General features: G+C 65.5%; 59 protein-coding genes and 4 tRNA genes (1 of these 63 running past the window's edge). 44 read left to right on the forward strand and 19 right to left on the reverse strand.

Annotated features, from left to right (window positions below; genetic code table 11):
• Positions 1–1,083: Hsp70 family protein (locus CH276_RS20840; RefSeq protein WP_141214762.1), on the reverse strand; the 1,083-nt coding region annotated here is incomplete at its 3' end.
• 159 nt (positions 1,084–1,242) lie between these two features.
• Between CH276_RS20840 and CH276_RS20845 the strand changes: the two genes are divergently transcribed.
• Positions 1,243–4,488 (forward strand): BTAD domain-containing putative transcriptional regulator, encoded by a 3,246-nt coding sequence (locus tag CH276_RS20845; protein ID WP_094629470.1) that lies wholly within the window; start codon positions 1,243–1,245, stop codon positions 4,486–4,488.
• Here the strand turns inward: CH276_RS20845 and CH276_RS20850 are convergent.
• The 3 genes from CH276_RS20850 to CH276_RS20860 form a co-directional block, all read right to left on the reverse strand.
• On the reverse strand, positions 4,485–5,318 hold the full coding sequence (locus CH276_RS20850) for an ABC transporter permease (RefSeq protein ID WP_032393914.1): 834 nt from the start codon (positions 5,316–5,318) through the stop codon (positions 4,485–4,487). The genes CH276_RS20845 and CH276_RS20850 overlap by 4 nt on opposite strands.
• On the reverse strand, positions 5,315–6,268 hold the full coding sequence (locus CH276_RS20855) for an ATP-binding cassette domain-containing protein (RefSeq protein WP_254923970.1): 954 nt from the start codon (positions 6,266–6,268) through the stop codon (positions 5,315–5,317). The genes CH276_RS20850 and CH276_RS20855 overlap by 4 nt, the downstream gene beginning before the upstream one ends.
• Before the next feature lie 68 nt (positions 6,269–6,336).
• Complete coding sequence (locus CH276_RS20860) at positions 6,337–7,116, reverse strand: PIG-L family deacetylase (protein WP_094629472.1); 780 nt, start codon at positions 7,114–7,116, stop codon at positions 6,337–6,339.
• Positions 7,117–7,202: 86 nt separating this feature from the next.
• On the opposite strand from CH276_RS20860, the gene CH276_RS20865 reads away from it, so the two are divergent.
• Positions 7,203–8,855, forward strand: coding sequence for an alpha/beta hydrolase (locus CH276_RS20865; RefSeq protein WP_441344210.1), 1,653 nt, complete (start codon positions 7,203–7,205; stop codon positions 8,853–8,855).
• A gap of 145 nt (positions 8,856–9,000) precedes the next feature.
• Positions 9,001–9,375, forward strand: a complete 375-nt coding sequence (locus CH276_RS20870) for a nuclear transport factor 2 family protein (protein WP_094629473.1) — start codon at positions 9,001–9,003, stop codon at positions 9,373–9,375.
• 218 nt (positions 9,376–9,593) lie between these two features.
• Here CH276_RS20870 and menE read toward each other — a convergent pair whose 3' ends face one another.
• Entirely contained in the window at positions 9,594–10,682 is a 1,089-nt protein-coding gene (gene menE / locus CH276_RS20875; protein ID WP_094629672.1) for an o-succinylbenzoate--CoA ligase, read from the reverse strand.
• A gap of 146 nt (positions 10,683–10,828) precedes the next feature.
• Between menE and CH276_RS20880 the strand changes: the two genes are divergently transcribed.
• Both CH276_RS20880 and CH276_RS20885 read left to right on the forward strand, forming a co-directional pair.
• Entirely contained in the window at positions 10,829–12,178 is a 1,350-nt protein-coding gene (locus tag CH276_RS20880) for a hypothetical protein (RefSeq protein WP_094629673.1), read from the forward strand.
• 105 nt (positions 12,179–12,283) lie between these two features.
• On the forward strand, positions 12,284–13,567 hold the full coding sequence (locus CH276_RS20885; protein ID WP_254923974.1) for a sensor domain-containing phosphodiesterase: 1,284 nt from the start codon (positions 12,284–12,286) through the stop codon (positions 13,565–13,567).
• On the opposite strand, the gene CH276_RS20890 is transcribed toward CH276_RS20885, so the two are convergent.
• From CH276_RS20890 to CH276_RS20900, 3 genes are read right to left on the reverse strand one after another with little or no spacing between them, the layout of a single operon-like run.
• Positions 13,564–13,944, reverse strand: coding sequence for a VOC family protein (locus tag CH276_RS20890; RefSeq protein WP_094629475.1), 381 nt, complete (start codon positions 13,942–13,944; stop codon positions 13,564–13,566). The genes CH276_RS20885 and CH276_RS20890 overlap by 4 nt on opposite strands.
• Before the next feature lie 48 nt (positions 13,945–13,992).
• Entirely contained in the window at positions 13,993–15,114 is a 1,122-nt protein-coding gene (locus CH276_RS20895; RefSeq protein ID WP_254923975.1) for a GGDEF domain-containing protein, read from the reverse strand.
• A gap of 7 nt (positions 15,115–15,121) precedes the next feature.
• Positions 15,122–16,015 (reverse strand): 1,4-dihydroxy-2-naphthoyl-CoA synthase, encoded by an 894-nt coding sequence (locus tag CH276_RS20900; protein WP_032393921.1) that lies wholly within the window; start codon positions 16,013–16,015, stop codon positions 15,122–15,124.
• A gap of 67 nt (positions 16,016–16,082) precedes the next feature.
• On the opposite strand from CH276_RS20900, the gene CH276_RS20905 reads away from it, so the two are divergent.
• The 3 genes from CH276_RS20905 to CH276_RS20915 are packed head-to-tail and all read left to right on the forward strand — an operon-like array spanning position 16,083 to position 18,192.
• The gene (locus CH276_RS20905) at positions 16,083–16,727 is read left to right on the forward strand and encodes a PaaI family thioesterase (RefSeq protein WP_045198970.1); all 645 of its coding nucleotides are present in this window, start codon (positions 16,083–16,085) and stop codon (positions 16,725–16,727) included.
• Positions 16,724–17,695 carry an o-succinylbenzoate synthase gene (locus CH276_RS20910; RefSeq protein WP_094629476.1) on the forward strand — a complete coding sequence of 324 codons (972 nt, stop codon included), beginning with the start codon at positions 16,724–16,726 and terminating at the stop codon, positions 17,693–17,695. The genes CH276_RS20905 and CH276_RS20910 overlap by 4 nt, the downstream gene beginning before the upstream one ends.
• A 53-nt stretch (positions 17,696–17,748) precedes the next feature.
• A complete protein-coding gene (locus CH276_RS20915) occupies positions 17,749–18,192 on the forward strand; it encodes a DUF6918 family protein (protein ID WP_032393924.1) in 444 nt (147 codons plus the stop codon).
• 42 nt (positions 18,193–18,234) lie between these two features.
• On the opposite strand, the gene CH276_RS20920 is transcribed toward CH276_RS20915, so the two are convergent.
• The 4 genes from CH276_RS20920 to CH276_RS20935 are packed head-to-tail and all read right to left on the reverse strand — an operon-like array spanning position 18,235 to position 22,180.
• Positions 18,235–19,632 (reverse strand): DUF2252 domain-containing protein, encoded by a 1,398-nt coding sequence (locus CH276_RS20920; protein ID WP_094629477.1) that lies wholly within the window; start codon positions 19,630–19,632, stop codon positions 18,235–18,237.
• Positions 19,633–19,654: 22 nt separating this feature from the next.
• The gene (locus CH276_RS20925) at positions 19,655–20,485 is read right to left on the reverse strand and encodes a siderophore-interacting protein (protein WP_094629478.1); all 831 of its coding nucleotides are present in this window, start codon (positions 20,483–20,485) and stop codon (positions 19,655–19,657) included.
• Positions 20,486–20,531: 46 nt separating this feature from the next.
• Positions 20,532–21,596 carry an AbrB family transcriptional regulator gene (locus CH276_RS20930; RefSeq protein ID WP_094629479.1) on the reverse strand — a complete coding sequence of 355 codons (1,065 nt, stop codon included), beginning with the start codon at positions 21,594–21,596 and terminating at the stop codon, positions 20,532–20,534.
• Positions 21,593–22,180 carry a flavin reductase family protein gene (locus CH276_RS20935; protein WP_032393928.1) on the reverse strand — a complete coding sequence of 196 codons (588 nt, stop codon included), beginning with the start codon at positions 22,178–22,180 and terminating at the stop codon, positions 21,593–21,595. Before CH276_RS20935 ends, CH276_RS20930 begins: the two co-directional genes overlap by 4 nt.
• 62 nt (positions 22,181–22,242) lie before the next feature.
• On the opposite strand from CH276_RS20935, the gene menD reads away from it, so the two are divergent.
• Genes menD through CH276_RS20950 form a run of 3 tightly spaced genes read left to right on the forward strand, consistent with a single transcriptional unit; the run spans position 22,243 to position 24,923 of the window.
• A complete protein-coding gene (gene menD / locus CH276_RS20940; protein WP_094629480.1) occupies positions 22,243–23,853 on the forward strand; it encodes a 2-succinyl-5-enolpyruvyl-6-hydroxy-3-cyclohexene-1-carboxylic-acid synthase in 1,611 nt (536 codons plus the stop codon).
• 46 nt (positions 23,854–23,899) lie between these two features.
• A complete protein-coding gene (locus tag CH276_RS20945) occupies positions 23,900–24,382 on the forward strand; it encodes a DinB family protein (protein ID WP_094629481.1) in 483 nt (160 codons plus the stop codon).
• Between the two features lie 37 nt (positions 24,383–24,419).
• Positions 24,420–24,923 (forward strand): class I SAM-dependent methyltransferase, encoded by a 504-nt coding sequence (locus tag CH276_RS20950; RefSeq protein ID WP_094629482.1) that lies wholly within the window; start codon positions 24,420–24,422, stop codon positions 24,921–24,923.
• Between the two features lie 248 nt (positions 24,924–25,171).
• Here CH276_RS20950 and CH276_RS20955 read toward each other — a convergent pair whose 3' ends face one another.
• Positions 25,172–25,675: a DUF2505 domain-containing protein gene (locus CH276_RS20955; RefSeq protein ID WP_094629483.1), complete on the reverse strand. Its 504-nt coding sequence runs from the start codon at positions 25,673–25,675 to the stop codon at positions 25,172–25,174.
• A 55-nt stretch (positions 25,676–25,730) separates the two neighbouring features.
• Here CH276_RS20955 and CH276_RS20960 point away from each other — a divergent pair, with 55 nt between their 5' ends.
• The 4 genes from CH276_RS20960 (at position 25,731) to CH276_RS20975 (ending at position 28,535) form a co-directional block, all read left to right on the forward strand.
• A complete protein-coding gene (locus CH276_RS20960; protein WP_045201015.1) occupies positions 25,731–26,171 on the forward strand; it encodes a hypothetical protein in 441 nt (146 codons plus the stop codon).
• Positions 26,164–26,622 (forward strand): glutaredoxin domain-containing protein, encoded by a 459-nt coding sequence (locus CH276_RS20965; RefSeq protein ID WP_094629484.1) that lies wholly within the window; start codon positions 26,164–26,166, stop codon positions 26,620–26,622. Before CH276_RS20960 ends, CH276_RS20965 begins: the two co-directional genes overlap by 8 nt.
• A gap of 63 nt (positions 26,623–26,685) precedes the next feature.
• The gene (locus tag CH276_RS20970) at positions 26,686–27,825 is read left to right on the forward strand and encodes a glycosyltransferase family 4 protein (RefSeq protein ID WP_176459365.1); all 1,140 of its coding nucleotides are present in this window, start codon (positions 26,686–26,688) and stop codon (positions 27,823–27,825) included.
• 14 nt (positions 27,826–27,839) lie between these two features.
• Complete coding sequence (locus tag CH276_RS20975; protein ID WP_094629485.1) at positions 27,840–28,535, forward strand: demethylmenaquinone methyltransferase; 696 nt, start codon at positions 27,840–27,842, stop codon at positions 28,533–28,535.
• A gap of 6 nt (positions 28,536–28,541) precedes the next feature.
• On the opposite strand, the gene CH276_RS20980 is transcribed toward CH276_RS20975, so the two are convergent.
• Positions 28,542–29,789 (reverse strand): geranylgeranyl reductase family protein, encoded by a 1,248-nt coding sequence (locus CH276_RS20980; protein WP_094629486.1) that lies wholly within the window; start codon positions 29,787–29,789, stop codon positions 28,542–28,544.
• A 128-nt stretch (positions 29,790–29,917) separates the two neighbouring features.
• On the opposite strand from CH276_RS20980, the gene CH276_RS20985 reads away from it, so the two are divergent.
• The 8 genes from CH276_RS20985 (at position 29,918) to htpX (ending at position 36,985) form a co-directional block, all read left to right on the forward strand.
• Positions 29,918–30,604 (forward strand): HAD family hydrolase, encoded by a 687-nt coding sequence (locus CH276_RS20985; RefSeq protein ID WP_094629487.1) that lies wholly within the window; start codon positions 29,918–29,920, stop codon positions 30,602–30,604.
• A complete protein-coding gene (phnD, locus tag CH276_RS20990) occupies positions 30,601–31,614 on the forward strand; it encodes a phosphate/phosphite/phosphonate ABC transporter substrate-binding protein (protein ID WP_094629488.1) in 1,014 nt (337 codons plus the stop codon). Before CH276_RS20985 ends, phnD begins: the two co-directional genes overlap by 4 nt.
• 4 nt (positions 31,615–31,618) lie before the next feature.
• A complete protein-coding gene (gene phnC / locus CH276_RS20995) occupies positions 31,619–32,407 on the forward strand; it encodes a phosphonate ABC transporter ATP-binding protein (RefSeq protein WP_032393937.1) in 789 nt (262 codons plus the stop codon).
• Positions 32,404–33,198: a phosphonate ABC transporter, permease protein PhnE gene (phnE, locus tag CH276_RS21000; RefSeq protein WP_094629489.1), complete on the forward strand. Its 795-nt coding sequence runs from the start codon at positions 32,404–32,406 to the stop codon at positions 33,196–33,198. Before phnC ends, phnE (CH276_RS21000) begins: the two co-directional genes overlap by 4 nt.
• On the forward strand, positions 33,195–34,031 hold the full coding sequence (gene phnE, locus CH276_RS21005) for a phosphonate ABC transporter, permease protein PhnE (protein WP_094629490.1): 837 nt from the start codon (positions 33,195–33,197) through the stop codon (positions 34,029–34,031). Before phnE (CH276_RS21000) ends, phnE (CH276_RS21005) begins: the two co-directional genes overlap by 4 nt.
• A gap of 7 nt (positions 34,032–34,038) precedes the next feature.
• Positions 34,039–34,896 carry a MurR/RpiR family transcriptional regulator gene (locus tag CH276_RS21010; RefSeq protein ID WP_045198998.1) on the forward strand — a complete coding sequence of 286 codons (858 nt, stop codon included), beginning with the start codon at positions 34,039–34,041 and terminating at the stop codon, positions 34,894–34,896.
• Between the two features lie 126 nt (positions 34,897–35,022).
• The gene (locus CH276_RS21015; protein WP_032393941.1) at positions 35,023–36,042 is read left to right on the forward strand and encodes a polyprenyl synthetase family protein; all 1,020 of its coding nucleotides are present in this window, start codon (positions 35,023–35,025) and stop codon (positions 36,040–36,042) included.
• A 73-nt stretch (positions 36,043–36,115) separates the two neighbouring features.
• Complete coding sequence (htpX, locus tag CH276_RS21020) at positions 36,116–36,985, forward strand: zinc metalloprotease HtpX (protein ID WP_045199000.1); 870 nt, start codon at positions 36,116–36,118, stop codon at positions 36,983–36,985.
• Between the two features lie 79 nt (positions 36,986–37,064).
• Here the strand turns inward: htpX and CH276_RS21025 are convergent, their stop codons facing one another.
• On the reverse strand, positions 37,065–37,565 hold the full coding sequence (locus tag CH276_RS21025) for a YajQ family cyclic di-GMP-binding protein (protein ID WP_094629491.1): 501 nt from the start codon (positions 37,563–37,565) through the stop codon (positions 37,065–37,067).
• Positions 37,566–37,739: 174 nt separating this feature from the next.
• Here CH276_RS21025 and CH276_RS21030 point away from each other — a divergent pair.
• The 11 genes from CH276_RS21030 (at position 37,740) to rplA (ending at position 42,451) form a co-directional block, all read left to right on the forward strand.
• Positions 37,740–37,822: transfer RNA gene (locus CH276_RS21030), tRNA-Tyr, on the forward strand.
• A 149-nt stretch (positions 37,823–37,971) separates the two neighbouring features.
• Positions 37,972–38,044: transfer RNA gene (locus tag CH276_RS21035), tRNA-Thr, on the forward strand.
• A gap of 62 nt (positions 38,045–38,106) precedes the next feature.
• Positions 38,107–38,179, forward strand: a tRNA-Met gene (locus CH276_RS21040).
• An 81-nt stretch (positions 38,180–38,260) separates the two neighbouring features.
• Entirely contained in the window at positions 38,261–38,428 is a 168-nt protein-coding gene (gene rpmG, locus CH276_RS21045; RefSeq protein ID WP_027498281.1) for a 50S ribosomal protein L33, read from the forward strand.
• A 141-nt stretch (positions 38,429–38,569) separates the two neighbouring features.
• Positions 38,570–39,082: a (3R)-hydroxyacyl-ACP dehydratase subunit HadA gene (hadA, locus tag CH276_RS21050; RefSeq protein WP_094629492.1), complete on the forward strand. Its 513-nt coding sequence runs from the start codon at positions 38,570–38,572 to the stop codon at positions 39,080–39,082.
• Complete coding sequence (gene hadB / locus CH276_RS21055; protein ID WP_032393945.1) at positions 39,069–39,494, forward strand: (3R)-hydroxyacyl-ACP dehydratase subunit HadB; 426 nt, start codon at positions 39,069–39,071, stop codon at positions 39,492–39,494. The genes hadA and hadB overlap by 14 nt, the downstream gene beginning before the upstream one ends.
• Positions 39,495–39,681: 187 nt before the next feature.
• A tRNA-Trp gene (locus CH276_RS21060) sits at positions 39,682–39,754 on the forward strand.
• A 30-nt stretch (positions 39,755–39,784) separates the two neighbouring features.
• The gene (gene secE / locus CH276_RS21065; RefSeq protein WP_094629493.1) at positions 39,785–40,261 is read left to right on the forward strand and encodes a preprotein translocase subunit SecE; all 477 of its coding nucleotides are present in this window, start codon (positions 39,785–39,787) and stop codon (positions 40,259–40,261) included.
• A 65-nt stretch (positions 40,262–40,326) separates the two neighbouring features.
• Entirely contained in the window at positions 40,327–41,151 is an 825-nt protein-coding gene (gene nusG / locus CH276_RS21070; RefSeq protein WP_045199006.1) for a transcription termination/antitermination protein NusG, read from the forward strand.
• 64 nt (positions 41,152–41,215) lie between these two features.
• On the forward strand, positions 41,216–41,650 hold the full coding sequence (gene rplK, locus CH276_RS21075; RefSeq protein WP_008713829.1) for a 50S ribosomal protein L11: 435 nt from the start codon (positions 41,216–41,218) through the stop codon (positions 41,648–41,650).
• Positions 41,651–41,731: 81 nt separating this feature from the next.
• Positions 41,732–42,451, forward strand: a complete 720-nt coding sequence (gene rplA, locus CH276_RS21080) for a 50S ribosomal protein L1 (RefSeq protein ID WP_027498276.1) — start codon at positions 41,732–41,734, stop codon at positions 42,449–42,451.
• A 77-nt stretch (positions 42,452–42,528) separates the two neighbouring features.
• On the opposite strand, the gene CH276_RS21085 is transcribed toward rplA, so the two are convergent.
• Both CH276_RS21085 and CH276_RS21090 read right to left on the reverse strand, forming a co-directional pair.
• A complete protein-coding gene (locus CH276_RS21085; protein WP_032393947.1) occupies positions 42,529–43,434 on the reverse strand; it encodes an alpha/beta fold hydrolase in 906 nt (301 codons plus the stop codon).
• A gap of 10 nt (positions 43,435–43,444) precedes the next feature.
• Complete coding sequence (locus CH276_RS21090) at positions 43,445–45,391, reverse strand: CocE/NonD family hydrolase (RefSeq protein ID WP_094689129.1); 1,947 nt, start codon at positions 45,389–45,391, stop codon at positions 43,445–43,447.
• A gap of 236 nt (positions 45,392–45,627) precedes the next feature.
• Between CH276_RS21090 and CH276_RS21095 the strand changes: the two genes are divergently transcribed.
• The 5 genes from CH276_RS21095 to CH276_RS21115 are packed head-to-tail and all read left to right on the forward strand — an operon-like array spanning position 45,628 to position 51,197.
• Entirely contained in the window at positions 45,628–46,866 is a 1,239-nt protein-coding gene (locus CH276_RS21095) for an SDR family oxidoreductase (protein ID WP_094629495.1), read from the forward strand.
• A gap of 1 nt (position 46,867) precedes the next feature.
• On the forward strand, positions 46,868–47,065 hold the full coding sequence (locus CH276_RS21100; RefSeq protein WP_032393950.1) for a hypothetical protein: 198 nt from the start codon (positions 46,868–46,870) through the stop codon (positions 47,063–47,065).
• Complete coding sequence (locus tag CH276_RS21105) at positions 47,065–47,805, forward strand: phosphatidylserine decarboxylase (RefSeq protein WP_094629496.1); 741 nt, start codon at positions 47,065–47,067, stop codon at positions 47,803–47,805. The genes CH276_RS21100 and CH276_RS21105 overlap by 1 nt, the downstream gene beginning before the upstream one ends.
• A complete protein-coding gene (locus CH276_RS21110) occupies positions 47,802–48,956 on the forward strand; it encodes a hypothetical protein (RefSeq protein WP_094629497.1) in 1,155 nt (384 codons plus the stop codon). Before CH276_RS21105 ends, CH276_RS21110 begins: the two co-directional genes overlap by 4 nt.
• The gene (locus CH276_RS21115) at positions 48,957–51,197 is read left to right on the forward strand and encodes an MMPL family transporter (RefSeq protein ID WP_094629498.1); all 2,241 of its coding nucleotides are present in this window, start codon (positions 48,957–48,959) and stop codon (positions 51,195–51,197) included.
• Here CH276_RS21115 and CH276_RS21120 read toward each other — a convergent pair.
• Positions 51,176–51,916, reverse strand: a complete 741-nt coding sequence (locus tag CH276_RS21120) for a hypothetical protein (RefSeq protein ID WP_094629499.1) — start codon at positions 51,914–51,916, stop codon at positions 51,176–51,178. The two genes, CH276_RS21115 and CH276_RS21120, sit on opposite strands and share 22 nt — an antisense overlap.
• Positions 51,913–52,446: an RNA polymerase sigma factor gene (locus CH276_RS21125; protein ID WP_045199019.1), complete on the reverse strand. Its 534-nt coding sequence runs from the start codon at positions 52,444–52,446 to the stop codon at positions 51,913–51,915. Before CH276_RS21125 ends, CH276_RS21120 begins: the two co-directional genes overlap by 4 nt.
• Before the next feature lie 144 nt (positions 52,447–52,590).
• On the opposite strand from CH276_RS21125, the gene CH276_RS21130 reads away from it, so the two are divergent.
• The 5 genes from CH276_RS21130 to CH276_RS21150 form a co-directional block, all read left to right on the forward strand.
• Entirely contained in the window at positions 52,591–53,340 is a 750-nt protein-coding gene (locus CH276_RS21130; RefSeq protein WP_094629500.1) for a CHRD domain-containing protein, read from the forward strand.
• 32 nt (positions 53,341–53,372) lie between these two features.
• Complete coding sequence (locus tag CH276_RS21135) at positions 53,373–53,939, forward strand: class F sortase (RefSeq protein ID WP_254924028.1); 567 nt, start codon at positions 53,373–53,375, stop codon at positions 53,937–53,939.
• Positions 53,940–54,278: 339 nt separating this feature from the next.
• Positions 54,279–54,860, forward strand: coding sequence for a 50S ribosomal protein L10 (rplJ, locus tag CH276_RS21140; protein WP_032380459.1), 582 nt, complete (start codon positions 54,279–54,281; stop codon positions 54,858–54,860).
• A 93-nt stretch (positions 54,861–54,953) separates the two neighbouring features.
• Positions 54,954–55,343 carry a 50S ribosomal protein L7/L12 gene (rplL, locus tag CH276_RS21145; RefSeq protein WP_032393957.1) on the forward strand — a complete coding sequence of 130 codons (390 nt, stop codon included), beginning with the start codon at positions 54,954–54,956 and terminating at the stop codon, positions 55,341–55,343.
• 446 nt (positions 55,344–55,789) lie between these two features.
• Positions 55,790–56,426 carry the 5' portion of an ABC transporter ATP-binding protein gene (locus CH276_RS21150; protein WP_176459366.1) on the forward strand. It continues 548 nt past the right edge of the window, so the window shows 637 of its 1,185 coding nt (coding positions 1–637); the start codon lies at positions 55,790–55,792; its stop codon lies off the right edge, out of view.

The following is a 56,426-nucleotide window of genomic DNA, read 5'->3' on the forward strand; positions in this document are numbered from 1 at the left end:
CGGCGGGGGAGGTGGGATGTCGGGCGGCGGTGACGATGTGGGCGTCGTGGTCCTGGTGGCAGCGGGTGTCGTGGTCTGTGGAACCGATTCGCCGACGCTGGCGGGGGTGCTCAGTCGTTGATTCTCGTCGCTGGATCCGAGTGCGGTGAACAGTCCGATTGCGGCGATGACGCCCGCGATCGGCAGCGCGATCATGCCCAGTCGAGTCAGGGCGGGACGGTGCGAGACGACGGGCGGCACGTGGGTCGCGTCGACGTGGGTGGCGTGTACCGCGGCACCACCGGCGATGACCAGTTCGGGCCGGTCCGGGACGACGACCGGCAGTTGCAGGAATCGTTCGAGGGTGGCCCGGACCAACGGGACGTTGGACGTGCCGCCGATGGCGATGACGGCGTCGGGATAGAACTCGGCCTCCAGGCCGAGCCTGCGCACCGTCTCGGCGGCCTGTTCGGTGGAGCGTGCGATGGACAACTCGAAGATGTGCCGTTCGAGGAGAATGTGCTCGCCATCGGGTGTGCTGGTGGTCAGGTGCGAGGACAGAGCTTCCTTGATTCCGCGGCAGAAGGCCGTCAGCGCGCTGTCCTCGTCGGGAGAGTGGGGCGGACGCACTATGCCGAGTCCGAGTATGTGTTCACGGACCACTGCGTCGAAGGAGGCACCACTCATGGCGGTGGTCCGCGCCGAACCGTAGGAGCGGCCGGTTTCGACGTCCACGATGTCGACGTCGACTCCGGTCTCGCCCGCGTCGAACAGCGCGATCGTTCGATGGTGGGAGGGAAGCCCTGGGCGCAGGTATTCCATTGCCGCGCCGGTTCTGTCGATGAGATGGACGTCGGAGACGTACTCCTCGGCCAGCGCGTCGGCGATCCCGGTACGTTCCGCGGGGGTGCGATAGGCGACGCCGAGTGATTGGGGCGCGTCCGGGCTGTCGACGATGCCGCGCACGACGCGGGCGACGTCCGCGGCCGTGGGGGAGAGCTGCCAGTCGTCGAACGGGGTGCCGTCGGTCCATGCGCCGTCTTCGGTGGTCCGAGCCGTGCGAATGCCGCACGTGCCGAGGGACACACCCACTGACGAACGCATCGCTTCTCCGGCCTCTCCATTTCGGTGACGGTGTCCAGGTCTGACGTACTCGCCCTCGTGACAGGCGACGTGGACACTGTACCGTCTCACGGTTTGGTTAGAGGCTCGAAACAATCCGAACGTCAGGTCGAAGGGGTCGCGTCATCGGCCTACGATCTGGTGGCAGTGCCCATCGATATCGCGCATCCTCGGACGAAGGACCTCACGACCGACCTCCCGGTGGTGGGGATCCTCGGCGTCGTCGCGACCCGAATCGACAGAGAGCTGGTTCCGGTACCGGGTGTGCGGGCGCAGGCCCTGTTGGTGGCCTTGGCGCTGGCACCGGGGCGGATGCGGTCGGCACAGGCCCTCATCGACGAGGTGTGGCCGGGCGAGACGCCCCGTTCGCCGAAGAACGCTCTGCAGACGCAGATCTCTCGTCTGCGGTCGGTGTTGCCCGCAGGTGTTCTCGAGAGCGACCGCGGTGGCTATCGGTTGGCTCTGGGCAGTGACGACACCGACCTCGGACGCGCCCGCGTCCTCACGCGGGCCGCGGAGGGTCGACTCGCAGCTTCGCAGTGGCAGGACGCCCTCGACGGTGTGCTCGACGCCTCTGGCCTGTGGCGAGGGGAGCCGGCGGAACCGGTCCGGGCGCAGGCCGAACTGCTCGAGGTCGCGCTGAGATCCGTACAGATCTCGGCGTTGCTCGGGTTGCGCCGTTTCGACGACGCCATTCCGCTCGCGCGGGCGCGAGTCGCCGCGGACCCGACCGACGAACTCGCCACCGCCGACCTTATGCGTGCACTGCACGGCGCGGGCAGATCCAACGATGCCCTCTCGGTGTTCGCGGCACTGCGATCCGAACTCGCCGACCGTCTGGGAACGGACCCCTCGCCGGCCGTGACCGCGTTGAACACCGAGATTCTGGGGCACACCGCGCCGAAGATGCTGCAGACCATCGGTCTGCGCGCCGCACCGAACGCACTGATCGGACGAGGCGAGGACCTCGACGCGATCGAGGTACTGCTCGGCAGTTCTCGAGTCACCACTGTCCTCGGGCCCGGCGGCGCGGGTAAGACGCGGATTGCACACGAACTCGGTCGCCGCGCCGGTGCCCACATGTCGGTGGCTTTCGTCGAACTGGCATCGCTGCGCAGCGAAGAGGACGTCGCGTCGGCGATCGGAGCGACCCTGGGGCTCACCGAGGCCGACATCAAGGTCGGTGGCCTTCCGGTCACCCGGGTCCATTCGATTCGGGAACGACTGGTCGACGTCTTCTCATCGCGGCGGGGATTGCTGATTCTCGACAATTGCGAGCACGTGATCGATGAGGTCGCGGTGGTGGTCGACGCCCTGGTGGCGTCGTCCGACGCGGTGACGGTGCTGGCGACGTCACGTTCCCCGATGGGGATCACGGCCGAGTCGGTCTTCCCGTTACCGTCGTTGGGCGTCGTCGGCTCGAATTCGCCTGCGACGGAACTGTTCTGCGTCAGGGCCCGGGCGGTCCGGCCGTCGGCGCGCCTCGAACCCGACGCGGTGAACCGATTGTGCCGCACCTTGGACGGACTGCCGTTGGCGATCGAACTGGCTGCGGCGCGGGTCAAGTCGATGAGCGTCGAGGAGATCGAGGCGAGGCTCGATCGTCGCTTCACGCTTCTGAAATCGGCGGATCGAACCAGGCCGGAACGGCATCGGACGTTGCACGCCGTCATCGACTGGAGTTGGAATCTGCTCGACGCCTCCGAACAGGCGGCCTTGCGTCGATTGTGCCGGTTCCCGGCGGGATTCGATCTCGACGCGGCGAGGCAGGTGGCGCAATGGGCTGCGGTGGAGGATGTTTCGGCTGCGCTCGACGGTCTGGTCGATCAGTCCATGCTCAGCGTGGTCGAATCGCCGACCGGAATTCGCTATCACATGCTCGAGACCGTCCGCGAGTACGGCGAGGAGCAGCTCGACGCCAGTGGCGAGGCCGAAACCGTCGCAGCTCGACTGCGGGAGTGGTCTGCGTCCGTCGCCGTTCGGGTGTCCGCGGGCTACTCGGGTGGGCGTCCGGCCGAGATGGTCGCCCTGATGGAGGCCGAACACGACAACTTGCTGTCGGTGATGAGACATTCTTTTGCGCAACAGTTTTCGGACCACGTGTGTACCTTGTTCTCGGTACTGGGCTACTTCTGGGCCATGCGTGGGGCGCATTCGGAGGTGCTCAACTGGGCAGACAGAGTGATGAGCAGCATGCGTGGCGGGATGGGCGGCACGCCCGACGACAATGCCGTGATGGCTCTGCTGGTGCTGGCAGCCCACTTCGCCTACGGCGGGAATCTACGTCGGGTAGCGCGCATTCGCACAGATCTCCGGCACTTGCTGAACAGTCGGTCCGCGGTGTCGCCGGGGTTGCGCTTCGACTCGGAGGTTGTGGTCCACCACGCCGGGGGTCGAGGCCTGGCCCGAAAACTGGCCCGTGCCGTCCGATCCGAGCACGACGACGTTCGCTGCAACGCGTACGTCGTTCGCTCGATGATGGCGCAGAACTCGGGTCGCCTGTACGAGTCGATCCGAGACGCGGAGCAGGCGCTCGCCATCGCGCGCCGTCGAGGCGATCTGTGGGCCGTCGGCTCGACGTCGCAGACGCTGGCGAGCTCGTACGGGCTCTCGGGTGACTACTCCCGGGCTGTGGAGTACTACCGAACCTCGGCCGACGTCATGTGGGAGCTGCACGCGTTCGAGGAGAGTATGCAGACGCGCGCTTTTCTGGCGATGGCGTTGATCGGAGCCGGTCGCGTGGACGAGGGACGCGAACTGATCGACGAGTTGGAGGCCGCGGCGCAGGGACAGGAGTTCACCCTCGATCCACCCTCGGGCGACGACGTCGGTGCCCGCTGGGATCACGCTCAGCAGCGGTCGAATTCAGCGTCGCTGACGGCGGTGCGGGCGGCGGCGGATCTCGAGGACGGTGCCGTCGAGCAGGGTCTCGGGGGTCTTCGTGCGGCGTTGGCGTTGGGCGGGTGGCCGTCCGAGGATCCGAGCGATCCGTTCATGACGATTCTGGTGTGTGCGGCTGTCGGTGCGCACGTTCTGCACGGGCGCGCCGAGGACATGGACGACGCGGTCGCTGCGTTGACACGCAAGCCGTGGAATATGTTGGTACCGGGCGGTTTCTACGACGTTCCGATGCTCGGCGCAGTGGCGTGTGCGGTGGGTTCGTTCGAGATTCACCGCGGAAACCGGGCCGTGGGGGTGGAGTTGCTGGCGGTGTCGAGCAGGGCGGTGGGTCGGCAGGACTTTCCGTCGATGCGGATCGATCGACATGTGCGTGCGGCCCGAGCGGTTGCCGGTGACCGTGCGGTCGATGCCGGGCTCGCTCGGGCCGCTGTATTCACCAGAAACGGTGCGCTGCGCGAGATTCTGCGGTTGCTTCCACTCGTCTAGGCCTTGCGCATGTACATGCGGACGGTCAGTGGGGCGAAGATCGCGACGATGACGGCACCGCCGACGAGGGAGTACACGACGTGAATTCCGAAGTGCCCGTTGTTCGCCAGCTCACGAACGGCCGTCACCAGGTGCGAGACGGGGTTGACGTCGGCGAAGGCGCGCAACCAGCTCGGCATGGTGCTGGTGTCGACGAAGGCGTTGGACAGGAACGTCAGTGGGAACAACACCAGCATCGAGATGCCCTGAACCGATGAGGCTTTGCTCATCAGGGTGCCCAGCAGTGCGAAGATCCAACTGATCGCCCATGCACAGAACATCACCAGCAGCACGGCTCCGAGGAGACCGAGTGCTCCGCCCGCCGGGTGGTAGCCCATCGCGAAGCCGGTGGCGAAGCAGACCACGGCGGCGATCAGGTAGCGGATGACATCGGCCATCAATGCTCCTGCGAGCGGGGAGATTCGAGCGATCGGGAGTGATCGGAAGCGGTCGAAGACGCCCTTGTCCATGTCTTCTCGCAGCTGGGTGCCGGTGACGACGGACCCGGTGATGACCGTCTGGACCAGGATTCCCGGCACGATCATCGGCAGGTACGAGGTGACGTCGCCCGCAACCGCACCGCCGAAGATGTAGCTGAACATCAGGGTGAAGATGACCGGCAGCAGCACCACGTCGGTGAGCTGTTCCGGATTGTGGCGGAGTTTGAGCAGCCCGCGGTATCCCATGGTGATCGACTGGGTGACGGTGCGGGCCAGACCGATGTGGCGCACGACCGGTCGGTCGGCGGGGTCGATGTATGTCGAAGACCGTCGGGTGAGTGTGGTGGTCATGCTGCGTCCTCGTCTGCGCTCTTGCCGGTGAGAGTCAGGAAGACCTCGTCCAGGCTGGGTTTGGTGACGGTGATCTCGCCGACCTCGATGCCGAAGTCGCGCAAGCGAATCAAGATGTCCGGGGTCATCGACGTGTCCGTCATCGGTGCGGTCAGTCGAGCGGACTCGGGGCTGACCGACACATCTGTGCCCAGTTGCGTCGCGACGAGAGCTCGGGCGTCGTCGATCCGGTGTCGGTCCGTGAGGGTCAGAGACAGTGCGGAGGTGCCTACCGACGACTTGAGCCCGTCGGCGGTGTTCTCGGCGATGACACGACCGTGGTCGATCACCGCGATTCGATCGCACAGTTGGTCGGCCTCGTCGAGGTACTGGGTGGTGAGCAGGACGGTCGAGCCCTCGGCGACGAGTCGACGGATCGTGTCCCACATCTGCGCTCGGGTGCGGGGATCGAGGCCGGTGGTCGGTTCGTCGAGGAACAGCAACGGCGGAGCCGAGATCAGGCTCGCGGCCAGATCGAGGCGTCGACGCATCCCACCGGAGAACATCTTCAACGGTCGGTGTGCCGCCTCGGCCAGCCCGAATTCCTCGAGGAGTTCGACGGCTTTGGCCTTGCTCTCGCGGCGACCGAGCCCGAGCAGCCGGGAGAAGACGACGAGATTCTCGGTTGCGGTGAGGTCCTCGTCGACCGAGGCGTACTGGCCGGTGACACCGACGAGAGACCGGACGGCGGTGGCGTCGGCGACGACATCGTGGCCGAAGATGCGGGCCGAGCCGCCGTCGGGTCGCAGGAGGGTGGCGAGCATGCGGACCGTCGTGGTCTTGCCCGCGCCGTTGGGGCCGAGGACGCCGTAGACCGACCCGGTGGGAACGGTCAGGCCGACGCCGTCGACGGCGCGTTGCTTACCGAATGTCTTGACGAGGTTCTGGGCCTCGATTGCTGGTGTGGTCATGGGGCCAACCATCGCCCCGGGCGCTTGCACGACGCGTACGTCGCGCTTGCGTCCGCTGTCCGGCCAGGTCAGAGCGGGAGCGAGGTCTCCGTGAGCCCGACGCCGCCGGTGCCGCGGAGCTTTCTGAACCATTCGGTGCCGAACGTGGTGGTGAGGTCTTCCGGAGACATCTGCAGAAACGGTCCGAAGTCGCCGATCTGTGTTTCGTGGGCTTCCATCGCTGCCCGTTTGGCGTCCATCGCGCCGGACACGTCGACCACCGTCGTGATCTCGGTTTCCGGCAGACCGAAGGTTTCCATGTCCGGCGGTGACGCTTCCTCGCCCCAGTGCGGATTGGCCTCCATCAGTCTGCGCATGTGATCGCGGTTGGTGGTGGTCTCGTACACGAAGCGAGTCTCGGCGATCTCGGTGGCGCGCTTGCCGACGACGTGAACCTGGATGTGGTCCGGGTGACCGTAGCCACCGTTCGGGTCGTAGATGGTGACGACGTCGGCCTTCTCTTCGAGCAGCACCTCGGCCAATCGCTGGGCCGCCGTGTCGACATCGACGTTGCAGAACGCGTCCGGGTTCGCGTTCTCTGCAGTGCCGGCCATACCGGAATCGGCATAGTGCAGCCGCACGATGCGGGCGACACCGAGAGCGGCCGCCGAACGATCCAGCTCGATGCGCCTGCGCTCGGCCAACGTCTCGCCCTCGGCGAGGATGCCGTCGGGGTATTCGCCGAGGGCACCGTCGGTGGCGGTGACCAGGACGACGCGATGGCCGGCATCGGCGGCGAGGCGCATCACCCCGCCGGTCCCGAACACCTCGTCGTCGGGATGTGCATGGAAGCAAACCAGGACACTCATGTCCTGAATGCTTGCACGTCGAAGCAGGTGCAGCCCAGTCGGCCGAGAAATACGATCAGGACGTGACCACACGGCGGTTGGCCCGGATCGGCTCCTTCTGGCAGGACTCGCGAGCGGATCGGTACTGCCGCGCGCTCCATCCCGTCGGCCTGTTGTTCGCCGTGGTGTTCTTCGCGCTGTCGATGACGCCGTCCCTGTTGCCCCGCGTCTGGTACCTGCAGGCGGTGGCCACCGGTATCAGTGTCGCGATCGGTTACGGCGTCGGCTGCCTGATCGCGTGGGTGGTTCGAACCTGCGGGGTGTCGCCGGACTGGTCCGAGCAGTGGCGTCGACGCGGGTGGTGGGCGTTGGCTGTTGCTGCGGCGGTGGCCGTTCCGTTGTTTCTGATCCTGGGATCGTGGTGGCAGCAGATCGTTCGCAAGCTCGTCGGTGTGGAGGACCCCGGCAGGCCGCTGTACGTCGCGGTACTGGTCGTCTCCCTGGTGGTGGCCGTTGCTGTCTTGGCGTTGGGTCGTCTGCTGCGGCGGGCTTCTCAGGCCTTGACGCGGTGGGGCAAGCAATACGTGCCGAAGCCGGTCGCACGGATCGCCAGCGTGATCGTCGTGGCCCTGTTGGTGGTGTTCGCGGTCAACGGCGCACTCGTTCGCGGCATCGTTGCGGTCGCGGAGCAGTCGGCCTCGACTGCGGACCGCGGCAACCACGACGGCGTCGAGAAGCCCACCGCGGCCGAACTGTCGGGTTCGGACGACTCGAACGAGGAGTGGGAATCCCTGGGGCAGGAGGGGCGACGCTTCGTCGTGTCCGGGGTATCACCGGACGAGATCAGTGAGTTCACCGGAAGGCCTGCGGTGCAACCGATCCGTGCCTACGCGGGCGTGGAGTCCGCGGACACCGTCGAAGGCGTCGCCGATCGGGTGGTGGCCGAGCTCGAACGCACCGGCGCATTCTCCCGCGCTGTACTGGGCGTCGCGACGACGACCGGACGCGGGTGGGTGAACGAAAACGTCGCTCGCCCTCTGGAATACCTGTACGACGGCAACTCGGCTATCGCGTCGATGCAGTACTCGTTTCTGCCGAGCCCGATGGCATTTCTGGCCGATCGGCAGTCTCCGCAGGACGCCGGACGAGCCCTCTTCGAGGCGGTGTACGAGGTGTGGAGCGAACTCCCCGAGGATGCGCGACCCAAGCTGGTGTTGTTCGGTGAAAGCCTCGGTGCCTACGGCGGACAGGACGCGTTCAGCGGCGCACAGGACATGATCGCGCGCATCGACGGTGCCCTGTGGGTCGGCAACCCGAACTTCACCCCGCAATGGGCACGCATCACGGCCGGACGCGACGCCGGTTCTCGCGAGATACTGCCCGTCGTCGACGGCGGCGAACACGTGCGCTTCGCCAATTCGTCCGGTGACCTCGACATCGACGGACCGTGGGAAGACCCGCGAATCGTGTACTGGCAGCATGCATCCGACCCGATCGTGTGGTGGTCACCGGATCTGATCCTGAACCGGCCCGACTGGTTACGCGAACCCCGCGGCACCGACGTCGACCCGGGAGTGCAGTGGTTTCCGTTCGTGACCTTCTGGCAGTTGACGTTCGATCAGGTCTTCTCCACCGACGTCGACGACGGACACGGCCACAGTTACGGAGCCGACGCCGTGAACATGTGGGCCGACATCCTCGAGCCGCCCGGCTGGTCCGACGCCGATGTGACGCGGTTGTACGAGAAAATGGCGGGCTGAGGCGTCGGGTGATCGGTTTACCGCCCACCTCTGCCGCAAACGCGCGCGCGTTTGCCGAACGCGCGCAGGTTCGCCACCTGTTCGGTCACTGTTTCGCGCGCACCTGGCAATTGCGCGCGCATTCGTGCGTGAGACAGTGCATCCCATGCCGCCTGCCCCCGCCGGTCGACCCAGCGCTGACAACGACGTGTCGACGGTTCTCGACCTCGAACGAGAGCTGCAGCCTGCCGAATGTCGACGCGACCGCAAGAGGCTTGCCCGTCTGCTCGCCGACGACTTCACCGAGGTCGGAGCGTCGGGCACGGTGTGGGACAAGTCGTCGATACTCGACATGCTCGGTACCGAAGGCTCCGTCGAGATCGAGATGATCGAACCAGTCGGACGGGTGATCGGTCCAGATTATGTTCTGCTGCAGTGGATTTCGCGAACGTCGAAGATGTGCGCCCGTAGAACCTCGCTGTGGCGGCGCACGGACACCGGATGGGAACTGGTGCACCATCAGGGCACGCCGCTCGAATGACCACTCCGGCGCAAACGCGCGCGCGTTTGCCGAACGCGCGCAAGTTCGCCACCTGTTCGCCCACTATTGCGCGCGCACCTGACAACAGCGCGCGCGTGTGCGGTCGACCGGGGTCGCACCTGACAACTGCGCGCGCGTGTGCGGGCGACCCGACGCCCCAGCGGCCGATCGAAGACCACCGCGCACAACCACAGTGCTCGACGAGAGTGCGCCGCAACCTAGAGTTTCTGCAGCACGGTGCGCAGTTCGGCCCTGTTCAGTTTTCCCGGACCTCGTGTGGGTAGTGAGTCGAGCAGATACAACTCGCGTGGTGCGGCGGTGATGTCGAGCGAGGCAGCAACGTGGGTGCGTAGGTCCGCCAATGTCACCGGAGCAGAGGCGACGACTGCGACCACCACTTTCTGGCCGAGTCGCTCGTCGGGCAATCCCACGACGGCGCATTCTCGTATTGCGGGGTGTGTTGCCAGTGCAGCCTCGACGACCTGCGGCACGACGGTCAGTCCGCCGGTCGAGATCGCTTCGTCGAGTCGTCCGGAGATGCTCAGGACCCCGTCGACGATGGTTCCGGCGTCGTCGGTGCGGAACCATCCGGGTTCGGCGAACGCCGGATGATCGGGTAGCCCGCGGTAGCCCGAGGCCACGGTCTTTCCACCCAGCACGACCCTGCCGTCGTCGATGCGTACGACGGTGCTGTGCAGTGGAACTCCGTCGTACACACAGCCGCCTGCCGTTTCGCTCATTCCGTAGGTCCGCACCAATCGGATGCCCGCGTCCTGTGCCTTCTCTCGCAGCGGTGCCGGTGTCGCGGCCCCGCCGAGGAGGACTGCGTCCAGTGAGGCGAGGGCCGCGATCGCTTCGGGGATCTCGAATGCTTTCACCAATTGTCCGGGGACCAGTGAGGTGTAGCGCAGGGGTCCCGACATCAGGCCAACCGCGTCGATCAGAGCGGAGGGATCGAAACCTCTCGACACGTCCATCACGACGGGCGAGGTTCCGGCGAGCACACTGCGGAGCAGTACCTGCATTCCGGCGATGTGGTGTGCGGGCAATGCCAGCAGCCACGACCCCGGTCCGCCGAGTCGTTCCTCGGTGGCCGTCGCCGAGGCCACCAGTGCAGAAGCGGACAACATGGCTCCCTTGGGGACACCCGTCGTTCCCGAGGTCGCGACGACCAGGGCGACGCCGTCGTCGATGGGGGTTCCCGGTGCCAGCGCGTCGTGCAGGCGTTCGGTCTCACGCGGATCGTCGGTGGGCACGGGTAGCAGGGCCGGGCCGTCGCCTGCGAGCATGCGGCTCAGCCGCGGCATGATCTCCGCCGCCGCAGGCCCCGACGGAATGGATACGCTCTCGAGCACGGACTCGAGGCTAGTCGCACGGCTCGATCGCGGACGGGAGCACCTACGGGTCCGCGGTTGTCACCCGAGATCGAGTCGCTGTGGAACAGTGGAACATCGTGAAGGGATCGGGCATGGACGACGCGGTGTGGGCAGCTCTGTCGTACTTCGATTCCGTCGATCCCGCGCTCGCCGCCGACGCGCGTCTGGGCTGGGACGGTCTGGTGGATGTGTCTCCGCCCGCGGGCCCGACGCAACATTCCGTACAGACCTACCTGTGGGTGTATCTGCGTCACGCGGCCGAGGGGCCCGATCGCGCGGTCGACATCGCACATGCCCTCGGTGACCTGCTCGACCGGCTCGGACGCGTCGGATACGCGGAGATCGCCCGAAGCGCCGTCACCGAGGAGCTGGTGCGAGCACCCGACGACGCCGCGTGGTTGCAGCACTATCGCGCCGCCACCGAACAGTCGGGCATAGGTGCCGTCGATACCGAGCTCGTCACCTGGCAGGACGCCCCGACCGGTGTCGAGCGGGCCATCGTGGAAAAGATCGGTGAGACGCTGGAAGTGGCGACCATCGCCGGCGAGTTCGAGCCGTCGAAGCCCGGTGGGCGACCGCTCGGCACCAACGCTCTGGCCATGCGTCGACGCGGCGTCACCGATGCCGTGCTGACCTCCGATCGAGGCAAGGACGACTCCGAGGCAGTTCTGCTCGAACAGCTCCTCGACCACCGCATCGAGTTGTGGAGCAACTACAGCGCTCCGCGGGCCGAGCTGTATCTGGGGCTGCGCGAGGCGCTGCACGAGGCCGCCGAGCCGGTGTACGGGTGTGTGCGCAGGCTCGAGAGTTTCATCGGATGCATCGGGGACGGCGTCGCGTTGACCGACGCCGGGTACCTGCCGGACGAGGTGGTGGCCGGCATCGCGAACACCGTGTTTCCTCCGGCCGAACGGCCGTTGTATGTCGGCCGCGAACTCGACACGGAGAAGGTACTGATCGTCCGACGCCTCCTGATGAGGGTGCGTCTGCTGCGTCGGTCCGCCGGGCGGTTGGTACCGACGGCCCGAACTCGGCAGCTCAGCTCCGACGGGCTGTGGCGCGTGCTCACCGCAGGCATCGTCGGCACCGAATATCACCCGGACACGATTGCCGCGGAGGTCGTTCTGGCTCGCATGATCGTCGGTCACGATGTCGCCGACGTGGAAGCGACGGCGGACGACCTGGCGCGTCTGCTGCGGGCCGAGGGGTGGACGCATTCCGGCGAGGAGCCTGCTGCCGAGCATGCCGAGCCGCTCGCTCGGACCCTGGTCGCCGAGTTGAGCGCCCTCGGGGCGTTCGAGTTGCCGGAACCGGCTCACGCGTCGGGGCCGCAGCCGTCCGGCTCGGTCGCGACGGACGAAGGCAAGCGACTCGCCGCGGCGGTGCTGCGGCATCGGCTGCTCCATACGCGCTATCCGTCGTTGTGACCGCTCTCGGATTGCCTATCGGTCGAAACTGCAGATGTGGCCCGGTTAAGCTCACCTGGATCCGGTTCCAGAACGGGCCCGGCGGTTCGTTGCGAGGTGATGCCGGTGGACGGTGAGGTCGCGGACACCGCGCGCTCTCGGTCTCGCCGGCAGAGCGACTCGGCTCGTCGATACCTCGATGTCGAGGCGACGACGCCCGCTCTGCGGTCGACGGTCGAATTCGCGGCACGCAGCGTCGGATTCGCCATCGCGCAGCTCAACGTGCTCGACGAAGACACTCAGTACACGCTGGTCAACGTCGGCGGACCGCCGGTGTCGACGGTCGTACGTGCCGACACCCTCTGCGACGATGTGGTGCGCTCCGGCGAACCCGCCGTCGTGGCGCACGGACGCGTCCATGCCACCACCCGGCAGCGCGCCATCCTCGACGACAACGGCATCGCGTCCTACGCGTCGGTTCCGCTGCGCGGGCGCGAGGGCCTGGTGATCGGAACCCTCTGCCTGCTCGATCGCACGCCGCGCTCGCTCTCGGGTGAGCAGATGCGCGAACTCGAACAGTTCGCGTCGGTGCTGGAGGAACAACTCGACCTGCATCGCCGCGTCGGATCGGGCGTCATCCGGCTCGGGAGCGACAACGACATCGCCGACTCCATCGCCGACGGCCACATCGTCCCCTGGTTCCAATCGATCGTGGATCTGCGGACAGAGAAGATCGTCGGCTTCGAGGCCTTGGCGCGTTGGCATCACCCCACTCGCGGGATGGTGGTGCCTGCGGACTTCGTGCCGTTCGCCGAAGCCAGTGAACTGATCATCGACGTCGACCTCAGTGTGCTCGCGCAGGCCGCGGTCGAAATGAAGAAGTGGCACGACCATCGTCCGGACCTGCGGCTGACCGTCAACATCTCGGGACGCCACCTGGCCCATCCCGACGGTGTCAGTCAGTTGCAGCGCGCCATCGCGTCCTCCGGGGCGTCGCCGTCGTCGATCTCGCTCGAGCTCACCGAGACCACCGCCGTGACGCCGGGGCCGTTGCTGCGCAGGCACATCGACGACGTGCATCGGCTCGGCTTCAGGGTGCTGCTCGACGATTTCGGTTCGGGCTGGTCCTCACTCGAACGGCTGGTGACCCTTCAGCCCGACGGCATCAAGATCGACGGGCACCTGACGCGATTCGTCGACACCGTGGCCGGACGGGCGATGATCAGGTCGTTGGCCGGAGTGGCGAAGGATCTCGATCTGACGATGATCGTCGAGGGCATCGAGAGTCGCGAACAGGCCGACGCTGTGCTCGAACTCGGGTGCACGCTGGCTCAGGGGTATCTGTGGTCGAGGCCGCAGTCGGCATCGGCGGTGCTGCGCGCGCTCGCCGACGACGCGTCGACGGGCTAGCGGTTGTCCTTTCGCAGCGGATGATCCCGCGGGATCTGCACCAGCACGATGGGAATCGCGTCCGGATCCTCGATCCACATCTCGATCAGTCCCCACGGCTCGGTGCGTGCCTCACGCACGATTTCGATCCCGGCGGCCGTCAATTCCTCTGTAGCAGAGGCGATATCGCGTACCTGCAACCACAGCGCGCCGGAGAACGAACCCGATTCGTCGCCGCGATGATGCGCAGCGATCTCGAGCAGACCCTGACCCGCGAAGAACACCGTCCCGCCGGGGTATTCGCGACACACCGCCAACGACAGACCGTCACGGTAGAACGCGAGAGTCCTCTCGTAGTCGACGGGTCGGAGAATTGTCCGAGAAGCGAGGATGTCCACCCCGCATGGATACCACGGTCAGCCGAGGTGGTTCCGCAGGCTCCACTCTCACAGTTCGGTCGTCGCGATTCGGTTACCACCGGCAGCCTTCGCCTCGTACATCATCGAATCCGCCATCCGCGTTGCCCGCGTCACGACGTCGATGTTCTGATCCCACACCGGTGAACCCGCGTGCACGATCGCAGCCCCCACGCTGACCGTCACCGCAATCGGATCCTCGGGATCGCGCAGTGCCCGGCGCACCCCGTGGACCAGCGCGTCGATGTGGAGGCGGGACGTCGAGACGACGGCGAGGTACTCCTCCCCGCCGGTGCGCGCGACCACACCGTATTCGCCCAGGTGTGCGCGTAGACGCTGGGCGACGCGCAGGATGACCGCGTCGCCTTCCTCGTGCCCGTAGAGATCGTTCACCGATTTGAACCGGTCGATGTCGATCATCACTGCCGCCGAGCACTGATCCTTCTCTCGGCCGCGTGGCCACACATCGTCGATGGCAGCGTCGAGACCGCGACGATTGGCCAGGCCGGTCAACGGATCGAGCAACGAACGACGCGCATCGTCGGTCAGGATGGTGATCAACAGATGCGAGACGAGCGGAACTGCGGCGATCGTGAGCAGCACGACGTTCGTCCGGAAGATCAGTGATGCGATGTCCACCTCCCCGCGAAAGTACGTCGCTGCGGCGGCAACGAGGGTGCATGTCACCGCGAACACCAGGTGCGCCAGCAGCCAGCGGGGGCTGAGGCAGAACGTGCAGAACGTTCCGATCACGGCGAACAGCGTGCACGTCAGCAGGGCGTCCGTGAGCGGGTTGATCCACAGCGTCGACGCCGTCCCCAGATCGGCGAAGACCGCAAAGGCCACCACCCCGAGCCGGCCGGGAAACGGTCTGATGATCCAGGCCGTGCTGACGGCCACGACCATGACGATCAGAGCCGATTTCCAGGCGATGGCGAGCGGGCTGCGTGTGGTGTCCTCGGAGAACAACGACACCACAGCCAGCACACCGAAATTGAGCGTCAGGCATGCCAACACCCACCGGATGATTCTTCCGGCGGGCCGGGAGTTCTGGAAGTCCGCCATCCAGCGATAGTCGTAGGGCTGGGTGAACCAGGCTCGCAGAGCGCCCGCAGCACTGTGGTGGTTTCGGCGGTTCGACGTCGAAATCACCGGTAGGTCAGAAGTATCGGGGGAACGGCGACCAGTCGGGCTCGCGCTTGTCGAGGAACGCGTCGCGACCCTCCACGGCCTCGTCGGTCATGTAGGCCAGGCGGGTGGCTTCACCGGCGAACAGTTGCTGACCCACCAGGCCGTCGTCCTGCAGGTTGAAGGCGTACTTCAGCATTCGTTGTGCCTGAGGTGATTTCGCGTTGATCTTGGCAGCCCACTCGATCGCGGTGTTCTCGAGCTCGTCGTGATCGACCACCTTGTTCACTGCGCCCATCCGGTGCATCTCCTCGGCCGAGTACGTCTCGCCGAGAAAGAATATCTCGCGGGCGAACTTCTGACCGACCATCTTCGCCAGATACGCACTGCCGTAACCACCGTCGAAGCTGCCGACGTCCGCATCGGTCTGCTTGAACCGGGCATGCTCGCGGCTCGCGAGAGTCAGATCGCACACCACGTGCAGGCTGTGCCCGCCTCCTGCCGCCCAGCCGTTGACCAGGCAGATGACCACCTTGGGCATGAAGCGAATGAGGCGCTGCACCTCGAGGATGTGCAGGCGTCCGGCGCGGGCCTTGTCGACGGTGTCGGCCGTCTCCCCGTCGGCGTACTGGTAACCACTGCGACCGCGAATGCGCTGATCGCCACCGGAGCAGAACGCCCAGCCGCCGTCCTTGCTGCTCGGACCGTTGCCGGTGAGCAGCACCGTTCCCACGTCGGAGCTCACCCGTGCATGCTCGAGGGCGCGGTAGAGCTCGTCGACGGTGTGCGGCCGGAATGCGTTGCGAATGTCGGGCCGATCGAACGCAACTCGCACGGTCGCGTCGGACACGTGGCGGTGATACGTGATGTCGGTCAGGTCTTCGAAGCCGGGAACGGGACGCCACAGTGCGGGAGTGAAGGTCACGGGCGCCAGCTTAACGGTGGCCGGGGTTGACTCCGTGCCGAACGGTCGGTGCAGCTAGCGTGCAGTCATGACCGACCCGATCGAGCTCGACCGAGATTCCGACCCCGAATACGACCACCACGGGGGCTTCCCGCGTTTCGTGCCGGCGAAGGTGGGCCCGGAGTACGGGCAGCTGCTCGAGGCGCTGCGCACGGTGCAGGACCTCGCGGTGTCCACCTCGTTGCCTGCCGACGTGACCGAGGCGGCAGCGGACAAGGCCAGGGAACTGATCGAGCTGTTGAGCCCGCACGTGGTGGCCGAGGGGCGTCAGACCGCCGGACGAGTTCCTCGGCTGCCCGGTCGCGGTTCGCTGCTGTTGCTGCCGTGGATCATCGAGAAGATCGACGCCGAGGGCGTGCGCAGCAGAGGCATGTTCCGTCGTTTCCACCTCGGTGGTAACTCCGCCGCGCACGGCGGCACTCTGCCGCTGCTGTTCGACGACCTCTTCGGCCTGATCCAGCACGCCTACGGCAGGCCAATCAGCCGGACGGCGTACCTGCACATCAACTACCGCAAGGTGACGCCGCTGAACACCGAGCTGGTCGTCGAGGGCGCGGTGGATCGGGTCGAGGGGCGCAAGACGTTCATCAACGCTCGGCTCACCGATCTCGACGGCACCCTGTTGGCCGACTGCGAGGCGTTGATGGTGCAGTTGCTCCCGGGGCAGCAATGATCCCCCCGATCGACGACATTCTGGACGGCGCGCACGTGCTCTCGATGCCCATGCGGACCAAGTTCCGCGGCATCACCACCCGCGAGGTGATGCTCGTTCGTGGGCCGGCCGGGTGGGGTGAATTCTCACCGTTCCCCGAATACGACGACGTCGAGTCGGCACCCTGGTTGGCGTCGGCGATCGAGGCAGCGTGGGACGGCCCGCCGAGCCCACTGCGTCGACGCATCCCGGTGAATGCGACCGTCCCCGCCGTGGCGGCCTCGGAGGTGGCATCGGTGCTGAGCCGATCTCCCGGGGCCGAGACCGCCAAGGTGAAGGTGGCCGAGAAAGGGCAGACGCTCGCCGACGACGTCGCCCGGGTGCGCGCGGTGCGCGAGCTGGTCCCGCGGGTTCGCGTCGACGCCAACGGAGGCTGGACCGTCGACGAGGCGGTAGCGGCGCTGACGGCCCTGACCGCCGACGGTCCGCTCGAGTACGCCGAGCAGCCGTGCGCCACCGTTGCCGAACTCGTCGAACTTCGTCGCCGGGCTCCGGGAGTTCGCGTGGCAGCGGACGAGAGCATTCGCCGAGCCGAGGATCCGATGAAGGTCGTCCGGGCAGGCGGAGCCGACATCGCGGTGCTCAAGGTCGCCCCGCTCGGTGGGATGCGCGCGGTGCTCGAGCTGGCCGGCGAGCTGGGGGAGTACGGCGTTCCGGTGGTGGTGTCGAGTGCTCTGGATTCGGCGGTGGGAATCTCGGCCGGTCTGGCCGCTGCCGCGGCGTTGCCGCACCTCGAATTCGCCTGCGGTCTGGGAACGGGCGCACTGTTCGTTCGAGACGTCGCACCTGCGCCGGAGGTGGTCGACGGAACGTACCCCGTCGGCAGCCTCGAACCCGACGCCCAGGCGCTGATCGACCTCGATGCCGATGCCGATCGCACGCAGTGGTGGATCGAGCGAGTTCGGCGTTGCCACGCCCTTCTGCGGTAGTGTTGCGGCCGGTCCGCGACGGGGCCGCTGACACATCTGGGAGGAAGTTCGAAGTGGTTGCTGCACTCAAGGATTCGCTGCTCGACGAGTCGAAGGCCGACGCTCTGCGCGTCGACGTTCTGGCTCTGATCGATGCCGAGGTCGCGGACAAGAAGGGCGCGAGTGGCCTCGCGGTCAAGGGGGGATACGGCGCAGTGAAGAAGGTCGGGCCGTCGTACATCGACAGCGCGGTCTCGGCTCTGTGGCCCGATTTCGTCGACAAGCTCGACCCGTTCTGGCAGTCGTACAACGCTGCCCCGCAGGGCACGTTCGGTGACTATCTCGTCGCCAACGGCGACGCCGCATCGGACGCGCTGCTCTCGGTCACCGATGCACGCATCGAGGAGACCGACAAGTCCGTCGTCAAGAAGTTCTACGGCAGCCTGCGTGGCTCGGCGAAGAAGAACGTCATCGAGGCACTGCCTCGCGTGGGTGACCTGGTCGCCAAGCACGCGTAGTGCGCTCCGCGCAGTGGCGTGGTTATGTGCCCCCCACGGCACTCAACCACGCCACTGCCGTAGGCACTCCCAGTCGGCTTCCGTCTGATCCGCGTACAGCTGCGCGAAGCGGCACAGCGCCACCTCGAGGGCATCGGAATCACCCGCGTATCCCGAGATCATCGACGCGCCGCTGGTGCGCGCGTGACCCTTCGCCAGCAGACGGCCCACCACCCGTGCGTAGTCGACCAGCGCGGGTGCATCGATCGACGACAGGTCGATCGTCCCCTTCATGTTGCGGAACTGCCGCACGTAGTACTGCCGTCCGGCGATGGTCGTCCAGCCCAGTAGCGGATCGCTGACGGTCTGCAGATCCTGCTGATACTCGACGACGCGTTGCCCCTGATGGTCGTGCCAGGCCGATTCGCCGTGCACGTACGGCGCAAGCACCGAGCGTCTGGCCTGCTTGAGCTGGAGAAACACCACGTCGTCCTCGCTGGTGCCCTCGAGCAGAGCCACATACGCCCGCAGGCCGACGCTGCCGACGCCCACCACGCGGTGCGCCACGTCGATCAACGTGTATCCACCGAGCACTCGACGCCAGTGCGGGGTGAGGGTGAGCAGATACTCGTCCAGTCCGACGGCGAGAAGCTCCTCGTCCTTCGCCGAGATGCGCGTGGTGATCGGCGGCTCCTCGACGATTCTGCGTTTGCCCTCGTGCTTCTCGGTGAAACGCGGCAGAACGCGGTCACTGGTGCGTCGACGCGCCTTCTTGGTGGCGCGTTTGATCTCCTTGCGCAGCGAGCCCTCGGTGGCGTCACGCTGCAGCTTCTCGGCGGTCAGACGCTGGAACGAACGCGACATCAGCGGCTCGTCGGCAAGTCTGGCCACCTCGATGCGGTACGCGGACACACAGGCGGTGACGGCGTCACGGCACTGATCCTCGGTGCGGCCGTTCTGCCGCCCGGCCACCCAGATGCTCGCGGCGAGGCGTCGTAGATCCCACTCCCAGGCTCCCGGGTGGGCCTCGTCGAAGTCGTTGAGGTCGATGACGAGGTCGCGTTCCGGTGAGGCGTAGAAACCGAAGTTGCCGAGGTGGGCGTCGCCGCTGATGACCGGGTTGATGCCGGTCGACGGCAGCATCGCCACGTCTCGGGCCATGACGATGGCCGTGCCGCGGAGAAAGCCGTAGGGGGACTCGACCATCCGCTCGAGGCGCGTCGGTATCAGCCACTCGATGCGGCCCTGGTGCGAGTAGTCGATCTGCTTGACCGGGTCGGGTCGATCCGGCGGTGCCGCCCAGTCACCCAGGGAGGCGATCGGAACCTTCTCGCGTAGGCGTCGACCCAGTTCGTAGCGCTCGGCGCGGGGGAGAGGACGGGCTCGCAGCGAGGCGAACGACGCGCCGTCCACCTCGACCGAGTCGGTGACGACCGTGTGACCTTTTCCCAAGCCGGACATGTGAGATGACACTAATCCAGTGCTATCCGGCGGCTTTACCGAACTTCCAGTATCCGGTGAAGCAGATGCTGGATTTCGGTACTGCGCGGTCGTTCACCAGGTATCTGCGCAGGCCCGTCGCCAGGCCCTGCTCGCCTGCCACGTAGACGTACGGGGTGCCGCCGGGAAGTTCGGCCTGCTGCACAGCGGTCAGTGCGGCCTCGCCGGGTTTGGCATGCCGGTCGGGTCGGACGATCCAGTTCAGCTCGACGTCCGGCGGCACGTCCTGATGCTGGATGTCTGCCTCGGTGGGGACTTCGACGAACACCACGGCCCGCAGGTCCGCGGGCGAGGATCGCAGTATGCCGAGAATTGCCGGAGCAGCACTTTCGTCGCCGACGAGCAACTGCCACGAGGGTTCGGTGTCCGGGTTGTAGATGCGCCCCTCGTCGAGAATCGCGACGCGGTCTCCGGGTACGGCCTGCGCAGCCCACGACGACGCCGGACCTGCCTCGCCGTGTTCGCCGCCGTGTGCGACGAAGTCGACGTCGAGCTCCGTACCCTCGCTGAATCGGCCCTGGCCTGCGGGCCGGAAGTCGCGGACGGTGTAGTTGCGAACCACCGGTCTGGTGTCCTTCGAGAAGGTCAGATACTGGGCGTACCAGAGCTTGGAGGTCGTGCTGGGTATGCGGGGTTCGCTCTGTCCCGGTTGCGGCAGGAACAGTCGAAACCACTGGTCGTAGCCCATGTACCGGTAGTCCGCGAGCGACTCGCCCCCGAGGGTGATTCTGACGAAACCGGGACTGATCTTCTCGGCGGCGAGGACGTGCAGACGGTAGAACGCCGGGTGATCGGGTTTGACGTACTTGGCCATGCCGGTGAGATTAGTGGACCCTAACTCTGAATGGGGTCGCGTCGATTCACCCGGGTCGATCTCGTCGGTAGTGCTGGACGACCTTTGCTCCCATCGGCACCGCGAACAGCATTATGAACACTCGGATCACCTGCGCTGCCACGACGAACGTGACGTTCGCTCCGGTCGATGCCGCGATCGCCAGTACCGCGTACACCCCACCCGGGGTGGTCGCGAGGTAGCCCTCGTATCCGCTGGTGCCCGTCGACGAGGCCAACCACAGCCCCAGCAACGCGCACCCGACGGTGACGGCGATGATGAGCAGCAACGCGGACGGCAGCACCCGCGAGATGGACTTCAGGCTCGCGACGGTGAATCGCAGACCCGCTTGCCACCCGATCACGATGTACGCCGCCCACAGCAGCAACGTGGGCACCGATGCGTCGAACGAGAACCCAAGGACATCGGCGCACGTGGCGATGATCAGTGGGCCCAGCAATGCGGGGGCAGGAAAGCGCAGCGCACGCGCGAGCAGTACGCCGATCGCGCCGCAGACCAGCACGAAAACCAGGTCCACGTACAGCGGAGCTCCGGAATCGGCGATCGCGGTCGAGTGCCCTGGCTGCGCCCGGAACACCAGCGTGGCCACCAGCGGCAGGGTAGTGGTGACGAGAACGACCCGCAGGTACTGCACCACCGCAACGACGCGTTCGTCGCCGCCGAGTTCCTGAGCGATGGCCACCAGGCCCGACGCACCGCCCGCGACCAGTGCAAGCGCACCGGTCAGTGAATCGATGTCCTTACGCAGTCCCAGCAGTGCGCCCGCGGCGATGGACAACAGGAGCGTTCCGACGCATGCCAGCAGCACCGGCAACCACGCATCGCCCAGTGAGCCCAGTGTGTCTCGTTGCACCAGCGTCCCGATCTCGACGCCCAGCACCGCCTGAGCCGCCATGCCGAGCCGTCGCGGCAGCGGAGCGCGCTCGGTGCCCGTGGTCGGTGCCCAACCTGCGAGAGCGAAGATCACCGCCACCAGCAACGCGACGAACAGGGCTGCCGATGGAACCCCGAGGGCGTCCGCACCGACCGTCAGTCCGACGGTGACGAGAACCAGCAGCGACCAGCGAATCAAGAAGGGCGCTCGATTTCGCGAACCTCGGGCGGCAAGCCCCACTCGGTACGGCCGAGGCGGCTCAGCGGGGCGATGGCGTCGAACTCGGGGAGGCCGTCCTCGGCCAGATATTCGGGACGGACCGACAGAGCGACGACGGTGCCCATGACGACGAAGCAGTTACCCACTTCGACGACGCGATGCAGCGTCGCCTCGATGGCGATCGGAGCGGCGGCCACGCGCGGTGGTGTCACGACGGTGCTGGGCTCGCTCTCGATCCCGACGGCTTCGAATTCGCTGACGCCGTGGTCGAAGCTCGCCGAACTGCTGTTGACCTGATCCACCAACGGTGCCGTCGCCAGGTTCACGACGAACTCGCCCGTGGCCTCGATGTTGCGAAGACTGTCCTTGCGGGTCACCGAGGTGAACTGCACGACGGGCGGTACCACCGAGGACACCGTGAAGAAGCTGTAGGGGGCGAGGTTCGCCACACCGTCGGCGGAGACGGTGGAGATCCACGCGATGGGCCTGGGTACCACCGAAGCGGTCAGGAGCTGGTAGAAGCGACCGGGAGCGACCTCGTCGGGCCGAAAGACTGTACGCACACCTCAATACTGTCAAAGCCCGGTTGCGGCGGCTGACCGACGCATCTGACACTCTGGAAACTGTGAATCCGTCCACCGCACAGGCCACCGCAGTCGTCGACGAATTGGCGCGCAGCGGGATCCGAGACGTCGTGCTCTGTCCCGGCTCGCGGAACGCTCCGTTGGCGTTCGCGTTGCAGGAGGCGGACGTCGCCGGTCGTCTGCGGTTGCACATGCGGATCGACGAGCGAACCGCCGGCTTTCTGGCCATCGGGCTGAGCCTGGGCAGCGGTCAGCCCGTCCCTGTGGTGATGACGTCGGGAACCGCGGTCGCCAATCTGGGGCCTGCTGTTCTCGAAGCGAACTACGCACGCATTCCGCTGATCGTCATCAGCGCCAACCGCCCGTACGAGATGCTCGGGACCGGCGCGAACCAGACCATCGAGCAGCTCGGCCTGTTCGGATCTCAGGTCCGCGCGACGATCAGCCTCGGGCTCGCCGAGGAAGGGCCCAAGCAGAACAGTCAGTGGCGCAGTGCGGTCTCACGGGTCATCGCCGCAGCGCGCGGCGCACGCTCCGGCAACGCGGGCCCGGTGCACTTCGACATCCCGCTGCGTGAGCCGTTGGTGCCTGCGATCGGAGACCCGGGTGCCCGTCCGGAGGGTCGGCCCGACGGAATGCCGTGGACCTCGACCACCCAGGCGACACTGGACGTTCCCGTCGAACTGGATCTGACGATCGACACCGTGGTCGTCTCCGGTCACGGCGGTGCCGTGCGTCCGGAGCTCGCCGGGCTGCCGACCGTCGCCGAGCCGACGGCGCCCCTGCACGGAATCCCGTTGCATCCCTTGGCTCTCGCGCAGTTGAGGCCGCGCCAGGCAGTCATCACCGGGCGGCCTACGCTGCATCGCCAGGTCTCGGCTCTGTTGGCCGACCCTGCGGTCGACGTCATCGCGCTGACCACCGGACCGCGCTGGCCCGACGTCTCCGGCAACGTCCTGGCCACCGGCACTCGCGCAGTCACCACCGGCGCGCCCGACCCTGCCTGGATCGCGCGCTGCGCCGCTCTGTCCGAGAAGGCCGAACTGGCTGTGCACGAACAACTTCGAGAGCATCCCAAGCCGACTGGGCTGCACGTGGCCGACGTGGTGATGTCCGCGCTGCAGCCCGGAGACCAGCTGGTGCTCGGAGCCTCCAACCCCGTGCGCGACGCGGCCCTGGTGGCGACCCCGACCCCGGACGTGAAGGTTCTCTCCAACCGCGGCGTGGCCGGCATCGACGGCACCGTCTCCACGGCCATCGGTGCCGCGATGGCCGGAAAGCGCCGCACCATAGCGCTTCTCGGCGATCTGACATTTCTGCACGACGCAGCGGGCCTGCTCATCGGCAGCGGTGAACCACGTCCCGACGACCTGACGATCGTGGTCGCCAACGACGACGGCGGCGGCATCTTCGAGCTCCTCGAACAGGGCGACCCGCAGTACGCGGGGGTGTTCGAGAGAGTGTTCGGCACACCCCACGGCATGGATCTCGGCGCGCTGTGCGGTGCCTACCGTGTGGAGCATCGACTGGTCGATTTGGCCGATCTGGCAACCGAACTCACCGGCCGTGCCACGGGAATCAGAGTGCTGGAAGTGACCACCGAGCGATCGGGACTGCGGGATCTGCACGCAGCGATCAGGGCGCGACTGTAGGGCGTGTGTACGTGCCCGACCGAATCTTCGCTGGGAAGGGAAGCCTGTGACGGGTGCATTCGAGGTACTGGTGGACGATGACCGTACTCAGCTCGAGGCGTTCATCGAGGACTACCGGATCGCGATCGAGGCAACCCTCGATGGTGTCACCGAGGAGCAGGCACGCCGACAATTGGTTCCCTCTGCCACAACGCTTCTCGGATTGCTGAAGCATGTGACATGGATGCAGCGAGTGTGGTTCGAGGAGTGCATCGGGGGTGGGACCAGGGTTGCGCTTGGTCTGGTTCGCAATCCCGCGGAGTCCTTCGTCGTCGTCGATGACGACACCATCGACGGTGTCATCGCGGCGCACAGACAGGCGTGCGCAACTGCTCGAGCGGTAGTAGCTCCACTGTCACTCGATGCCGTCGTGACGGGCCATCGCACCGGGCCTCGTACGGTTCAATGGGTATATCTGCAGGTGCTCAGAGAATTGGCCCACCACTGCGGCCATGCCGACATACTTCGTGAACAGATTCTCGCGGCCTGATCACAGAACTCGGTCGACCGTACTAAGGAGCTGACGAGTGAACAGAACCCTTACGAGTTACGAATCGGCTGCTGATTTGTACGTTCAGCGAACGAGACGTGATTCGACGCGGGCGTGGCAGCCGTTCATCGATGAGTTCGTTGCACAGGTCGATGAGGGCCTGGTGCTCGAACTCGGCAGTGGACCCGGTTGGCACGCAGCCGAGCTCGAGCGCAGTGGTCTTCGGGTCGAGCGGAGCGACGGGGCGGCGGCTTTCGTCGACATGATGGAGAGGGACGGTTACTCGGCTCGCAAGCTCGACATCGTTACGGACGTTTTCGGTGGGATGTACGACGGAATCTTCGCCAACGCTGTCCTCCTGCATTTGAATTCGCTTCAGTTCGATGCCGTTATCGCCAAGGCAGCCGCAGCATTGCGTCCCGGCGGGATGCTTGCTTTCACCCTCAAGGAAGGCGACGGCGAGGAATGGAGCAACGAAAAGCTCGATCTTCCGCGCTACTTCAAGTACTGGCGGGAACCGGAGGTTCGCGCCAGTACTTGATCCGACTGTGTGGGAGTCGGTGTCGATTACATCCGAGATGTCCGGCGGTGGGCAGCAGTGGCTGATGGTTCTCGCTGAGCGTTGTCCTTCTTACGCCGAGTAACTGGCCGGCGTCACTTAGTACATGGCGGTCCGAATGTGCCGACGTCCTGTCGCAGCGGATGCTCCACTCCAGAATGCGGCCCGGGGTTCCTCGGTTTCGGATCCTGAAGTGGAGCGTAAATTGTAGGCCGAGGCCGCCGCAATTGCTAACCCTGTTGCGCCGCAACCCATTCGAGGGTTTCGCCGGTTTCCTGATCGATCATGTCCTTGATCATCTTGTTGATCAGGTCCTCGATCTTGCCGCCGACGAGGGGAATCTTCACCGTCGATTCGCCCTTGACGATCAACTTCGCACCGGTTCCGTCGGGTCGAAGGGACAGCGTGCCGTTCACCTTGGCCGGTAGACCGGTGGTGCCGCCGATGAGGGTTCCCTCGGCATGGTCGCCCTCGAGCGGACCCCAGTGATCGGTGCGGGAGACGATCAGCTTGCCCTTGATGACCTTCGTGACGAAGCCGGGGAGTTCGGAGGTGCCGACCTCTTCGGTGATGTCGACCGTCAGACCGCCGTCCTCGTGCTTGGTCATTTCGTACCCGTCCGTCTTCTTCGCCTTGGCGAAACGGGCTGCCCACTGGGCCTCGCTGGTGAGTGCTGCGTGCACGTCGGCGGGGGGATTGGACGATTCGACGGTGAACTCGAAGCTGCGCGACATGAGTGCAGACGCTACCCGAGCGGCGTCGTGTCGGCTGCGAAGTAACCTGATCGCTGTGACCGCTACCGACAGAGCCAGCCGAACGCTGTACCGGACCCGGCTGGTCGTGCTCGTGGTCGCCGGCGCGATTTCGGTCCTCGCCGTGCTTCTGGTGGTCGGAGCCTGGCGCAACGACGTCACCATCGATTCCGACAAGGGCACCGCCACCGCCGAGGTGCTGTCCGCGGGCAAGTTGCGCTCGGCCGTCAGCTTCATCACCCCCGACGGCGTGACACACAACCCGGCGCTCGGCGTGCTGTACCCCACCAACCTCATCGCCGGTCAACGCATCGAGGTCGAGTACTACAAGGCAGACCCGGACGTCGAACTGGTGCGCGTCGCCGGCCGCGACGCTACCGTCGCTATCGTTCCGGCCGGGTCGGTCATCGTCGTCACCTGGCTGATCGCCGGGCCGGTGCTGTTCTGGTTACGACGCAAGGAGGCCCGGAATGCGTAATGCCAAGCAGTGGATCATCGCAGCCCTCGCCGCGGTGGCCGGGTTCGCGCTGGTGAACTTCGGCAACATCGCGTCCTCGATCGTGGTCTTGGTGCTCGCCGTTGGGTTCGTTCTCGCCCTGACGACGCCGGTGCTGTACCCCCGGTCCCTGTCCGGCGACGCCTCGCGCACTCTGGCGACTCGCAATTCGGTGCCGCTGGTCTACTGGCGTCCCGGATGCATCTTCTGCCTGCGGTTGCGGGTAGCGCTGCTGCTGCGCGGAAAGAAAGCCGTGTGGGTGAACATCCGCAAGGATCCGGCAGGAGTGGAGCCTGCGGAACGACCATTCAACGCTGCGGCCGCGCGGGTTCGGTCGGTCAACGACGGCAACGAGACGGTCCCGACCGTGTTCGTGGGATCCGAACACCGCACCAACCCCGATCCGTCGTGGGTGCTCGCGCAATTCGTGTGACGTTGGCCCACACGTAACGTTGTCCATACCTGGCCGACTGCGGGGCCGCCCACACTGAGGACCGTGCGAGTAGCCATCGTTGCGGAATCGTTCTTGCCCAACATGAACGGCGTCACCCACTCGGTGATCCGTGTCCTCGAACACCTCGACAAGACGGGGCACGACGCCATCGTCATCGCCCCGGACAATCCGTCCGGCCCCAGAGCCGCGACGTGGCACGACGACGTTCCGGTGCACCGGGTGCCGTCGATCATGGTCCCCAAGGTCAGTTCGCTGCCCGTCGGAGTGCCGGGCCTCGGCATGGTCTCGGCGATGCGTGCCTTCGCCCCCGACGTCGTCCATCTCGCGTCACCGTTCCTGCTCGGAGCAGGCGGTCTCGCCGCCGCCAACCGACTGGATGTGCCTGCTGTTGCCGTCTACCAGACCGATGTCGCCGGTTTCGCCGCCAGTTACGGCCTCGGCCTGACGTCCAAGGCCGCGTGGCGCTGGACGAGGAGACTGCACCGCGCCGCGGCCCGCACCCTGGCACCGTCCACCTCCGCCGTCGACGCACTGGAGCTGCACGGAATTCCGCGCGTGCACCGATGGGCCAGGGGAGTGGACGCCGTCCGCTTCGCACCCTCGGCCACGTCGCAGACGCTCAGAACCCAGTGGGGAGCGAACGAGAAGCTGATCGTCGGATTCGTCGGCAGGCTCGCCCCGGAGAAGCACGTCGAGCGGCTCGCCGTACTGGCCACCGACCCGTCGATCCAGTTGGTGATCGTCGGCGGCGGACCCGACACAGCGGCGTTGCAGACCCTGATGCCCGGCGCGATCTTCACCGGTCAACTCGGCGGCGACGAACTCGCTCGGGCGTACGCCAGCTTCGACATCTTCGTCCACCCCGGCGAACACGAAACCTTCTGCCAAGCAGTCCAAGAGGCCCTCGCCAGTGGCGTCCCCGTCATCGGACCCGACGCCGGGGGCCCGCGCGACCTGGTCTCGCACTGCCGCAACGGATACCTGCTGCCGGTCGACAAGTTCACCGAGCTGCTGCCCAGTGCCGTAGGTGCCCTCGCCGAACCCACCACCCGGGCACGATTCGGCGACGCAGCCCGCAAATCCGTTCTGCACCGAACCTGGCCCGCCATCTGCGACGAACTGATCTCGCACTACTACGACGTGCAAGGCATCACAGCGCCGCAGGCAGTGAACGTTGCTTGAGTAGTCTGGACCCTGTGGCCCAGACATCACGCGCAACCCTGGCAAAAGAGCCCCACGAGGTGGCGTCGATGTTCGACGGCGTCGCCCGTCGATACGACATCACCAACACCGTTCTCTCGTTCGGGCAGGACCGCAGTTGGCGCAAGCTCACTCGACGAGCGTTGGATCTGAAACCCGGCGAGCGTGTTCTCGATCTTGCTGCAGGCACCGGTGTCTCCACCGTCGAACTCGGTCGCAGCGGAGCCTGGTGCGTGGCCACCGATTTCTCCAAGGGCATGTTGCAGGCCGGACTGCAGCGAGGTGTTCCGATGGTCGCAGGCGACGCGATGGCACTGCCCTATACCGACGCCAGCTTCGATGCCGCCACCATCTCGTTCGGCCTACGCAACGTCTCGGACTTCGATGCCGGACTGCGCGAGATCGCCCGCGTCACCAAGCCCGGCGGCAGGCTCGTCGTCTCGGAATTCTCCACGCCGGTGTTCGGTCCGTTCCGCACCGTGTACATGGAGTACCTGATGAAGGCGTTGCCGAAAGTCGCACGCGCGGTGAGCAGCAACCCCGACGCGTACGTCTACCTCGCCGAGTCCATCCGCGCCTGGCCGACGCAGGAACAGTTGGCGCAGCGCATCGCCGACGCCGGCTGGACCGACGTGCAGTGGCGCAACCTCACCGGCGGAATCGTCGCGCTGCACAAGGCAACTCGACCGTAACGCGGTTCACGAGAACGGCGGCCGTGAATCGACTTTCAACGATCCGCTTCCCGATGCCCGCCACGTGCGCGCGACGAGGTCGCTGTCGGCCTCGGTGATCAGGTTGCCCATGCAGCGGACTGCAACTTTCATCAGCGCCCGCGAGCGCATTCCCACCGGTCCCGCAGCCGGCAGGAATCTCGGCACGGTCAACAGTCCGGCCAGGCGTCGGGCGATGGAGAAGGCCTGCCCGTAGTGCTCGCGCAACAGACTCGGCCACGCGTCGGTGAGGTCGGGGTGATCGAGCAGGTCGACGACCATGCGGCCGCCTTCGAGTCCGTAGTCGATACCCTCGCCGTTGAGTGGGTTCACGCAGGCTGCGGCGTCACCGATGATGGCCCAGTTGGTGCCTGCGATGCCCGAGACCGCTCCGCCCATCGGCAGTAGCGCCGACGCCACCGAGCGCAGTTCCCCGCCGAGGTCCCATTCGTCGCGACGCTGGTGGGTGTAGAGGTCGAGGAGCGGGCGCAGCGCTCCGGGTGCAGGCCGCTTGGCGGTGGCCAAGGTGCCGACGCCGATGTTGATGGTCCCGTCGTTCAGCGGGAAGACCCAGCCGTAACCGGGCTGCAGAGTGCCTGCGGCGTCACGTAATTCGAGGTGTGAGCTGATCCATTCGTCGTCGCTGCGGCCCGAGTCGATGTAGGCGCGAGCCGCGACGCCGAACGCGGTGTCGCGATGCCACTGTCGCCCGAGTTGCTTGCCCAGAGTGGAACGGACACCGTCGGCGACGATCAGTGTGCGACAGGAGATCTCGTGGGCTCCGGTGGCTGTCTGCAGGGTCACCGAACGGACCGAATTGCCGTGGCGGGTGACGGCGACAGCCTTGGCTCCCTCGGCCATGACGGCCCCGGATTCGACCGCGGCGACGCGAATCCTGTCGTCCAATTCGGTTCTGGGGACGGCACTTCCGATGGTCGGCAGCGATCTGCTCGGCCACTCGAGTTGTAGTTCCTGGCCGAATCCGCTCAGGCGCAGTCCCCGGTTGCGCGCCTTGCCGCGCACCCACTCGCCCAGACCCAACTGATCGAGCTCGGCGACGGCACGTGGCGTCAACCCGTCACCGCACGTCTTGTCGCGGGGAAAGACTGCCGCGTCGGCCAGGACGACGTCGCGGCCGGATCGCGCGGCCCATGCCGCAGCGGACGATCCTGCGGGGCCCGCGCCCACGACCAGAACGTCGGTCGCGGTGGGTGGGACGGGGTGGGGGGTGCTCACGAGTTCCAGTATCCCGACCGGAGCGACTCGGTGCCGTGAAGGGGCTCCGGTTAACGCCGTGTGAACGCTTGTTTCATAGATTCAGAATCTATGGACGGATCGTTCATGGCGGGTCTAGCGTCTCTCACGTGCACCAACCGATCCTCCTCCTCGACTTCGACGGCACCGTCTGCCTCGGTGACGACCCGGTCTGGGCCTACGCCGACGCGGTGGCCGAATCTCTCGACCGCATCTCCGCCGCAACTCTCCGTGCCGGGTTGACGGCTTTCCTGGACCGCGGCGCGGGGGAGTATCTCGACGGCTACTCCGCCGTCCAGCAGCTGTCGGTGGGAGTGGACGCTGCTGTTCTCGCCGCCGCCTACGCGCAGTCCCGCGGGCGCCTCGCCGCAGGTGAGCTCGAGGTGTGGGCACCGGCCGGGCTCGCGGATTTTCTCGATCGCGTCGGCGCCGACGTGGTTGTGGCCACCAATGCCCCGCGGCGCGGCGTGATCGAAACCCTCGACCGGCTCGGTCTGACCGCGGCTGTCGATCGTGTCGTCACCGACGCAGGCAAGCCCGAGAAGATGCCCGCGCTGGTGGACTCACTACTGGGCACGCGAGCACCCCATCTGTTGGCCAGTGTCGGCGACATCTGGCGCAACGACCTCGACGCACCGCATCGGCGCGGTGCCGTCACCGCTTACATCGACCGCCACGGTCACCCCCGCCCGGAAGCGACGTTCTCCGCCTCGTCGTTTCCGGCGTTGTACGACGAACTTCTCGAATGGTCGACCGATCCAGCAGCATTCGCACTCACCCACGAAGGACAGTCATGAGAATCCGCACTCCCTTGCTCGCGGTGGTTGCCACCGGACTGCTCACCGCCTCGCTCGCCGGATGCGGAGCCCGCGACGAGTCCACCACCGAATCCTCTGCTGCGTCGCCCTGTACCGGGTCCAGCTCGGCAGATGCAGCCGACCCGTCGGAGCTGACGCTGGCACTCGTCCCCTCGGGCGACGCCAACAAGCTCGTCGAAACCGTCAAGCCGCTGCAGGACGCGCTCACCGAGCGCCTCGGCATCCCGGTCCGAGGCGTCATCACACAGGACTACCAGGCGGCGGTGGAGGCCATCGGTGCCAACCAAGCCCAGATCGGCATGCTGCCGCCGCTGCAGATGGTGCAGGCCTGCAACAAGTACGGGGCCGAGCCGGCTCTGCAGACCGTGCGCAAGGGCAAGACCACCTACGCCGCGCAGTTCTACACCAACAACCCCGACAAGTACTGCGACGACGCTCCCGTCACCGGAGCCAACGGCCTGCTGTACTGCAACGGAACCGAAAGCGGCACGGGTCCGGCCGGATTGGACTCGCTGAGCAAGATGAACGGTGCCAAGACCGTCATGCTGCAGTCCGCATCATCGGCCGGATTCGTGTTCCCCTCCGCCGCATTGAAAGAGGCCGGCATCGACTCCACCACCGATCTGGACCTGACCCAGGTCACCTCGCACCCGGCCGCAGTGCTGTCGGTGAACAACGGCGACGACGAAGTGGGCGTGTCGTTCTGGGACGCCCGCGAGACCGTCGTCGCCGACACCCCCGATGTGGCGAAGAACCTGGTGGTGTTCGCACTGACCAACGAGATCCCCAACGACGGCGTCTCGATCAGCAGTTCGCTGAGCCCTGATCTGCAGCAGCGCATCTCGGACGCGATGGAGGACTACGCGTCCACCCCCGAGGGCGTCGAGGCCCTGACGGCGATCTACCAGATCACCGGTCTCGACAAGGCGGACCCTGCAGCGCTGCAGCAGGCGCAGACCGAGGCGGACACTATCGGCCTGGGGAACTGATCGGATGAGCGGCGACGGCATCGCATTCGACAACGTCTCGGTCACCTACGCGGGCGGCCACACTGCGCTCGACGGAGTGACTCTCGATATTCCGGCGGGTCAGATGGTTGCCGTCGTCGGCTTGTCCGGGGCAGGGAAGTCCACGTTGATCCGCACCATCAACGGCCTCGTTCCGGTCACCTCCGGCACCGTGACCGTCGGTGATCGCGCCGTGAACAATCTGAGCAGCAGAGGGTTACGCGATCTGCGCGGAGACGTCGGAATGATCTTCCAGGGCTTCAACCTCGCCAAGCGCACCAGCGTGCTGAACAACGTGATGATGGGCCGGCTGCACAGCTCGCCGATGTGGCGAACGCTGCTCGGTGCCTGGTCCGCGGAAGACACCGAACTGGGCATGCAGGCGCTCGAGCGAGTCGAGATAGTCGGCAAGGCCTACGCGAAGGCGTCGTCCCTCTCCGGCGGTCAGCAGCAACGGGTCGCCATCGCCCGGGCGCTGGCACAGCAACCGCGAGTGATCCTCGCGGACGAACCGGTGGCCTCGCTCGATCCGCCGACGTCGCACGTCGTCATGCGAGACCTGCAGCGCATCAACGCAGAACTCGGCATCACAGTGGTGGTCAACCTGCACTTCCTCGATCTCGCCCGCCGCTACGGCGACCGGCTGATCGGGTTACGCGACGGCAAGGTGGTGTTCGACGGCCATGGCCGCGACGCCGACGAATCGGTGTTCGAGAGCATCTACGGCCGCTCGCTGACCGCCGAGGACGTGCTGGAAGCCAAGGCAGAGCTGTGAGCGTTTCCGTTTCCACCCGGCCGGTGAAGCCGCGTTCGGCATGGAAAACCGTTGTGACACTTGCCGTCGTCGGACTGATTACGGTGTGGGCGGGCGTCGGTGTCGGTGCCGACCTGGGTGACATCATCGACAACTGGGGCAACGCCACCGGCAAGCTGATCCAATTGATGCAGCCGGACTACTGGTTCTTCCCCGAGACCGTCGACGCCATCCTCGAGACGCTGCAGATGGCCGTCATCGCGACCGCCATCGGTGCCGCGATCTCCTTTCCGCTCAGTTTTGCGGCCTCACATGTCACCAACCCGAATCGACCGTTGCTGACAGTCGTGCGCGGAATCATGAATGTCGTTCGCGCCGTACCTGATCTGTTGTACGCAGCGGTGTTGGTCGCGGTGGTCGGGACGGGAGCGCTGTCGGGAATTCTGGCGTTGATCGTGTTCAACGTCGGCATCATCGTCAAGCTCGTCTCCGAGGCACTCGACTCCGTCGATCGCGGTCCGCAGGAAGCGGCCCTCGCTGCCGGAGGCACCTGGATTGCGGCCGATCGCAGTGCTGTTGCGCCGCAGATCTTTCCGGCGTTCGTCTCGCAGAGCCTCTATACGCTGGAACTGAACGTGCGCGCCTCGGCGGTGATCGGACTCGTCGGTGCAGGCGGACTCGGAATGCTCATCGACAATGTTCGGACCTTCTACAAGTATCACCAGCTCAGCCTCATCATCCTCGAGATTCTCGTCATCGTCCTGGCATTGGAACTGATCTCGTCCTGGGCCCGTCGAAAGTTGGTCGGATGACCGTCGTCGACCGTACCACCCGTGCCACTCCGGCCCGGCCGCGCAAACCACGCAACCCCCTGCGCACCGCCGTGTGGGTAGGCATCCTCGCCGTGTTCGCACTGTCGTTGTACGGCATCGAGATTCGCTGGGACAGATTGCTCGACCTACCGCAGAACCTGGTGCGCTACGCGGGGCTGATGTTCGTCCCGCCGGACGTCTCCGCGCTGGGCAAGGCCGTCTCGGCCACCATCGAGTCGGTGCAGATGGCGTGGTTCGGAACGGTGCTCGGCATCGTCGTGTCGTTTCCGCTGAGCTTCCTCGCAGCCGCGAACATCGGGCCGCTCTGGCTGCGATGGCCGCTGCGCATCGTGTTCGCCGTCATTCGTGCAGTCCCCGAGGTCGTCATCGCCATCCTCATTCTGTCCGTCACCGGGCTGACCGCGTTCACCGGCGCACTCGCGATCGCCATCGGCTCGATCGGCACCCTCGGCAAGTGGGGCTACGAGGCCGTCGAAGGCGCGGAGAAAGGTCCGATAGAAGCGGCCCGAGCGGCAGGCGGCTCGACGGCCCAGATCGTGCGGTGGGGACTGTGGACCGACGTCGCACCCGAGGTGTTCGCCTTCTGGCTCTATCGCTTCGAGATCAACGTCCGTGCGTCGGCCATCCTCGGTCTGATCGGTGCTGGCGGCATCGGCAGCATGTTGGTGGACAACGTGCAGTACCGCCAGTGGGGTGCGGTCGGCATGCTGCTGATCGTCGTCGTGGTCATCACCGTGCTCATCGACCAGGTCTCCGGTCAGGTGCGTCGACGCATCATCGACGGGAGCTGGGGATGGCAGAGAAAAGTATGAGCAAGATATGAGCATGGATCTCGCGCCCGGTGGAGTCGTGCCGCACATCCGATCGATCATTCCGTCGTTGCTGCCGGCCGAGCGGGCCGTCGCCGAGGTGTTTCTCCGACGTCCCGCCGACATCGTCGAGATGTCCTCGCAGCAGGTCGCCGACGCGGCCGGGGCGTCACGGGCGTCGGTGGTGCGTACCTGTCAGAGTCTCGGCTTCGGCGGTTATCAGCAGCTGCGAGTCTTGCTCGCGCGCGATGCGGCCCGGGCGTTGCCTGCGCAGGAGCGGTCGGCGGACGGTCCGTTCGCGATCGTGACGGAGACCTTCGCCCATGTCGGAGATTCCATCGCGGCGATGACGGCACTGTTGACCACCGAGGATGTCACTCGCGCGGTGGCTGCGCTCGCCGGTGCCGAGTCCGTCGTGGTCATCGGCAACGGACTCTCGGCCGCGTTGGCCGCCGATACCGATGCCAGGATGCGTTCGGTCGGCCTGCGCTCGCACGCACCGACCGACTCGATCGCGCAGCAGGTCGCCGTCCGGCTTCTCACCGATCGCGATGTGGCCCTGATCATCAGCGGATCGGGTGCCACGAGTGCATCGACCAAGGCCGCTCAGGCCGCTCGGGATCGGGGAGCCACCGTGGTCTCGGTGACGTCCTTTGCTCGCTCGACCCTGGCGGCCGCGTCGGACATCGCACTGGTGGTGGGCATGCGCGACCTCAGCTTCCAGCGCGAACTCGCCGTCACCAGCCGGATTCCGCACGTGATCCTGCTCGAAGGTCTGATGGCCGCTCTGACCGACGCTTTGGGTGACAGAGCGTCGGCAGCGATGGCCGCGACGCTGGAAGTCATCTCCGGCAACCTCGGTGAGTGAAGCGTCACCTGTGGTCGGTGACACCGTCGCACCGGTGTGCACGCTAGGTTCACTACGGTAGAAGGCGAGCAGCGGCGCTGAAGTCGCTGCTGCCGGCATGTCGACGACAGGACAGGGACCAACATCGTGAGTACAGACGACGCTGCCGTAGCAACGGTCGTTGCCGGAGTCGACCTGGGTGACCCGGAGCTCGCGCGATCCGTCGCCGACGGCCTCGCACGCGTCGAAGAGCTGATGATCAGTGAGCTCTCCGACGGTGAGGAGTTTCTCACCGAGGCTGCGTTGCACCTGGCCAAGGCCGGCGGAAAACGATTCCGGCCCCTGTTCACCGTGCTCACCGGCCAGCTGGGACCGTCGCCGACCGATCCGGCGATCGTCACCGCGGCCACGGTCGTCGAACTGGTCCACCTGGCGACGCTCTATCACGACGACGTCATGGACGAGGCGTCGATGCGTCGAGGTGCCGAGAGTGCGAACTCACGCTGGGGTAACAGTGTGGCGATCCTCGCGGGCGACTACCTGTTCGCGCATGCGTCGCGTCTGGTGTCCACCCTTGGACCCGACGCCGTGCGCATCATCGCCGAGACCTTCGCAGAACTCGTCACCGGTCAGATGCGCGAGACCATCGGAGCCAAGAGCACCGACGATCCCGTCGCGCACTATCTGAAGGTCGTGTGGGAGAAGACCGGTTCGCTCATCGCATCGTGTGGACGCTTCGGCGGAACCTTCAGCGGCGGAGATGCCGAGCACGTGGGACGACTCGAGCGCCTCGGCGACGCCGTCGGTACCGCCTTCCAGATCTCCGACGACATCATCGACATCTCCTCGGCTACCGAGCAGTCCGGCAAGACTCCCGGCACCGACCTGCGGGAAGGTGTACACACTCTGCCGGTGCTCTTCGCGCTGCGCGAGGACGGTGCCGACGGTGATCGACTGCGCGAGATCCTCGCCGGTCCGGTCACCGAGGACGCTCTGGTCACCGAGGCTCTCGAGCTGCTGCAGCGGTCACCGGGAATGATCTCGGCCAAGAGGACACTCGGCGAATACGCCGCTCGGGCACACGCAGAACTCGCACTGCTGCCGCAGGGACCGGCCAACGATGCGCTCGGCCGGTTGGTGGACTACACCGTCGAACGCGTGGGCTGACGACCGGGAACTGCCGGTCGGGGTGTTTTCGTTGATCGGGTAGTAGCACCCGGTACGAGGAGGCACTTCGGACATGAACGGTTACGCGAACGGCGCAAAGACATTCGGCCTGCTGGTCGGGATGTCGGCGCTCATCGTCTTCATCGGCTCGCTGTTCGGTAACGCGACCATTCTGATCGGCTCGATCGTCCTGGCGGTTGGCGTCAACGGTTACGCGTACTTCAACAGCGCGAAGATGGCCCTGCGATCGATGCACGCGGTGCCGGTGAGCGAACTCGAGCAACCGGCGATGTATCGGATCGTGCGGGAGTTGGCGACGACGGCTCATCAGCCGATGCCTGCGCTGTACGTCAGTCCCACCAACAACCCCAACGCGTTCGCCACCGGACGCAATCCGCGCAACGCCGCGGTGTGCTGCACCGAGGGCATTCTGCGCATCCTCGACGAGCGTGAACTACGAGCGGTGCTCGGTCACGAGCTCTCGCACGTGTACAACCGCGACATTCTGATCTCGTCGGTGGCCGGGGCGATGGCTGCCGTCATTTCGGGCCTGGCCAACCTGGCCTTCTTCGCCAACGTCTTCGGCGGACGCGGCAACGGAGGCGCGAACCCGATCGCGCTGCTGCTGGTGTCGATGCTGGGGCCCATTGCGGCCACCCTGGTACGGCTGGCGGTCTCTCGTTCGCGTGAGTATCAGGCAGATCAGTCGGGGGCCGAGCTGACCGGAGATCCACTGGCGCTGGCCTCGGCGCTCCGCAAACTCGAGCGGGGAGTGCAGTTGGCACCGTTGCCGCCCGAGCCACGATTGGCAGCCGAGTCGCATCTGATGATCGCCAATCCGTTCCGCATCGGCGACAAGGCGGGTCGACTGTTCGCCACCCACCCGCCGATGGCCGACCGCATCGAGCGCCTCGAGCGGATGGCAGGCCACCGGCCGTACTGACGGAGCCTGCGAGAACGACCCATGTGAGCAGAAATTCGTAGCGTGCTACGAATTTCCGCTCACGTGCGGCGAAGCCGCTCTAGCGGTAGTTGACGAACTGCAGTGCGATCCCGAAGTCCTCGTTCTTGAGCAGCTGCTGGATGGCTTGCAGGTCGTCGCGCTTCTTGCTGCTCACGCGCAGTTCGTCGCCCTGAATCTGGGCCTTGACGCCCTTGGGGCCGTCGTCACGGATCTTCTTGGTGATCTTCTTGGCGTTCTCGGTGGTGATGCCCTGCACGAGCTTGCCGGTGACCTTGTAGACCTTGCCGGACGCGGCCGGATCGTTGGTTTCGAACGCCTTGAGGGAGACATCGCGTCGGATGAGCTTCTCCTTGAACACGTCGAGGGCGGCCTTGACCTTCTCCTCGGATTCGGAGGTGATCACGATGGTCTCGGACTCGCCGCTGCCGGACCATTCGATGCTGGTGTCCGATCCTCGGAAGTCGAAGCGGGTCGCCAGCTCCTTCGCGGCCTGTCCGAGAGCGTTGTCCACTTCCTGTCGGTCGACCTTGCTCACTATGTCGAAGGACGAATCAGCCACTTCTCACACTCTCCAGTCGAATCGAAATTTTGTTTGGCGGTGGTGTCGGTCCACATCCCGCAGGGACTTTATCGGCCCGCTACCGACCGTATCCACCCGGTTTGCGTTCCGGGGGGACGTTCGTTGTATTCTTCTCACCGCGCCGAAGAGCAGTACGGGCTTCGATCGCATCACGGCAGATTGCCCGAGCGGCCAATGGGAGCGGACTGTAAATCCGTCGGCTTATGCCTACGTAGGTTCGAATCCTACATCTGCCACACCTGGAACCCCGGCGAGGATTTTCCTCGCTGGGGTTTCCATGTGAAGAGGGACATGTTGGGCTCGCTGACCACGCAATTTGGTACTGGGCGCTCCGAATGTGTAACCTCTTGAAGGCTTCAGCGCACGGCAACATGCGTAGTTGCTCGCCCCCTTAGCTCAGTCGGTAGAGCGTTTCCATGGTAAGGAAAAGGTCAACGGTTCGATTCCGTTAGGGGGCTCGCTGGATTGGATGGCTCGACGTCGCGTTCCCCGCGTGGGATGGTGGACGGTGAGCACCTGAGGCGGTGTAGCTCAGTTGGTAGAGCAAACGACTCATAATCGTTGCGTCGCCGGTTCAAGTCCGGTCACCGCTACACAGTAGGCAAGCACGACCCGTAGCACTCATGAACAGTCCTGATTGACCCTGATCAGATTTACCCGAAAGTAGGCGTCCAGTGGCCTCCTCCACCGATGTGCGGCCCAAGATCACCTTGGCCTGCGAGGTTTGCAAGCACCGCAACTACATCACGAAGAAGAACCGTCGGAACGATCCCGACCGCATCGAGTTGAAGAAGTTCTGCTCCAACTGCGGCACGCATCGGGCTCACCGCGAATCTCGCTAGTTCCGCTCGGCTCGCTGGTTCGCAGATCCGTTCACCAGTCGGCGCCCGGCGTTAGGACACACTTTTCCCCCTAACGGCTCTTGCGTCCAGGGTAGAAAAGGTTGTCTTTCCGTGTCACAAGCTCAGCACGACGTCCCGGCCATGGATGCGTCCGCTCACGCGGCGTCCATGGTCGGTTCTCATTTCCGCGTCGACGACTTCTACGAGGTCGGCCGCGAGAAGGTTCGTGAGTATGCGCGTGCCGTCCAGGATTTTCATCCCGCGCATCACGACGAGGACGCAGCGAGGGGCCTCGGCTACGACGGTCTCATCGCGCCCTTGACCTTCGTTTCGCTGCTCGGAATCATGTCGCAGACTCGGATGTTGCAAGAGGTCATCACGGGATACGACCCGAGTCAGATTCTGCAGACCGATCAGAGGCTGGAATTCCATCGCCCGCTCCAGGTGGGCGATCGAATCTTCTGCGACGTGTATCTCGAGTCGTTCCGGCAGATGAGCGGCAGCGACATCATGACCACCAAGAACATCATCACCGATCAGAACGGCGATCTCGTTCAGACGACCTGGACGACCATCGTGGCGCGTACCGGCGGTGAGATCGACGAGAACATCGCCCATGCGGTGAAGGAAGTGATCAGGCATGGCGCTTCGTAACTTCGACGACGTGTCGGTCGGCGACGAGCTTCCCGAGCGCGTCGTGTCGCTCACCCGCGGTGACCTGGTGAACTACGCGGGCGTGTCCGGCGATCCCAACCCGATCCACTGGAGCGACGAAGTCGTCGAATTGGCCGGATTGGACGACGTCATCGCTCACGGGATGTTGACGATGGGTCTCGGTGCCGGTTTCGTCACCTCGTGGCTCGGCGACCCGGGTGCGGTCACCGAGTACAACGTGCGCTTCACCAGTGCGGTGCTCGTCCCGGTCGATTCGCCTGCGTCGGTGGAGTTCACCGGCAAGATCAAGGCAACCGACGCCGAGACGCGAACCGCGACCGTCGCCATCGTCGCGAAGTCCGCCGGCAAGAAGATCTTCGGGCGAGCCACCGCAACGGTGCGCTTGGCCTGAGCACGGGTCGGTCCGGTCGAGCTCGTTCACGGCCGGGACGACGGGATTTATCTGTTCCGAAGGGTGTGCAGTACACTGAGATTTCTGGGGTAATTCGGCGCTCTGCGCTGCCCGCGTCCTCTTCCAGAGGTAGTGCGGACAGTGACCGGCCGAATGGACACCAGAGCGGCCGAGAAGTTTCGGCCGAAGGGGCGTAGCTCAATTGGTAGAGCAACGGTCTCCAAAACCGTAGGTTGCAGGTTCAAGTCCTGTCGCCCCTGCCCAAGGTGTCAGCAACTGAGAGGAACGACGTGAGCGAGGAGCGCGGTAAGCGCGACGGTCGATCGGAGGAGTTCGAGAACTCTTCGGCTTCAGACGACGTCGCACCTGGCTCCGAGGGCCGTCCTTCCGATGCTGATACCACTGCCGGTGCATCCGCTGCAGACGCCGTGGTGCCCACCGGCAAGCGATCGACCAGCAGGTCCCGCGGCAGCGCTGCGGGCGTGTCGATGTCCAAGGCTCCGGCCGCGACCACCACGCCGGCGAGGGTCAAGACCGGTAGGACTCGATCGGGCAAGGTCAAAGCCGACAAGCGGCCGAACGTGTTTCTGCGTCTGTTGCAGTTCTTCCGTGAGGTCGTCGCCGAGCTTCGCAAGGTCATCTGGCCGAACAAGAAGCAGATGGTCACCTACACCACCGTCGTGCTCGTCTTCCTGACGTTCATGGTCGCGTACATCAGTGGCCTCGACGTGCTCTTCATCCAGGGCGTCGGCTGGCTGTTCGGCTGACCGATCGCAGCTGCGTGACCCATCGACGATCGAACCGAGCAGGAAACTAGAGAAAGGGTGCTGACGTGAGCACGCCGCACAACGACGCCACCGAAGTGGCCGCATTCGACGCCGATGTCGAGGCGACCAAGCAGGGCCTCGAAGCGGAGCAGGCCGCTCAGGACCGCGAGACCGACGAAGCAATCAAGGCCGATGTTGCCGCTGCCGCCGGTGAGGACGTCCCCGCCGAAGACGGCGAGACTGCCGACGCAGATGTGACAGCCGAGCCCGAGGATCCCGTTGCCGAGATGAAGGCGGCACTGCGCCGCGCTCCCGGTGACTGGTACGTCATCCACTCGTACGCCGGATACGAGAACAAGGTCAAGGCGAACCTCGAGACCCGCGTGCAGAACCTCGACGTCGGTGACTACATCTTCCAGGTGGAAGTTCCCACCGAAGAGGTCACCGAGATCAAGAACGGTCAGCGCAAGCAGGTCAACCGCAAGGTTCTGCCCGGCTACATTCTCGTTCGCATGGAGCTCAACGACGAGTCCTGGGGAGCGGTCCGCAACACGCCGGGCGTCACCGGCTTCGTCGGTGCCACCTCGCGGCCGTCACCGTTGACCATCAACGAGGTCGTCAAGTTCCTGATGCCGCAGGAAGGTGCCAAGAAGGACGCGAAAGCGACCGCAGGCGCAACCGATCAGGGCGGCGACACCACGTCGAAGCCGGCCATCGAGGTCGACTTCGAGGTCGGCGAGTCGGTCACTGTCATGGACGGCCCGTTCGCCACCCTCCCCGCCAGCATCAGCGAGGTCAACGCCGAGCAGCAGAAGCTCAAGGTGCTGGTATCGATCTTCGGCCGTGAGACACCGGTCGAGCTCGGCTTCACGCAGGTCTCCAAGATCTAGTAGCCGAGCACACAGACTTGCAGTAGCAACCGCAAGAAACCCGAGCGAATACAAGGAAAAAGAAATGCCCCCGAAGAAGAAGAAGCTAGCCGGGATCATCAAGCTTCAGATCCAGGCCGGTGCCGCCAACCCGGCACCGCCCGTCGGCCCCGCGCTGGGCCAGCACGGCGTCAACATCATGGAGTTCTGCAAGGCGTACAACGCCGCGACCGAGTCGCAGCGCGGCAACGTCGTGCCGGTCGAGATCTCGGTCTACGAAGACCGCACGTTCGACTTCAAGCTGAAGACTCCCCCCGCTGCCAAGCTGCTGCTCAAGGCCGCAGGCGTGGCGAAGGGCTCCGGCGAGCCGCACAAGACCAAGGTCGCCAAGGTGACCATGGACCAGGTGCGCGAGATCGCCAAGACCAAGCAGGAAGACCTCAACGCCAACGACATCGATCAGGCCGCGAAGATCATCGCCGGCACTGCTCGCTCGATGGGCATCACCGTCGAAGGCTGATTCTCAGCCGTCAAGCAAGACACGTGGGAGAGCCGGCCAGGCTCGTCAACCACACTGAACTCGAACGAAGGACAGTAAGACATGGCAAAGCGCAGCAAGGCCTACCTCGAGCAGGCCGCAAAGATCGACCAGGACAACCTCTACTCGCCTCTCGAAGCCGCGAAGCTGGCCAAGGAGACCGCGTCGAGCAAGTTCGACCCCACCGTCGAGGTCGCAGTGCGTCTCGGCGTCGACCCTCGCAAGGCCGACCAGATGGTGCGCGGCACCGTCAACCTTCCCCACGGCACCGGCAAGACCGCTCGGGTTATTGTTTTCGCCGCTGGTGAGAAGGCTGCAGAGGCCGAGGCAGCAGGAGCCGACGTCGTCGGCGCAGAAGATCTGATCGAGCGCATCCAGGGCGGATTCCTGGACTTCGACGCCGCGATCGCCACCCCGGATCAGATGGCCAAGGTCGGCCGTATCGCCCGTGTCCTCGGACCGCGTGGCCTGATGCCGAACCCGAAGACGGGCACGGTCACCAACGATGTGACCAAGGCCGTCAACGACATCAAGGGCGGCAAGATCAACTTCCGCGTCGACAAGCAGGCCAACCTGCACTTCGTCATCGGCAAGGCCTCGTTCGACGAGACCAAGCTGGTGGAGAACTACGGCGCTGCGCTGGACGAGATCCTGCGTGCGAAGCCGTCGTCGGCCAAGGGTCGTTACGTCAAGAAGGTCACCGTCTCGACCACCACCGGACCCGGCGTCCAGGTCGATCCGAACCGCACGCGCAACCTCCTCGAGGACGACGCGAACGCGTAAATCAGTTCAGCATCATCACGAAGGCCGGCACCGATTCATCGGGTGCCGGCCTTCGTTGCGTGATGAGGTCCGTGGTGCTACGCAGCTCGCGCGAAATTGGCCAGGATGATCCCGGCGATGCGGTCCAGCAGTGCTGCGGGCAGGTCGTGGGCCATGCCGTCGATCAGCGTCAACTCGGCCCCGGGGACGGCACGGGCGATGGCCTTGCCGCCCGACGGTCGCACCAGTTTGTCCGCGGTGCCGTGGATGACCGTGGTGGGTGCGGTGATCTTCTTCGCGTACGGCCGCAGACTGCCGGTGCCGGTGATGGCGGCCATCTGCCGGACGACACCGGACGGGTTGTAGTTCCGCTCGTACATCACCTGTGCGATCTCGAGCTGCTCTTCGGGCGGAGTGCGGTAGCCGGGGGAGCCGATCGCGGCGAGCGTCTTCGCCGAGTGCGCGATGATCTCGTCCTTGGTGGCGTCCTTCCCGACGCCGCCGATGAGCGGCAGCAGAGCGCGTGGGTCGGGCGGCGGAAGGAACGGCTCGTTGGTGCTCGAGAAGAGGATGCCGACAGACTTCGTTCGGTCGGGATAACTTCCGGCGAACACCTGGGTGATCATTCCGCCCATGGAGGCACCGACGACGTGCGCCGAGTCGATGTCGAGATGGTCCAGCACGCCGACGGCGTCGGCCGCCATGTCCGTGATCGTGTACGGCACGTCCGAGGACATCCCGAACTCGTGCCGGATCAGCCGAAGGATCTGGGAACCTCGTACCTTCTGCCCGGTCATCTTGGTGGACAACCCGATATCGCGGTTGTCGATGCGGATCACCCGGTAGCCGGCGTCGACGAGACGGGTGCAGAAGTCCATGGGCCACAACGTCAATTGCGCGGACAGGCCCATGATGAGCAGCACTGCGGGATCGTCGGTCGACCCCATGTCCTCGTATGCGATCTCGACGGAGTTCGTCGGCGCGACACCTTGTTCGATTCTCATGGTCTCGTTCCTACCAGCCTGGCTCACCGAGTACCGGCACCACCAGGTAGCTCGGATCGTCCGGGTCGATGTCGATGTCCTGTCGGCGCAGACGCGTACGCACCAGATCCGGCAGAATCGGGATGAACCGCGGTGTGTCGGTGGCGAATACGCTCACGCGGAGGCGGTGGCCGGATGCGATAACGGCTTCGGTGGTGAGGATGTCGATGTCGAGTTCGATGGGTCTGCCGACGGGCACCGGGAGCAGCGCTGCCTCGGTGAGCGGATGGTACGGGCGGGTGTAATCGCCGTTCGGAGCGAACAGTGAGCGTTCGTCGTCGACGGCACGGCGTGAGGCGAGCAGGGCACCGTTGCTCAGCACGATCGACCGGCCGCTCGGGGAGACGTCGCAGACCATGACGGCCCACATCGCTTCCGGCGCATGGCAGACGACGCGCACATGCAGATTCATGGGGCCGGACAGCACGGTGTCCGACTCGGCAGGCGCGGTGGTGAAGGTGACTGCGCCGCCCTCGGCGAATCGATTGTCGTAGGTGAAGCCGCCGCCCAGGACTGCCGTCACACCGGCGAGAACCTGTGTGGTGTCCCGAGATACGACGGCTCGCAGCGAGGGGCGCACCGTCAGGACATCGGACTCGGCGCTCGGCAGGCCGGTGAGGCTGCCGTCGGCGACGGCGTGGGGCGCGGTGCCCGATGCCGCTGCCGACAGGTAGAGCCGGCGCGGTTGCGCCTGGGGAGCCGGAAAGCGCCCGTGCGCAGTCCAATTGCCGCCCTGCTGACGCAGGGTGACGGGGCCGTAGTTCTCGATTCCGTTGTCGACGTCGCGCAGCCACTTGTCGAACCAAGCGCGTTCGAGTACGTCCAGGCGAGGTGGAAAGCCCGGCTCGCCGAACCCGATTCCCGGGTTGCCGTGGTATCCGTCGCCGACGAGCAGCTGCTTGTATCCGCGTTCGAGAGGGAGGCGGTTGTAGATGTCGGGTGCGGACCCGCCGAAGATGTCGTGCCAGCAGCCGTACAGAAATGTCGGTGCCGCGATGTCTTCGATGACGGCATCGATGGTGTCGTAGTACTCGTTGTCGTAGATTCGCGGGTCTCCGCCCGAGACAAAGCCTTTGGCCAGGTCGAGCAGATTCGTGGCCGGGGATCGAGCGCGATCGCGGAGCCAGGCGAGCGGGTCGATTCCGCCGATCGCAGGTGCCCATTTGAGCCCGTTGACGGCCGCGAGCCACAGCGGAATGAACGCCGAGGTGGCACCTCCGGTGGCGAAGATCTCGCGCACGATGTCCACCGACCCCTCGACCGCGAACACCGCGTCGAGGCCTGCAGGCTGCTTGGCTGCGGCCTGCAGGGCGTTGATGGCGGAGTACGAGATTCCGGCCATCCCGATTCTGCCGTTGCACCATTTCGTGCGTCGGGCCCATTCGATCACCTCGAGCGAGTCGAGCTGTTCCCGGCGGCCGAGCACGTCCCAGGTGCCCGAGGAACTTCCGGTGCCGCGGACGTCGACGATCATCTGCACGTACCCGCTGCGCACGAGATGACGGTTGACCGAGAGCAGGTCGGCCGCCCCGCCCGCTACCACCCGGGTGAGCTCGGTGATGCCGTCGAACCTGGTTCCGGTCAGGTCGAACGCGGACGAGAAAGCTCGGATCGCACGACCCAGAACCGGGGTCTCGAGGATGGTGTCGATGCCCTTGATCAGCAGCTTGTTGTAGGGCGTGAGGTTCAGGACGGTGGGAAACGCGCCCTCCACCGCCCGTCCCGACGCGTCCGCGGGGCGAAAGACGTATGCGCGCAGCACAGTTCCATCGCTCATCGGAATGCGGACGTTCGCCGCGACCGACACTCTCGGGTAGCGCGGCTCCTCGCGCACGATCGCCGCCCATGCAGCCGCAGCGTCCCCGCCGCTCGGATCGCGTACGGGTTGCAGGAGGGGGTGTGGCTCTACGGCAGTCATGAAGACCGATTAGACCTTCGAACGACCCATCTTGTCCTGCATAACGCGTTTCGGTCGTAACGCGTACCAATCAGAACGCCAACTTTCTGTGTCTTGTTGGGAATCCTCTCAACGGCAGTTGAGCGTCACTGTGGGCTATACCAGACTTTCTCGGTCATCCGGTTGTCCGGCTCCGTCATTGCTAACGTCTGCCCGTCCGAGTGATGTGGGACACCGACCGTTGCAGGGGAGCACGAATGCACGTAGAAGCACTGTTCGGAGACGGATCGTTGCGTCCGATCTGGCCGCACGCAGACGCTTTGATCACCAACGAATGCCCGGGGCTACGGTTCGCCGGGAAGTACGCCGACGTCGTTGCTCTGAGCAACGGCGATCCGACGGCGCTGCGACCGTTCGTCGACGAGGACACTCGCAGACGGGTGGCAGACATGGCAGCGCCGCGCACCGATACCGCACTCGTGTTCGGAGCCAACGGCTTTCTCGGTGCTCACCTGATCGGCCGCCTCACTCGTGATTCCGCCGTCGAGGTCGTCTACGCGATGGTTCGTTCCACCGAGGAAGAGACGGCTGTCGAGCGTCTGCAGCGCACGTTCGATCAGTACGAGATCGTGGTGGACGCCGGCAAGATCCGCATCGTCGAGGGCACGCCGACGAAGTTCCGGTTCGGTCTGGACAAGGCCGCCTACTACGACCTGGCTGCCGGAGTGGGGCAGATCTTCAACTGCGCCAGTTCGACCGACTACACCGAGAGCTACGCCGAGCTGCGCGACGACTGGTTCGTCAGCGTGCTGCGCATCCTCGAATTCAGCATCACCTCCACCCGTAAGCACCTGACGTACGTGGGAAGTATCGGTGCCCACCTGTACCAGAAGCCCGAGGACTTCCGTCGTCCCGATTCGTGGTGGTACTCCGGATACGCGCAGATGAAGTGGGTCAACGCAACGCTGCTGGGCTGGCTGTCGATGTCGGACACCTACTCCGTCACCCTGTGCGAAGCCCCCTACATCCTCGGCAGCACCGAACTCGGGCGTGATCCTGGCCGGGTCTACAGTTTCTGGCGGATCATCGAACTGGCGATCGCTGCCGGTGCCATCTGGGACGGCCCTGGCATGAACTACGTCCCCGTCGACGTGATGTGTGACGTGATGGCGAGCAACTCGCTGCGCGGTCATCCTCTGACGAGGCTGTTGCCGAGCAATCCCACCGGCTACGGTCACGATCTCTATGCCGAACTGTTGGGGCTCGATCTGGTGAGCTGGGACGAGTTCAAGGAGCGCGTCAGCGTACGCATCTCACCTCGGTTCGCCGAGACGATGCTGGCCGACAACATCGACAAGCTCATGCGCCTGGTGCACAAGCCCGAGGCCATCCTGCCGGTCGACCACGACATCTCGTGGTGCGATCACCGTCGCCTCTTCGAGCTCTACTTCGACAAAGCACAGCTCAAGACGCTCACGCCCGCCGCCGTCAACTGACGTGTCGGAGGGATTCGAACCCACCTCGGTGCGCCTACGGGACGTACCCATCGGCCGTGAGGTGACCAACGGCGTTCTCTCGCTCGGGTTCTACGTGGTGTGCGGGCTGATCGGGCTGCTGCCCGCCTCGGTGCGGATCCGGGCGGCCGATGCCTTCGTGACCTGGTCGGAGAGCGTCGACGAACAGCGGCACAGCTGATGTCGTGGATTCGGTGGACACTCGGCCTCGCCGTGGTGCCGGCAGCTCCGTTCGGGCTGTTCGTGTACTGGCGAACGCGGTTCTTCTTCCGTGATCCGCACCGCGAACCGCCCGCCGATCCGCGGTCGGTGGTCGCGCCGGCCGATGGGTTCGTCACGTACGTCAAACGCGTGGAGGCGGGCAGTACCGCGTTCGCCGTCAAGAAGGGGCGGACGATCGTTCTCGACGAGATCGCCGGAGTCAGCTCGACCGACAGCGGTTACCTGATCGGGATCTACATGTCCGAATACTCGGTGCACCGCAATCGAATTCCGGTTGCGGGCACCGTCGGCATGCGTCGCCACCGGTCGGCTGCACCGTTCAACAAGTCGATGGCCAGGGTCGGCGCGAACCTGTTGACCCGACGCACTCCGTACGACGAGGGCTGCGACTACCTGCTCACCAACGAGCGGCTCACCATCTCGATCGAGCACGAGTCCGGTGCCGTGGTGACGGTGACGCAGATTGCCGATCTCTGGGTCGACCGCATCGTCGCGCACGTCGCCGTCGGTGACACCGTCGAACGCGGCGAGCAGTACGGGATGATCCGCTTCGGTTCTCAGTGCGATGTGTTCGTGCCGGACGCACTCGTCGACGAGATCACCGTCCGGCCAGGCAATTACGTGTTCGCCGGGGAGACGACGGTGGCCCGTTCACCGATCCTCGTCGACGGCAGTCAACAGAACGAAGAGGAACGATGATCACGATCGAAGAGGTCGACGGCAAAGCAGGCTGGCGCGAGTTCGAGGCCGTCTCCGACCTGGTCTACCAAGGCGATCCGCACCGCCTTCCCGACGAGTCGATAGACCTGCGTCGAGTGCTCATCGCACCGCCGTCCTCGGTCGCCGCCACTCGCATCACGAAAGCATTCCTGGCGCGCGAGAACGGAATCGCCGTCGGTCGCGTCGTGGCCATCCACGACCTGTCGTTCACCGAGTACACGGGGGAGTCGATCGGCTTCTTCGGCTTCTACGAGGCCGTCGACGATCACGACGTCGCGAGAGCATTGCTCGACGCTGCGGCGCAATGGCTTTCGGCTCGCGGGCTCGCGACCATCTCCGGACCGTTCGGGCCGTCGATGTTCTACAGCGCAGGCATCGTCGTCGACGAGACCCCGGCACTGCCGCTGGTGGGGATGCCGCACAATCCGCACTACTACGCCGCCCACTTCGAGAAGTGGGGTCTGATGGCGGTCAAGGACTTCTACAGCTACCTCTTCGACGACCCGTGCATCATCTACAACGACCCCAAATACGCGCGGCACATGCAGATCTTCGAGAAGATCAAGGCGCGATCCGAGGTGACGTTCCGCTCGATGAAGTACCGGACGCTGCGGCGCGACGCGCGCATCGTGCGGGACCTTTACAACAAGACGTTCGTGAACTTCTGGGGCTTTTCGCCGCTGTCCTACACCGAGCTGTTCGAGTTGCTCAAGATGATGCTTCCGGTCATCGACCGCAGGCTGACCCTGCTGGCCGAACTCGACGGCAAGCCCGTCGGCTTCCTGATGGGAATCCCGGACGTCAATCAGGCCGCCGCGAAGGCGGCGCACCTGAAGTCTCGCTGGGCGCGAGACCTGGTGACGCTGTGGCACGTCAAGCGTCCGGGTCGAACCGAGGTCATCGACGGCGTGCGGGTGGACATGCTGTTCGTCGATCCCGATTGCCCCGATCGAGCCGTGTCCTCCCTGCTGATCATGGAGATGTCGGTGCGCATGCGCGACCTCGGGTTCACTCGCGTCGAAGCGGCTCCTGTGCTCGACGACAGTCCGTGGATGAGGGGCTCGGTCCTGACCCGAACGAAGCTCGCTCCGCATCGCACCTACCGCATCTTCAGCCGGGAGTTGACGTAGATGACCGACACGATCTCGCGATTCGACCCGCAGGTGACGAGGGGAAACATCGGCGACCGGTGGGGTCGGCTCGTGGCGCGTCGGCGTTGGGTGGTGCTGGCGATCTGGACGCTGCTGGCGGTGGGATCGGCGGTTCTGTATCCGGCGCTGCAGAATTCGCTGGTCGGAGCCAACTTCTCGGTGCCGGGCACCGAATCGAGCCGGGCCGACGATCTGATCGAGCGCCACTTCGAGTCGTTCGGCTCGGAACAACTCGTCGTCACGTTCACCTCCGAATCGGTGAACACATCCGACCCGGCGTTCCGTGAGCGAGTGGGGGAGGTCGTGGGTCGGCTCCGGCAGTCCCCGGACGTGCTGCGGGTCGTCGACCCCTACGAGACCGCGGGCTTCGTCCCGACGATTTCGCAGGACGGCACGTCGGCGCTGGCGTTCGTCGGTATCGGCGGAGAGGCGAGCGATCGGATCGCGGTCGCAGAACGCGTGCAGGAGATGATCGACGCGGCATCCGGCGACGGCGTCGAGGTGGCGGTGACGGGGTATTCCCCGATGACGGTCGATCTCACCCGCGTCGAATCCGAGGATGCCGTACGGGCCGAGAGCATCGGTCTTCCCATCGCTTTCGTGGTTTTGATCCTGGCGGTGGGGTCGGTGGTCGCAGGCATCGTGCCGTTGGTCTCCACCGGCATCGGCGTGCTGGCGGCATTCGGAATGTTCGCGCTGTTGTCCAACGTGATGACGTTCGACGTTCTCGTCACCACCGTCGCGGCGATGTTCGGTCTGGGTCTGGGAATCGACTACGCGCTGTTCATCGTCAGTCGATTCCGGGAGGAGATCGGGCGAGCCGGACCCTCGGACGATCCGGACCGGACGGAGCGCGCCGTCGGGGCGGCCATGGGTACCGCCGGGCACACCATCGTCATCTCCGGACTGGTCGTGTTGATCGCACTCGGAGCCCTGGCCATCGTCGATGTCCCCGCGGTACGCAGCATCTCGTTGGTCGTCGCACTCACCATCGCCACCGTGGTCGTGGTCGCCTGGACCCTGCTGCCGGCGATTCTCGCGGTACTGGGCACGCGCATCGGAGCCTGGTCGCTGCCGCGCAGATTCCAACCCCCGTCGGTCGACGAGCACGACGCCGCGGTGCCCACGTGGTGGTCGAGATGGGCGCAGCACGTCATCGAGCGCCCGTCGCGTTACACGGCCGCGTCGGCCGCGGTCCTCCTCGTCTGCCTGATTCCCATCGGTTCCATCTCGTACGGTGTCGACCTCGGTGCCGAAGCGCTGAGCGCCGAACCGTCGGGACGGGCCAACACGGTCCTGACCGAGAAGTTCGCGCCCGGGACCATCTCACCCATCACCATCGTGTTCACGGGTGATAACGACAGTCCGTTGGAACCGCAGCAGATGGCCACCGTCAACGCCTTCGCCGACTCCGTGCGCGGGGACGATCGCGTCGCCTACGCTTTGGCGCAGCCGGAGGCCGGGCGGTCGCTGCTGATCGTGGTTCCGTCGGTGCCGATCGACTCGACTCAGGCCTCCGATCTCGTCGGATCCCTGCGTGAGCAGGCGGTCGCTGCGGGCGAGACGGACGGCACGAGCGTCTCCGTGGGTGGCACCACCGCACTGGTGGTCGACGCCTCCGACGAGATCTCGGGCAAGTTCGCCTGGGTCGTCGCCGCTGTTCTCGCCTTCTCGCTCGTGTACTTGGCAGTCGTCTTCCGCAGCGTGGTGATTCCGCTCAAGGCGGTCGCCATGAACCTGCTCGTCACCGGAGCAGCGTTGGGTGCGACCGTCGCCGTCTTCCAATGGGGTTGGGGGTCGAGCCTTCTCGGCTTCGAGAGCCCGGGCTACATCCAGGTGTATCTACCGGTGACGGTGTTCGCGGTGGTCTTCGGCCTGTCGATGGACTACGAGGTGTTCCTCATCGGCCGCATGCGTGAGGTGTTCGTGCGGGGAGCGAGCAACGACGTGGCCGTCGTCGACGGCATCGAGCACACCGCCAGGCCGATCACGGCCGCCGCCGCGATCATGATCGCCGTGTTCGCCAGCTTCCTCACCGCCGACGTTCTCGAGCTCAAACAGTTCGGCTTCGCTCTCGCCATTGCAGTGCTGTTCGACGCGGTGCTGGTGCGGATGATGATGGTGCCCGCGATGATGAAGCTCTTCGGTGAGCGGAACTGGTGGCCCGGGTCGAACCGCAGGAGAGTCGACTCCGGGCGCTACGAGGCCGTCGGCAGCTGAGCGCTCGCCAGGATTTCGCCGCCGGCCGAGCGGATCTCGATGTCGGTCACGTCCTGGCGCAGTACCGCGGCGTTCATGCTGCACTCGATGGTGATGTCACTACCGAGAAACGTGCCGGACGGGCGCTCGACACCCGACCGGTCGACGAGAACCACCTCGTACGGTCCACGATCGGAGATGCCCTCCATCTCCAGAACGGTCTCGGTGCCCCAGGTGTGGGCGACCAGACCTCCTGATACGTCGACGCTCGGCGCACTCGTCGTGAACGCGACTTCCTCGTACGCGCCGAGGGTTCCGGGTGGACCGGTGATCGCGGTGGGTGGATCCGCGGGCTGGCGGTAGGCGTCCACCCCGAGCACGGCCCCACCGCCGACCACCACCCCCACGATCGCGGCCGCAGCGGCCAGACCTGCCGATCTGCGCTGCACACCGAATCGCTGCATACCGAATCGCGGCGATCCGGATCCCTCTCGCGGGGAGCGGCCCGTTGCGACGAGGATTCGCTCGCGCAGGTCGGGTGGCGTCGCGGATTCGAGCCAGGGCTCGGTTGGTCCACGGCGGCCCAGGATGTCCGTCATCTCGCGCAATTCGGCGATCTCGGTGTCGATCGTGGGGTCCGCCGCAGCGAGTTCGCGCAGTTCGGCGGCTTCGGCGTCGTCGAGATCGTCGCCGACGGCAGCGGCGATCAACTCGGCTCGGCGATCGGGTGATGCGCTCATGATTCCTCCTGTCCGTCGAGGTGGTCTCGTAGGGCCCGCAGTGCATAGAAGGTGCGGGTGCGCAGTGTTCGTACGGCAACTCCGGTCGATTCCGAGAGTTCGGCGTAGGTGCTGCCGCCGAGGTGCACTGCGACGACGACCTGCCGATGCTCGGGGGAGAGCAGGGCGAGTGCGGCGACGATTCGGAGCCGCTCGTCGACGTCGGGACTGGTGTCACGCGTGACCCCACCCGACCCCCGATCGATGTCCTCGATCCGGTCCGACGCCGGCATCGGCATCCTGGTCAGCGACCGTTGCACATCGACGATCACATTGCGTTCGATGGCGAACAACCACGTTCGCAGCGACCCGCGCCTCGGCTCGAATCGGGATCGCGCTCGCCATGCCCGAAAGAAGGTCTCCTGAACGCAATCCTCGGCCAGAGTTCTGTCGCGCAGAGCGTTGACGGCGAACCCGAGCATGGCCGACGCGTGCTCGTCGTACGCGGCAGCGACGTCGAAGTCCAGTTCGATCACGCTCCCGATGCTCATGACAGTGGATACGTCGGTGGACCCTCGAACGTTCACGACGAGGGCGGAGAATATTTCTTTACCGAGCTTTGAACATTCTGGCATCGGCACTCGTACACCTTGCACGGGCTCGCTTGCCCGATACTCCCACGGAAGGCACACGAGATGACCAGACGCTCGATTCCACGCCCGGCCACGTCGATCCGATCCACCGCCACAGCGCTCGTCGGTGGTACCGCGGCCCTGATGCTGTTCGCCGCTGCCCCGGCCGGTGCCGATACGCCTGTCGCCGAACCGGATTCGTTCACCAGCGCGTTCACGGCCATGGCCACTCCCGACCAGGTGCTCAACGGTGAGGGCGTCACCACTCCGGGGCAGCCCGGCGCGATGGGTACCTTCACGCTGCGCATCAACTCCGACCTCGACATCGTCTGCTACGACATTGCGCTCGAAGGTGTCACCGGCGACTACATGAGCCCGGCCAAGACCGCCACGCACATTCACCAGGCTGCGGCGGGCGCAGCAGGACCTCCGCGTCTGGCATTCCCGAACCCGACGCCCATCGGCGACGGCCCACGCACCAGCAGCGGCTGCATGCAGGGACCGTTCACCACCGGGCTCACTCCGGCCGGCGCCACCGCCGACAGCGGTGCCGGATTCACGCTCGATCGGATCGAAGCCGATCCCGCGGCCTTCGCCGCCGACACTCACACCGTCGATTTCTCGGCGGGAGCGGTGCGCGGCCAGCTCACCCAGATTCCGGTCGGGTCCGTTGCGACCGGAGGCGGTGGATCGTCGCTCGCGGCGGCCGATTCGGCGTCGAGCTCGGTGCTGCCCGTCGTCGGTGCAGTGGCTCTGGGTGCGATGGTCGTCGCGGGCGTGACGTTCGCGGCTCGACGTGAGGTGCGGAGCTGAGATATTCGGTTCTGATCGCGGCAGCGGCGGTGATGGTGGTGGTGGGCTGTTCCTCACCGTCACCGCAGCCGTCGCAGCCGTCACCACCGGCCATCCCCGTGTCCTCGCAGCCGTTGTCGGGCACTGCCCCGACTGCGCCCGCAGTGGACTCGGTGACACCGGCCCCGACGCGGGTGAGCGCCGTGGACATCGGTCTCGACGAGCCGTTGATCGGCCTGGGGCTCACCGAGTCGGGGGAGATGCAGGTGCCCACCGACTACGACGACGTCGGGTGGTTCACCGGAGGTGGCCGACCCGGTGCGATCGGCAGTCCGACGGTGATAGCCGGGCACGTCGACTCGACGACCGGTCCTGCGGTGTTCGATCGCCTCTCGGAACTCGGAACCGGAGATGTCGTCGAGGTCGAGGACGAGGCGGGTGGCCGAACCACGTACCGAATCGATCGGATCGGTGACTACGGCAAAACCGAGTTCCCGACCGCACTGGTCTTCGGAGCGGTGCCTGCCGACGAGATTCGGCTCATCACCTGTTCGGGTGACTTCGATGCAGCGGTGGGCAGCTACGAGCGCAACCTGGTTCTCTACGGGGTGCGCATCTGACGGTGCGAACGCCGAACGTTTTGGAGTTGGCACCGAACGTGTTGTAGCCTGGTCGACGGTCCGGAACACGAATGCTCGCACTCGTGCCCTGATCGCCCAATCAAGTTCTACCCAAGACCGTTGGTCACCGCCTTCTCGAAGGATTCACTTCCGGGAGTTGCGCGGTTGAAGGTCCGAGATCGCTTCGGACGGCCCACGCAGGAGAACGAGGTAGGGAACCTGTATGCAGCTCTCGTGGCTGCCCGCTCGTTCACGCCCCGTGTGCTTCTTGCGCCGGGGCGTTCGTCGTTTTCCGGCCCTCTCGCGATCGACACAACTTCCCACGAGAGGAGGCGAAGTATGGCAAAGCCCGAAAAGGTCTCAGCAGTATCGGAGATCACCGAACAGTTCAAGGGTTCGACGGCTGCCGTCGTCACGGAATACCGTGGTCTTTCGGTGTCCGGTCTGACTCAGCTCCGGCGTGCGCTCGGCGAAGGTGCCACGTACTCCGTCGCCAAGAACACCCTGGTCAAGCGCGCAGCAGCCGAGGCCGGCATCACCGGCCTCGACGACTTGTTCGTCGGACCGACCGCCATTGCATTCATCAAGGGCGAGCCGGTCGACGCAGCGAAGGCCATCAAGGCCTTCGCCAAGGACAACAAGGCCTTGATCGTCAAGGGCGGCTACATGGACGGCGCAACGCTGTCCGTGGACGAGATCAACAAGATCGCAGACCTCGAGTCGCGCGAAATCCTGTTGGCCAAGCTTGCCGGCGCCATGAAGGGCAACTTGTCGAAGGCTGCAGGCCTGTTCAACGCTCCCGCATCGCAGTTCGCGCGTCTGGCGTTCGCGTTGCAGGAGAAGAAGGCTGCCGGCGCACCCGCCGCGGCCGAGGCACCTGCAGAAGCAGAAGCACCGGCGGAAGCTCCCGCCGAAAGCTGATCCGCTGGTATCGGCGAACAGCTCAGCTCCACACCATCACCGAACACCAGTCGCGGATCAGCGACCAGGTACTTACAGGAAGGACCCGCCACCATGGCGAAGCTCAGCACCGAAGAATTGCTCGACCAGTTCAAGGAGCTCACCCTCCTCGAGCTCAGCGAGTTCGTGAAGGCATTCGAGGAGACCTTCGAGGTCACCGCAGCCGCTCCCGTCGCCGTCGCCGCTGCCGGTGCACCGGCAGCCGGTGGCGCTGACGCTGCCGAGGAGCAGGACGAGTTCGACGTCGTCCTCGAGTCGGCCGGCGACAAGAAGATCCAGGTCATCAAGGTCGTCCGTGAGGTCGTCTCCGGCCTCGGCCTGAAGGAAGCCAAGGACCTCGTCGAGAGCGCTCCGAAGGCAATCCTGGAGAAGGTCGCCAAGGACGCAGCCGATGCTGCCAAGGAGAAGCTGGAAGCTGCCGGCGCGAAGATCTCCGTCAAGTAAGACCGCTTCGTTGCAGTCGTACTTCACGCTCTGAATTCGAGAGCGAGTCGAGGGGCCGTTCCCACTCAGGTGGGGGCGGTCCCTTTTCTGTGTTTCCGGCAGCTCCGACCGAGTCGTCGTTGTGATCGGTCACGGACTCCGCCGGATCGCGTGACACCCGCTCCGCGCCGCTGTTTACTCGACCTCGCCGAAGTCCGAAGCGTTCCGAAGGGTTTCGGCCGTCATTTTTTGTGGTGTGTCACAGCTTCCTCACGCAGGGACTTGTCACAGTTCTGGCGAGTCGGCGTCCGTGTCGCGTGAGATGAGCCACACTGATGCAAGCTCTACAGCCTGACTCGGGGAAGTTCTTACTGGGCGGTAAGCTCCTGTGTCGGAGCGGACACGTGCATGGGTTACAGTGACGCAACCCACATCTGGGTCGATGTGTACGAATTGTGGAGGTCAGCGTGGGAGTCGAGGTTTCGGTCGAGGGATTGACCAAGTCTTTCGGGGTACAGAAGATCTGGCAGGACGTGACGTTGACCCTGCCGAAGGGTGAAGTCAGTGCTCTGCTCGGTCCGTCCGGTACCGGCAAGTCGGTCTTCCTGAAGTCGCTGATCGGTCTCCTGCGTCCCGAGCAGGGCAAGATCTTCATCGACGGAACCGACATCCTGCAGTGCTCCTCGCGAGAGCTCTACGAGATCCGCAAGCTGTTCGGGGTGCTGTTCCAGGACGGCGCACTGTTCGGCTCGATGAACCTCTACGACAATGTCGCGTTCCCGTTGCGTGAGCACACCAAGAAGTCCGAGTCCGACATCCGCAAGATCGTGATGGAGAAGCTCGAACTGACCGGTCTGCTCGGTGCCGAGGACAAGCTGCCCGGTGAGATCTCCGGCGGTATGCGCAAGCGCGCCGGACTGGCCCGCGCCCTGGTGCTCGACCCCGAGATCATCCTTGTCGACGAGCCGGACTCGGGCCTCGATCCCGTTCGCACCACCTACATTTCGCAGACCCTGATCGACATCAACGCCGAGATCGATGCCACGATCCTGATCGTCTCGCACAACATCAACCTCGCCCGGACGGTGCCCGACAACATCGGTA

Source organism: Rhodococcus sp. 06-470-2, assembly GCF_002258235.1.
GTDB lineage: Bacteria > Actinomycetota > Actinomycetes > Mycobacteriales > Mycobacteriaceae > Rhodococcoides.

What these genes read in the sequence shown, in the direction of transcription:
- CH276_RS21135 (WP_254924028.1), top strand. Translation starts at nt 53,373, where the DNA reads ATGGTGGTGGTGGGCTGTTCCTCACCGTCACCGCAGCCGTCGCAGCCG.
- phnC (WP_032393937.1), top strand. Translation starts at nt 31,619, where the DNA reads ATGAGCGGCGACGGCATCGCATTCGACAACGTCTCGGTCACCTACGCG.
- CH276_RS21125 (WP_045199019.1), bottom strand. Translation starts at nt 52,446, where the DNA reads ATGAGCATCGGGAGCGTGATCGAACTGGACTTCGACGTCGCTGCCGCG.
- rplJ (WP_032380459.1), top strand. Translation starts at nt 54,279, where the DNA reads ATGGCAAAGCCCGAAAAGGTCTCAGCAGTATCGGAGATCACCGAACAG.
- rplL (WP_032393957.1), top strand. Translation starts at nt 54,954, where the DNA reads ATGGCGAAGCTCAGCACCGAAGAATTGCTCGACCAGTTCAAGGAGCTC.
- CH276_RS20855 (WP_254923970.1), bottom strand. Translation starts at nt 6,268, where the DNA reads ATGACCACACCAGCAATCGAGGCCCAGAACCTCGTCAAGACATTCGGT.
- rplA (WP_027498276.1), top strand. Translation starts at nt 41,732, where the DNA reads ATGGCAAAGCGCAGCAAGGCCTACCTCGAGCAGGCCGCAAAGATCGAC.
- phnE (WP_094629490.1), top strand. Translation starts at nt 33,195, where the DNA reads ATGACCGTCGTCGACCGTACCACCCGTGCCACTCCGGCCCGGCCGCGC.
- menE (WP_094629672.1), bottom strand. Translation starts at nt 10,682, where the DNA reads ATGCCGCGGCTGAGCCGCATGCTCGCAGGCGACGGCCCGGCCCTGCTA.
- CH276_RS21090 (WP_094689129.1), bottom strand. Translation starts at nt 45,391, where the DNA reads ATGACTGCCGTAGAGCCACACCCCCTCCTGCAACCCGTACGCGATCCG.
- CH276_RS21120 (WP_094629499.1), bottom strand. Translation starts at nt 51,916, where the DNA reads ATGAGCGCATCACCCGATCGCCGAGCCGAGTTGATCGCCGCTGCCGTC.
- CH276_RS21110 (WP_094629497.1), top strand. Translation starts at nt 47,802, where the DNA reads ATGATCACGATCGAAGAGGTCGACGGCAAAGCAGGCTGGCGCGAGTTC.
- hadA (WP_094629492.1), top strand. Translation starts at nt 38,570, where the DNA reads ATGGATGCGTCCGCTCACGCGGCGTCCATGGTCGGTTCTCATTTCCGC.
- rplK (WP_008713829.1), top strand. Translation starts at nt 41,216, where the DNA reads ATGCCCCCGAAGAAGAAGAAGCTAGCCGGGATCATCAAGCTTCAGATC.
- phnD (WP_094629488.1), top strand. Translation starts at nt 30,601, where the DNA reads ATGAGAATCCGCACTCCCTTGCTCGCGGTGGTTGCCACCGGACTGCTC.
- CH276_RS20955 (WP_094629483.1), bottom strand. Translation starts at nt 25,675, where the DNA reads ATGTCGCGCAGCTTCGAGTTCACCGTCGAATCGTCCAATCCCCCCGCC.
- CH276_RS20965 (WP_094629484.1), top strand. Translation starts at nt 26,164, where the DNA reads ATGCGTAATGCCAAGCAGTGGATCATCGCAGCCCTCGCCGCGGTGGCC.
- CH276_RS20860 (WP_094629472.1), bottom strand. Translation starts at nt 7,116, where the DNA reads ATGAGTGTCCTGGTTTGCTTCCATGCACATCCCGACGACGAGGTGTTC.
- CH276_RS21095 (WP_094629495.1), top strand. Translation starts at nt 45,628, where the DNA reads ATGCACGTAGAAGCACTGTTCGGAGACGGATCGTTGCGTCCGATCTGG.
- CH276_RS20870 (WP_094629473.1), top strand. Translation starts at nt 9,001, where the DNA reads ATGCCGCCTGCCCCCGCCGGTCGACCCAGCGCTGACAACGACGTGTCG.
- CH276_RS21085 (WP_032393947.1), bottom strand. Translation starts at nt 43,434, where the DNA reads ATGAGAATCGAACAAGGTGTCGCGCCGACGAACTCCGTCGAGATCGCA.
- CH276_RS20850 (WP_032393914.1), bottom strand. Translation starts at nt 5,318, where the DNA reads ATGACCACCACACTCACCCGACGGTCTTCGACATACATCGACCCCGCC.
- CH276_RS21010 (WP_045198998.1), top strand. Translation starts at nt 34,039, where the DNA reads ATGAGCATGGATCTCGCGCCCGGTGGAGTCGTGCCGCACATCCGATCG.
- CH276_RS20905 (WP_045198970.1), top strand. Translation starts at nt 16,083, where the DNA reads ATGACCGACCCGATCGAGCTCGACCGAGATTCCGACCCCGAATACGAC.
- CH276_RS21130 (WP_094629500.1), top strand. Translation starts at nt 52,591, where the DNA reads ATGACCAGACGCTCGATTCCACGCCCGGCCACGTCGATCCGATCCACC.
- CH276_RS20920 (WP_094629477.1), bottom strand. Translation starts at nt 19,632, where the DNA reads ATGTCCGGCTTGGGAAAAGGTCACACGGTCGTCACCGACTCGGTCGAG.
- CH276_RS21105 (WP_094629496.1), top strand. Translation starts at nt 47,065, where the DNA reads ATGTCGTGGATTCGGTGGACACTCGGCCTCGCCGTGGTGCCGGCAGCT.
- CH276_RS20925 (WP_094629478.1), bottom strand. Translation starts at nt 20,485, where the DNA reads ATGGCCAAGTACGTCAAACCCGATCACCCGGCGTTCTACCGTCTGCAC.
- hadB (WP_032393945.1), top strand. Translation starts at nt 39,069, where the DNA reads ATGGCGCTTCGTAACTTCGACGACGTGTCGGTCGGCGACGAGCTTCCC.
- CH276_RS21115 (WP_094629498.1), top strand. Translation starts at nt 48,957, where the DNA reads ATGACCGACACGATCTCGCGATTCGACCCGCAGGTGACGAGGGGAAAC.
- CH276_RS20910 (WP_094629476.1), top strand. Translation starts at nt 16,724, where the DNA reads ATGATCCCCCCGATCGACGACATTCTGGACGGCGCGCACGTGCTCTCG.
- htpX (WP_045199000.1), top strand. Translation starts at nt 36,116, where the DNA reads ATGAACGGTTACGCGAACGGCGCAAAGACATTCGGCCTGCTGGTCGGG.